47 protein-coding genes are annotated in these 57,671 nt (G+C 68.9%); 18 read left to right on the plus strand and 29 right to left on the minus strand.

What is annotated here, in order from left to right:
* The 8 genes from AC1DO7_RS01770 to AC1DO7_RS01805 all read right to left on the minus strand — a co-directional run.
* Positions 1 to 1,568 (minus strand): thiamine pyrophosphate-binding protein (locus AC1DO7_RS01770; protein ID WP_477115723.1); only part of this gene is annotated, 1,568 nt, incomplete at its 3' end.
* Positions 1,569 to 1,806: 238 nt separating this feature from the next.
* Positions 1,807 to 3,534, minus strand: a complete 1,728-nt coding sequence (locus AC1DO7_RS01775) for an L-aspartate oxidase (RefSeq protein WP_441613671.1) — start codon at positions 3,532 to 3,534, stop codon at positions 1,807 to 1,809.
* Entirely contained in the window at positions 3,531 to 4,145 is a 615-nt protein-coding gene (locus tag AC1DO7_RS01780) for a fumarate hydratase C-terminal domain-containing protein (RefSeq protein WP_441613670.1), read from the minus strand. Before AC1DO7_RS01780 ends, AC1DO7_RS01775 begins: the two co-directional genes overlap by 4 nt.
* 2 nt (positions 4,146 to 4,147) lie before the next feature.
* Complete coding sequence (locus tag AC1DO7_RS01785; protein ID WP_477115724.1) at positions 4,148 to 5,023, minus strand: fumarate hydratase; 876 nt, start codon at positions 5,021 to 5,023, stop codon at positions 4,148 to 4,150.
* 106 nt (positions 5,024 to 5,129) lie between these two features.
* Positions 5,130 to 6,125, minus strand: a complete 996-nt coding sequence (locus tag AC1DO7_RS01790; protein ID WP_441613668.1) for a Bug family tripartite tricarboxylate transporter substrate binding protein — start codon at positions 6,123 to 6,125, stop codon at positions 5,130 to 5,132.
* 65 nt (positions 6,126 to 6,190) lie between these two features.
* A complete protein-coding gene (gene sdhC / locus AC1DO7_RS01795; RefSeq protein WP_441613667.1) occupies positions 6,191 to 6,544 on the minus strand; it encodes a succinate dehydrogenase, cytochrome b556 subunit in 354 nt (117 codons plus the stop codon).
* Positions 6,541 to 6,894, minus strand: coding sequence for a succinate dehydrogenase (locus AC1DO7_RS01800; RefSeq protein WP_441613666.1), 354 nt, complete (start codon positions 6,892 to 6,894; stop codon positions 6,541 to 6,543). Before AC1DO7_RS01800 ends, sdhC begins: the two co-directional genes overlap by 4 nt.
* Positions 6,891 to 7,604: a succinate dehydrogenase/fumarate reductase iron-sulfur subunit gene (locus tag AC1DO7_RS01805; protein WP_477115725.1), complete on the minus strand. Its 714-nt coding sequence runs from the start codon at positions 7,602 to 7,604 to the stop codon at positions 6,891 to 6,893. Before AC1DO7_RS01805 ends, AC1DO7_RS01800 begins: the two co-directional genes overlap by 4 nt.
* Positions 7,605 to 7,811: 207 nt before the next feature.
* On the opposite strand from AC1DO7_RS01805, the gene AC1DO7_RS01810 reads away from it, so the two are divergent.
* Positions 7,812 to 8,744 carry a LysR family transcriptional regulator gene (locus AC1DO7_RS01810; RefSeq protein ID WP_441613664.1) on the plus strand — a complete coding sequence of 311 codons (933 nt, stop codon included), beginning with the start codon at positions 7,812 to 7,814 and terminating at the stop codon, positions 8,742 to 8,744.
* 25 nt (positions 8,745 to 8,769) lie between these two features.
* On the opposite strand, the gene AC1DO7_RS01815 is transcribed toward AC1DO7_RS01810, so the two are convergent.
* From AC1DO7_RS01815 to AC1DO7_RS01835, 5 genes are read right to left on the minus strand one after another with little or no spacing between them, the layout of a single operon-like run.
* Positions 8,770 to 9,753, minus strand: a complete 984-nt coding sequence (locus tag AC1DO7_RS01815; protein ID WP_441613663.1) for a Bug family tripartite tricarboxylate transporter substrate binding protein — start codon at positions 9,751 to 9,753, stop codon at positions 8,770 to 8,772.
* A 56-nt stretch (positions 9,754 to 9,809) separates the two neighbouring features.
* Positions 9,810 to 10,814, minus strand: coding sequence for an Ldh family oxidoreductase (locus AC1DO7_RS01820; RefSeq protein WP_441613662.1), 1,005 nt, complete (start codon positions 10,812 to 10,814; stop codon positions 9,810 to 9,812).
* The gene (locus tag AC1DO7_RS01825) at positions 10,811 to 11,746 is read right to left on the minus strand and encodes a hydroxyacid dehydrogenase (RefSeq protein WP_441613661.1); all 936 of its coding nucleotides are present in this window, start codon (positions 11,744 to 11,746) and stop codon (positions 10,811 to 10,813) included. The genes AC1DO7_RS01820 and AC1DO7_RS01825 overlap by 4 nt, the downstream gene beginning before the upstream one ends.
* On the minus strand, positions 11,746 to 12,921 hold the full coding sequence (locus tag AC1DO7_RS01830; protein WP_441613660.1) for a UxaA family hydrolase: 1,176 nt from the start codon (positions 12,919 to 12,921) through the stop codon (positions 11,746 to 11,748). Before AC1DO7_RS01830 ends, AC1DO7_RS01825 begins: the two co-directional genes overlap by 1 nt.
* 54 nt (positions 12,922 to 12,975) lie before the next feature.
* Positions 12,976 to 13,257, minus strand: coding sequence for a UxaA family hydrolase (locus AC1DO7_RS01835; protein ID WP_441613659.1), 282 nt, complete (start codon positions 13,255 to 13,257; stop codon positions 12,976 to 12,978).
* Between the two features lie 160 nt (positions 13,258 to 13,417).
* Here AC1DO7_RS01835 and AC1DO7_RS01840 point away from each other — a divergent pair, with 160 nt between their 5' ends.
* From AC1DO7_RS01840 to AC1DO7_RS01855, 4 genes are all read left to right on the plus strand, one after another.
* Positions 13,418 to 14,170, plus strand: coding sequence for a GntR family transcriptional regulator (locus AC1DO7_RS01840; RefSeq protein ID WP_441613658.1), 753 nt, complete (start codon positions 13,418 to 13,420; stop codon positions 14,168 to 14,170).
* A 297-nt stretch (positions 14,171 to 14,467) separates the two neighbouring features.
* Positions 14,468 to 20,398 (plus strand): excinuclease ABC subunit UvrA, encoded by a 5,931-nt coding sequence (gene uvrA / locus AC1DO7_RS01845; protein WP_477115726.1) that lies wholly within the window; start codon positions 14,468 to 14,470, stop codon positions 20,396 to 20,398.
* 122 nt (positions 20,399 to 20,520) lie between these two features.
* Entirely contained in the window at positions 20,521 to 20,829 is a 309-nt protein-coding gene (locus tag AC1DO7_RS01850; protein WP_441613656.1) for a hypothetical protein, read from the plus strand.
* A gap of 193 nt (positions 20,830 to 21,022) precedes the next feature.
* The gene (locus AC1DO7_RS01855) at positions 21,023 to 22,216 is read left to right on the plus strand and encodes a pyridoxal phosphate-dependent aminotransferase (protein ID WP_441613655.1); all 1,194 of its coding nucleotides are present in this window, start codon (positions 21,023 to 21,025) and stop codon (positions 22,214 to 22,216) included.
* Here AC1DO7_RS01855 and AC1DO7_RS01860 read toward each other — a convergent pair.
* Genes AC1DO7_RS01860 through AC1DO7_RS01880 form a run of 5 tightly spaced genes read right to left on the minus strand, consistent with a single transcriptional unit; the run spans position 22,193 to position 27,714 of the window.
* The gene (locus AC1DO7_RS01860) at positions 22,193 to 23,776 is read right to left on the minus strand and encodes an efflux transporter outer membrane subunit (RefSeq protein WP_441613654.1); all 1,584 of its coding nucleotides are present in this window, start codon (positions 23,774 to 23,776) and stop codon (positions 22,193 to 22,195) included. The two genes, AC1DO7_RS01855 and AC1DO7_RS01860, sit on opposite strands and share 24 nt — an antisense overlap.
* Before the next feature lie 11 nt (positions 23,777 to 23,787).
* Positions 23,788 to 24,975 (minus strand): ABC transporter permease, encoded by a 1,188-nt coding sequence (locus AC1DO7_RS01865; RefSeq protein WP_441643138.1) that lies wholly within the window; start codon positions 24,973 to 24,975, stop codon positions 23,788 to 23,790.
* Complete coding sequence (locus AC1DO7_RS01870; protein ID WP_441613652.1) at positions 24,972 to 26,003, minus strand: ABC transporter ATP-binding protein; 1,032 nt, start codon at positions 26,001 to 26,003, stop codon at positions 24,972 to 24,974. The genes AC1DO7_RS01865 and AC1DO7_RS01870 overlap by 4 nt, the downstream gene beginning before the upstream one ends.
* Positions 26,000 to 26,974, minus strand: coding sequence for an HlyD family secretion protein (locus AC1DO7_RS01875; RefSeq protein WP_441613651.1), 975 nt, complete (start codon positions 26,972 to 26,974; stop codon positions 26,000 to 26,002). The genes AC1DO7_RS01870 and AC1DO7_RS01875 overlap by 4 nt, the downstream gene beginning before the upstream one ends.
* A gap of 32 nt (positions 26,975 to 27,006) precedes the next feature.
* Positions 27,007 to 27,714, minus strand: a complete 708-nt coding sequence (locus tag AC1DO7_RS01880; RefSeq protein WP_441613650.1) for a TetR/AcrR family transcriptional regulator — start codon at positions 27,712 to 27,714, stop codon at positions 27,007 to 27,009.
* A gap of 335 nt (positions 27,715 to 28,049) precedes the next feature.
* Here AC1DO7_RS01880 and AC1DO7_RS01885 point away from each other — a divergent pair, with 335 nt between their 5' ends.
* On the plus strand, positions 28,050 to 29,378 hold the full coding sequence (locus AC1DO7_RS01885; protein WP_441613821.1) for a carbohydrate porin: 1,329 nt from the start codon (positions 28,050 to 28,052) through the stop codon (positions 29,376 to 29,378).
* A gap of 31 nt (positions 29,379 to 29,409) precedes the next feature.
* Here the strand turns inward: AC1DO7_RS01885 and queF are convergent, their stop codons facing one another.
* Positions 29,410 to 30,243, minus strand: coding sequence for an NADPH-dependent 7-cyano-7-deazaguanine reductase QueF (gene queF, locus AC1DO7_RS01890; RefSeq protein ID WP_441613649.1), 834 nt, complete (start codon positions 30,241 to 30,243; stop codon positions 29,410 to 29,412).
* Positions 30,244 to 30,327: 84 nt separating this feature from the next.
* Complete coding sequence (gene ilvA / locus AC1DO7_RS01895) at positions 30,328 to 31,854, minus strand: threonine ammonia-lyase, biosynthetic (RefSeq protein WP_441613648.1); 1,527 nt, start codon at positions 31,852 to 31,854, stop codon at positions 30,328 to 30,330.
* Between the two features lie 260 nt (positions 31,855 to 32,114).
* On the opposite strand from ilvA, the gene otsB reads away from it, so the two are divergent.
* The 3 genes from otsB to otsA all read left to right on the plus strand — a co-directional run bounded on the left by otsB (position 32,115) and on the right by otsA (position 36,164).
* Positions 32,115 to 32,888: a trehalose-phosphatase gene (otsB, locus tag AC1DO7_RS01900; RefSeq protein WP_441613647.1), complete on the plus strand. Its 774-nt coding sequence runs from the start codon at positions 32,115 to 32,117 to the stop codon at positions 32,886 to 32,888.
* 85 nt (positions 32,889 to 32,973) lie between these two features.
* Positions 32,974 to 34,737, plus strand: a complete 1,764-nt coding sequence (locus AC1DO7_RS01905; protein WP_477115742.1) for a glycoside hydrolase family 15 protein — start codon at positions 32,974 to 32,976, stop codon at positions 34,735 to 34,737.
* A 35-nt stretch (positions 34,738 to 34,772) separates the two neighbouring features.
* Positions 34,773 to 36,164 carry an alpha,alpha-trehalose-phosphate synthase (UDP-forming) gene (gene otsA, locus AC1DO7_RS01910; protein ID WP_441613645.1) on the plus strand — a complete coding sequence of 464 codons (1,392 nt, stop codon included), beginning with the start codon at positions 34,773 to 34,775 and terminating at the stop codon, positions 36,162 to 36,164.
* Between the two features lie 27 nt (positions 36,165 to 36,191).
* On the opposite strand, the gene AC1DO7_RS01915 is transcribed toward otsA, so the two are convergent.
* The 8 genes from AC1DO7_RS01915 to AC1DO7_RS01950 form a co-directional block, all read right to left on the minus strand.
* On the minus strand, positions 36,192 to 36,800 hold the full coding sequence (locus tag AC1DO7_RS01915; RefSeq protein WP_441613820.1) for a nucleotidyltransferase family protein: 609 nt from the start codon (positions 36,798 to 36,800) through the stop codon (positions 36,192 to 36,194).
* A 38-nt stretch (positions 36,801 to 36,838) separates the two neighbouring features.
* A complete protein-coding gene (locus AC1DO7_RS01920) occupies positions 36,839 to 37,867 on the minus strand; it encodes an XdhC family protein (RefSeq protein ID WP_441613644.1) in 1,029 nt (342 codons plus the stop codon).
* The gene (locus AC1DO7_RS01925) at positions 37,840 to 38,421 is read right to left on the minus strand and encodes an SRPBCC family protein (protein ID WP_441613643.1); all 582 of its coding nucleotides are present in this window, start codon (positions 38,419 to 38,421) and stop codon (positions 37,840 to 37,842) included. The genes AC1DO7_RS01920 and AC1DO7_RS01925 overlap by 28 nt, the downstream gene beginning before the upstream one ends.
* On the minus strand, positions 38,412 to 39,719 hold the full coding sequence (locus AC1DO7_RS01930) for a vWA domain-containing protein (protein WP_477115727.1): 1,308 nt from the start codon (positions 39,717 to 39,719) through the stop codon (positions 38,412 to 38,414). Before AC1DO7_RS01930 ends, AC1DO7_RS01925 begins: the two co-directional genes overlap by 10 nt.
* A gap of 3 nt (positions 39,720 to 39,722) precedes the next feature.
* Positions 39,723 to 40,616: an AAA family ATPase gene (locus AC1DO7_RS01935; protein WP_441613641.1), complete on the minus strand. Its 894-nt coding sequence runs from the start codon at positions 40,614 to 40,616 to the stop codon at positions 39,723 to 39,725.
* 262 nt (positions 40,617 to 40,878) lie between these two features.
* The gene (locus tag AC1DO7_RS01940; RefSeq protein WP_477115728.1) at positions 40,879 to 41,679 is read right to left on the minus strand and encodes an FAD binding domain-containing protein; all 801 of its coding nucleotides are present in this window, start codon (positions 41,677 to 41,679) and stop codon (positions 40,879 to 40,881) included.
* A 14-nt stretch (positions 41,680 to 41,693) separates the two neighbouring features.
* Positions 41,694 to 44,072 (minus strand): xanthine dehydrogenase family protein molybdopterin-binding subunit, encoded by a 2,379-nt coding sequence (locus AC1DO7_RS01945; RefSeq protein WP_477115729.1) that lies wholly within the window; start codon positions 44,070 to 44,072, stop codon positions 41,694 to 41,696.
* A 10-nt stretch (positions 44,073 to 44,082) separates the two neighbouring features.
* Positions 44,083 to 44,571: a (2Fe-2S)-binding protein gene (locus tag AC1DO7_RS01950; protein WP_441613638.1), complete on the minus strand. Its 489-nt coding sequence runs from the start codon at positions 44,569 to 44,571 to the stop codon at positions 44,083 to 44,085.
* Between the two features lie 324 nt (positions 44,572 to 44,895).
* On the opposite strand from AC1DO7_RS01950, the gene AC1DO7_RS01955 reads away from it, so the two are divergent.
* The 9 genes from AC1DO7_RS01955 to ubiB all read left to right on the plus strand — a co-directional run bounded on the left by AC1DO7_RS01955 (position 44,896) and on the right by ubiB (position 56,913).
* Positions 44,896 to 45,474, plus strand: a complete 579-nt coding sequence (locus AC1DO7_RS01955; RefSeq protein WP_441613637.1) for a YqaA family protein — start codon at positions 44,896 to 44,898, stop codon at positions 45,472 to 45,474.
* Between the two features lie 156 nt (positions 45,475 to 45,630).
* A complete protein-coding gene (locus AC1DO7_RS01960) occupies positions 45,631 to 49,605 on the plus strand; it encodes a DUF3683 domain-containing protein (RefSeq protein ID WP_477115730.1) in 3,975 nt (1,324 codons plus the stop codon).
* Complete coding sequence (locus AC1DO7_RS01965; protein WP_441613635.1) at positions 49,602 to 50,036, plus strand: HIT family protein; 435 nt, start codon at positions 49,602 to 49,604, stop codon at positions 50,034 to 50,036. Before AC1DO7_RS01960 ends, AC1DO7_RS01965 begins: the two co-directional genes overlap by 4 nt.
* Before the next feature lie 137 nt (positions 50,037 to 50,173).
* Complete coding sequence (locus AC1DO7_RS01970) at positions 50,174 to 52,048, plus strand: ABC transporter ATP-binding protein/permease (protein WP_441613634.1); 1,875 nt, start codon at positions 50,174 to 50,176, stop codon at positions 52,046 to 52,048.
* A 51-nt stretch (positions 52,049 to 52,099) separates the two neighbouring features.
* Positions 52,100 to 52,513: a gamma-butyrobetaine hydroxylase family protein gene (locus AC1DO7_RS01975; RefSeq protein WP_441613633.1), complete on the plus strand. Its 414-nt coding sequence runs from the start codon at positions 52,100 to 52,102 to the stop codon at positions 52,511 to 52,513.
* A 43-nt stretch (positions 52,514 to 52,556) separates the two neighbouring features.
* Entirely contained in the window at positions 52,557 to 53,288 is a 732-nt protein-coding gene (gene ubiE / locus AC1DO7_RS01980) for a bifunctional demethylmenaquinone methyltransferase/2-methoxy-6-polyprenyl-1,4-benzoquinol methylase UbiE (RefSeq protein WP_477115731.1), read from the plus strand.
* A 51-nt stretch (positions 53,289 to 53,339) separates the two neighbouring features.
* Positions 53,340 to 54,326, plus strand: coding sequence for a Tim44 domain-containing protein (locus tag AC1DO7_RS01985; protein ID WP_441613631.1), 987 nt, complete (start codon positions 53,340 to 53,342; stop codon positions 54,324 to 54,326).
* 235 nt (positions 54,327 to 54,561) lie between these two features.
* A complete protein-coding gene (locus AC1DO7_RS01990; RefSeq protein WP_441613630.1) occupies positions 54,562 to 55,248 on the plus strand; it encodes a ubiquinone biosynthesis accessory factor UbiJ in 687 nt (228 codons plus the stop codon).
* A gap of 87 nt (positions 55,249 to 55,335) precedes the next feature.
* Positions 55,336 to 56,913, plus strand: coding sequence for a ubiquinone biosynthesis regulatory protein kinase UbiB (gene ubiB, locus AC1DO7_RS01995; protein WP_441613629.1), 1,578 nt, complete (start codon positions 55,336 to 55,338; stop codon positions 56,911 to 56,913).
* 131 nt (positions 56,914 to 57,044) lie between these two features.
* Here ubiB and AC1DO7_RS02000 read toward each other — a convergent pair whose 3' ends face one another.
* Positions 57,045 to 57,659: a hypothetical protein gene (locus AC1DO7_RS02000; RefSeq protein WP_441613628.1), complete on the minus strand. Its 615-nt coding sequence runs from the start codon at positions 57,657 to 57,659 to the stop codon at positions 57,045 to 57,047.
* Positions 57,660 to 57,671: the final 12 nt, after the last annotated feature.

Consider the following 57,671-nt stretch of genomic DNA (forward strand, 5'->3'; position numbering starts at 1 on the left):
GGACGGCCCGATGCGATGGCGCGCCGCACGGCAGGCAAGAGCTGGTCCGGCGCCTGCACAAGCTCGCCGTGCCCGCCGAAGGCCGCGCACACCTGGTCGTAGCGGGTGGGCAGCAGTTCGCAGCCGACCAGCCGCTCCTTGCCATAGCTGTTGAGCTGGATCTGGTACTCGGCATTCCAGCGCGCGTCGTTGCCGACCACGGCGACGAACGGCAAGCCGTAGCGCACCGCGGTATCGAACTCCGCGACATGGAAGCCGGTGGTGCCGTCGCCCATCATGGCGATCACTGGCGCATCCGGCTGCGCCAGCCGTGCCGCCAGCGCCATCGGCAGGCCCGCGCCGATGGCGCCCGCGGGCCCGTTGATGACGCGGTGCGGCGCATGCAGGCACGCCTGCGCCCACTGCCCGAACTCGCCGCCGTCGGACACCAGCACCGCATCCGGGTGGCTATCCAGGATGGCTTGCAGCGGGCGGCATACCTGGACCGGGTGCAGCGCCCCGGCGGCCGTGGCGGTGTTCCATGCATCGGGCCGGTAGCGGATGGCGGCCGCCACTTCGTCCAGCCACGCGCGGTGCCGCTGCGGCCCGCTTGCTCCGGCCACGAGCTGCGCGATGGCGCTGCCGACGTCCGCGCGCCGTGCGAAGCGCAGGCGGTCGCCGGCGGCGCGGCGGCTGCGCGCGAGCTCGCTCTCGTCAGCATCGATCTGCAGGAAGCTGCAGTCGGCCGCAAAGGCGGGCGCGCCGCCGAACCTGAGCGTGAAGTCGAGGCGCTTGCCCAGCAACAGCACGCAGTCGGCCTGCGCCAGCATCTGCRCGAATGCACCGAGGCTGGGATCGTTGTTGCCGCGCGGGCTCTCCATGCCGACCACGGGAATGCCCGTGCGCGCCTCCAGCTCGGCGGTGCGCACGCGTGCGCGCGCGGTCAGCCAGGCCGGGCCGGCAAGGATCAGCGGGCGCCGCGCGCCCGCCAGCGCCGACAGCACGGCGGATGCGTCCTGCGCAGCGAGCGCGGGCGCGTGCGCCGGGACGGCGATGGAGGCGGGCACGCCGGCCTCCCGCACGGCGTCCTCCAGCGCATCGGTGGGCAGGCTCAGGTGCACCGGGCCGGGCCGGCCGGAGGCCGCGATCTGCATGGCCAGCGCCATGTCGGCGGCGATGCTGTCCGCGCCGGCGCAGGTCCAGGCTGCCTTGGCTACCGGCGCCGCCATCTCGGCCTGGCGCATTTCCTGGAAGGCGCCGAAGCCGTGCTGCCGGTTCGGCGCATGGCCCGACAGCAACACCAGCGGCGACTCCGACATCTGCGCGGTGTAGAGCGCGGAGACCGCATTGGCGTGGCCGGGCCCGCCGGTGACCATGGCCACGCCGAACTCGCCGGTCAGGCGCGCCCAGGCATCGGCCATGTGCACGGTGGCGGCCTCGTGGCGCGTGTGCAGCAGCCCGACGCCGGCGTCGAGGCAGGCGTCGAAGACCGGCATGATGTGATTGCCCGACAAGGTGAATATGCGCTTGACGCCGGCCTGTGCCAGCGTGCCGGCGAGCGCGTCTGCGCCGCGGTGAGACTTCGCCATTTGCTTTCCTGCTTGAGCTGGATATCGAGGGATTTGCCGGGTTGCTCGTACATGATGACCAGGGCTTCGACGTTGAGCGCCGCCGGGGGGTGCCCGGCCTCGCTTGCCATCGGCACCTCGGGCAGGGCCGGCAGGCGCTGCGGCGAAGTGGTCACCACAGCCCGCAGTTTGCCACCCTTGAGGTTGCCGACCAGCGCCGTCATCTCTTCTTCAGCTCTCCTCCACCTCCGGACTTTCCTCAGGCCGCCTCCTCCTCCAGAATCGTCTGCCCCGGAGCGACGCGGGTGAACTGCACGGGTGAGCGGGTCAGTTGCAGCGTGCCGCCGCGCTGGCGCACCACGGTGAAGCTGGAGCCTGGCAGGTCGCCGGTGGCCGGGAAGTCTTCGCGGAAATGCGCCCCGCGCGAGTCTTCGCGTGAGAGCGCGGCTTCCACGATGGCCTGGCTAACGCCGATCAGGCTCCTGAGGTTCATCCAGTCATGCCAGGTGACGTTGAACCCGCGCTGGCCGTCGGCCACGCCGGTGGCCAGCAGCGTGCGCTCCAGCTCCGCGAGGCGATGACGGGCCCGCAGCAGGCCATCGCGCGTGCGCATGATGCCTACTTCGTCCCACATGCAGTCGAAGAGCGCCTCGCGGACCGGTTCGAGACTGCCCGGCCGCTGGCCGAAGGGCGCCTCCATGGCCGCGACAGCGGCCGCGATGGCGGCTTCATCGGGCGCGCGCAGCGCCCCGTTGCGGCGGGTCCAGGCTGCCATGCTGTCGCCGGCGATGCCGCCGAACACGGTCGAGTTGGCGACCCCGTTGCCGCCGAGCCGGTTCGCGCCATGCACGCCGCCGGTATCCTCGCCGGCGGCGAACAGGCCGTGCAGTTCGGTGCTGCAGTCGGGACGGAACTGCAGGCCGCCCATCATGTAGTGGGCGGTCGGCACCACCTCGACGAGGTCGCCCGCGAGATCGAAGCCGCAGTCGCCGCAACGCTCCACCATGCCCTTGAACTGCTTGCGCACCTTGTCCGGGCCGAGATGCCCCATCTGGATATAGACGCCGCCGTTGGGCGAAGTCCGGCCGGCACGCATCTCGGCGTAGATCCCGCGCGAGACGATGTCGCGCGTGGCACGCTCGCCGCGCGCATCGTAGTTGTGCATGAAGCGTTCCTTGCTCCCGTTCAGCAGGTAGCCGCCGGCGCCGCGCAAGCCCTCTTCGAGCACCGTGCCGGTCATGCGCGTGTCCGTGCCGGCCAGCAGCCCGGTGGGGTGGAACTGCACCATCTCCATGTCGCGCAGGGGCAGCCCGGCGCGCAGCGCCATCGCCAGGCCGTCGCAGCTCTTGTCGCCCGATGGCGTGTGGAATTTGTACATGGTCGGGCCGCCGCCGGTGGCCAGCAGCACCGCCTTGGCCTGCACGAAGACGAACTCGCCGCTGCGCATGTCGATCATCAGCACGCCGGCCAATGCCTGGCCATCGGGGGTCTTGATCAGCTCGACCGCGCGGTGCTCCTCCAGCCGGCCGATGCCGCGGCTCCAGACCTGCTCGGCCAGCCGGTTGATGATCTCGATGCCGGTCAGGTCGCCCTTGTGCACGGTGCGGTCGAAGGTCTGCCCGGCGAAGGCCTTCTGGTGGACCGTGCCGTCGGGGTTGCGGTCGAAGAAGCAGCCCAGTTCGTTCTCGAGTTCGTGGATGCGCTCCACCGCCTTGGTGACCAGCGTCCAGGCCAGCTCCTGGTCGGACAGCCATTTACTGCCTTCCACGGTGTCCATGAAGTGGCGCTCGACCGAATCGCCCTGCGCCAGCGCCACGTTGTAGCCGCCCTGGACCATGCGGGTGCAGCCGCACTTGCCGAGCAGCCCCTTCACCGCCACGGTGATCGAGAGTTCCGGCGCGTTCTGGTGCGCGTGCAGGGCGGCGAACAGGCCCGCCCCGCCGGAACCGAGGATCAGCACATCGGTCTGCAGTCGTGTGATTTTCATGGCTTTGCCACTCCAAGGCTGGCCAGCACGGCGGCGCGCTGGTCGGCGGTGTTCTGCCTGACGGCGGTATAGAGGCTCTGGCCGTGGCTGTCCATGGCCACCAGCAGGGGCCCGAAATCACGGATCCTGAACTTCCACAGCGATTCCGGGTTGAGGTCGTCGAGATCGACGTCCTCGATCTGCTCGACCCATGTGGTCTCGAGCGCGGCGGTGCCGCCGATGATGGCCAGGTACGCACCGCCCAGTTCGCCGAACGCCGCGAGCGAATCCTCGCGCATGCCGCCCTTGCCCACGATCATGCGCACCCCGCACCGGCGCATCAGCGGCTGGGTGAAGCGCTCCATGCGGTCCGAGGTGGTGGTGCCGATGCACACCGGCTGGTAGCCGGCGGGGTGCTCGGCGCTGGCGGGCACCTTGCGGACATTGGGCGCGGTGTGGATCACGGCGTGGCCGGCGAGGTCGAAGCGCGTGGTGCGCTGCCGGTCGAACATGTGGATCTGGGTGGCGTCGCGGATGCCGAACAGGGTCTGCTGCAAGGTCACGGTGTCGTTGACGCGCAGCCGGCGGACCTGTTCCTCGGTCACGGGCATGGAGAGTTCGTAGTGCGCCATGGTCAGAATCCGTAGCTGACGCCGTCAGCGCTGAAGGTGGCACTCGCGCGGCGCGCGGAGTGGCACTGCATGTTGACGGCGATGGGGTTCATGGTGATGTGCGTGGAGGCCAGCTCGATATGCACCGCATAGGCGGTCGCATCGCCGCCCAGGCCCTGCGGGCCCACGCCGAGCCGGTTGACTGCCAGCGACAGCTCGGCTTCCAGCGCCGCGCCCGCGGGGTCGGCGCAGCGCGTGCCGAGCGCGCGCGTGGCGGCGCGCTTGGCGAGCGCCACGCACAGGTCCGAAGTGCCGCCCAGGCCGACGCCGACGATCGTCGGCGGGCAGGTCTTGCCGCCTGCGGCGATCACGCTGTCGATCACGAAGGTCTTGATCGCATCGATGCCCTCGGCGGGAATCGCCATCTTGAGGAAGGAGTTGTTCTCCGAGCCGCTGCCCTTGGGCACCATCTCCAACGTCAGCCGGCCGGGCGTGTCGTCGAAGTCGATATGGATCACCGGCACCTCGATGCCGCAGGAGGTATGGTTGTTCTGGCGCGTCAGCGGGTGCACCACCGACGAGCGCAGCGGATGTTCGCGCGTGGCGCGCTCGCAGCCGCGGCGGRTGGCCTGCTTGAATGCATGCCCGTCGACCGCGACGCCGGTGCCGATCACCATGTTGTAGATCGGCACGCCGGTGTCCTGGCACAGCAGGTTGTCGGTCTGCTCCGCAATGGCGATGTTCTTGCTCATGGTGGCCAGGACGCTGCGCGCCGTGGCCGAGGTTTCCTGCGCCTGCAGGCGCCCGATGCCCGCCTTGACGTCGGGCGGCAGGATCTTCAGCGCGCGGATATACAGTTCCCTGGCCGTGTCCTCCAGGGCGGAAAGATTGATTTGCATGCTGGTCCCCGATGCTTGGCTGCGATGGTTGCCGGCGCTCGCCGGCGCGCCGGTCCTGCGTTTTGTCTCGCGCCCGGCTGGCGCTAGGTTGGCGCTCAGTTGGCGCTCAGTTGGCAGTGAGGTTGCGGTTCCTGACGACCTTCTCCCACCGCAGCGATTCCGCGGCGATGGCCGTGCCCAGTTGCTGCGGCGTGTTGCCGACCGGCTTCATGCCCTGCGCAAGCAGGCGCGCCTGGGTGTCGGGATCGGCCAGCACCTTGACGGTGTCTTGCTGGACCTTGCTGAGGATGTCGGGCGGGGTGCCGGCCGGCATGACGAAGCCGAACCAGCCCGTGACGTTTTCCAGGCCCGTGAGGCCGGCTTCGGTCGCGGTAGGCACGTCGGGCAGCATCGGCGAGCGTTCGGTGCCGGTGACCGCGAGCGCGCGCAGCTTGCCGCCCTTCACGAACTGCGACGCGGCCGCGATATTGCCCACCATCAGCTGGAGCTGCCCGGCCATCAGGTCGTTGTAGGCCAGCGATTCGCCCTTGTAGGGAACGTGCGTGATATTGACGCCGGCGGCATCGGCGAACGCCTCGCCCGCCATGTGGACCTGGCTGCCGGTGCCGGCGGAGCCGAAGTTGAGCTTGCCCGGCTGCGACTTCGCCAGCGCGACCAGCTCCTTCAGGTTCCTGGCGGGCAGGCCCGGGTTCACGACCACCAGCATGGGCCCGCTCGCCACGCTGGTGATGAAGGCGAAGTCCCTCGCGCTATAGGGCAGTCGCTGGTAGATGTACTGGTTGACGGTGAACATGCTGCCGGAGGCCAGCATCATCGTGTAGCCGTCGGCCGGGGCTTTTGCCGTCACCTGCGCGCCGACCGCGCCGCCCGCGCCCAGCCGGTTTTCGATCACCACGCTCTGCTTCCACATTTCGCCCAGCTTCTGGCCGACCACGCGTCCGAGCACGTCGGTGCTGCCGCCCGCCGCGAAGGGAACGATCATCGTGACCGGCTTGCTGGGCCACGTATCGGCGCGGGCGCTCCCGACGCAGAGCGCCGTGGCGGCGCACAGGCTAAGCGAAGCCCAGATCCTGCGGCTTGTGGATGATGCGGACAACGTCATTGCGGTCTCCTTTTGTGCAGGTGGAAATGGCGCCGCTTCATGCGGCGGCGCTCATCGTGGTCGGCCTACGAAAACAGCGAAAGCATGAACGCCAGGCCAGTGCACAGCCCGGCGCCGAGACTGAGCGCGATCCAGTCCTTGCGCAGGCCGGTCCATGGCCGGAACTCGATCAGCAACAGGCGGATGCCGCCCATCAGGTGGAGCGACAGCAGGATCACCAGGCCCCACTCGCCGGCCTTGAACAAGGGGTTGTCGGCGAGCCTGAGGAAGCCGTCGAGGGCCGCCTCGCCATGGATGGCTTGCCCGAGCGCCCAGAAGTGCAGCGGCAGGAAAAGCGCGAGCCCGAGGCCCGACAGCCGGTGGATCAGGAAGGCCCAGTAGGCGGCGTGGTTGCGCGCGCGCATGTCGTTCTTCTTCATGGCATCACCACCGCGTAGACCGCGCGCAGGCCGGCGCAGGCCAGCAACGCGCCGAACAGCCACGCGGCGGCGACCACGCTGCGCGAGCGCCAGGCCAGCCATTCCTCGGCGATGCGCATCAGGCCGACCGGCACGTGCACGGTACAGGCCAGCACGAAACAGGCGTAGAAGGCGCCGAACAGCCAGTTGCCGCGCGTGCGCGCCAGCACCTCGGCGCCGGACAAGCCGCCACGCACGGCGACCATGATCACGGCGATATGCCCCACCACGCACAGTGCCAGCACCATGGCGCTGAGGCGCTGCCAGTACCAGAGCCTGGCCTGGGTGGCGACCGACAGGGTCTCGTTCATAGCTCCCCCTTCATGGCGGCCTTGGCGACCTTGTGCTTGAGGCCGGCGATGGCGGCGGTCGGCGCAAGCTGCTTGGGGCATCGCTCGGTGCACGAGCCTTGCGTGTGGCAGCTGTGGCAACCGGCGTCGCCGGCAACCGCGCGCAGGCGCTCGGCGCCCCGCACGTCGCGCACGTCGTTGACCAGCGTCCATGCGCGGTTCAGCGCGGCCGGCCCGAGATAGTCGGGGCGCCAGCCGACCACATCGCAGGAGGCGTAGCRGACCCCGCAGCCGATGCACTCGATGCCGGCATCGGCGGCCTTGCGCTCGGGCGAGGCCGGCGCGACGCTTGCGAACGGGTCGTGCCGCGTCGCCGCACCCTTGAACTGTCCCTTCGCGGCAGCCCACTTGTCGAAGAACGTGCTCATGTCCGTCGCCAGGTCCTTGATCACCGGCAGGTTCGACAGCGGGGCGATCTCCAGCGCATTGCCTTTCGCGACTTTCGCGACGTGCGTGCGGCAGGTCCAGCAAGCCTTGCCGTTGACGGTCATGGCGCAGGAGCCGCACATGCCGACGCGGCATGCGAAGCGGTAGCCCAGGTCCGGTTCGAGATGACGCTGGATGTAGGTCACCACATCGAGGATGGTCTGGCTGGCGTTGCGCGGCACCGTGTAGACGACGAACTCGCCGTCCTCATTGCCGCGCCATACACGAACGTTGAGTGTTGTCATGGGGATCGTCTCGGGGGTGGTGTTCAGTGCGCCGCGGCCTTGGGCGCCGGGGACCGGTCTGCTCGCTCTTCTTTTCGTATTGTTTCGGATTGCGTTGCGAACAAAAAGCTAGTAATTCTCTTGTCCAGATAAAGAAAACCTTTGCGTTCGCGCGTGCCGCTTCTTGCGCAGGCGCATCCCGCTTGCCGCTTGCCTGGAGCCGCGCCGATGCCTTCCATCCGTACCATCAAGACCTTCCTGGCAGTGGCCCGGTACGGCACGCTGGCAGCCGCGGGCAAGCAGGTCGGACTCACGCCCGCGGCYGTCGGGCTGCAGATCCGCGCGCTCGAGGAGGACCTGAACTGCCAGTTGTTTGACCGCAGCGCGCGCGCCGCGATTCTCAATCCCGCCGGGCGCAGCATGGTCCCGGAGCTCGAGGCGCTGGTGCAGCGGTACGAGGCGCTTGCGGCCGGGCGGGAAGACGGCCTGTCGGGGACGGTGCTGGTGGGCGCGCTGGTGTCGGTGCTGATGGGCGCGTTCGCCGACGCACTGTGGACCATCAAGCAGGAACACCCGCGGCTCGACGTGCGCCTGTTCGCCGGCCTCTCGGCCGCTTTTGCCCTCAAGGTCGAGCAGGGCGAACTGGACGCCGCGGTGGTTACGCGCTCGCCGCGCGCCCTGGCCGCGAACCTGGTATGGACCGAGCTGTACACGGAGCCGATGGTGCTGATCGTGCCGCGCCACCCGCATTTCTTCCTGCCCGGGGAGGGCATGGAGATCCTACGCGAAGCGCCCTTCATCCGCTTCGAGCCGGGCACGTGGACAGGCAACCTGGTGCAGGAGGTACTGGACCGGTGTGGCGTCACGGTGAATGAGAGCATGCAGTTGAACTCGAACGAAGCGATCATCGAACTGGTTCGCCAGGGCTTTGGCGTATCGATCGTGCCGCGCCTTGCCAATGTCACGTGGGAGGGCGACAGCCTGCTGCGCCTGGTGCCGCTCGAGGGTATCGACGTGTGGCGCCACGTAGGGTTGCTGGAGCGCACGACACATGCGCGCACGGCATTCACCGACGTCATCAAGGGATACTTCCGGCACAGTGGGGCCATTCGCGGCGGCAAGCCGGCACAGACCGTGCACGCGCGGCGCACAGCCTCGTGATACCCGCCGCGAGGACGCGCCGGGGTCAGTCGGCGTGGATGTCCTGTTCCTTGATCAGCCTGGCCCAGCGCGCGACTTCACTGTTGAAGTAGGTCGCGAAGGCCGCGCTCGCCAGCGGCGCCGGCGTGAAGCCGCTGGCGATGATGCGATCGCGCACGCCCTTGTCCTCCAGCATCTTCGTCACCGAGTTGCCGACCTTGTCGATCACTGCCTGCGGCGTGCCCGCCGGCATCATCAGGCCGGTCCAGTTCTCGACGATGAGATCCGGGAAGCCGGCCTCGGCCACGGTCGGCACGTCCGGCATCAAGGGATGGCGCTCGCGCGTCGTCACGGCCAGGGCGCGCAGCTTGCCGCCCTTCACGTTCTGCAGCGATTCCGGGAAATTGGAGAACACCACGTCGATCTGCCCGCCGATCAGGTCGGTGAGGGAGGGGGTGCCGCCCTTGTAGGGCACATGGACGATGCTGGTCTTGCTGAGCCGCTCGAACAGCGCCAGCGCCAGGTGCGGAGGCGTCCCATTGCCGCTCGAGCCGGCGCTCAGGCGGCCCTTGCGCGCCGCTTCGGCGAGGTCCTTGAGGGACTTGACCGGCGAGCTGGCCGGCACCACCACCATCATCGGCGACGAGGCGATGCGCGCGACCGGCACCAGGTCCTTCTGCATATTGAAGGGCAGGCGCGGGAACAGCGACACATTGGACGAATGCGCCAGCGTCACCGCCAGCCAGGTATAGCCGTCCGCGCCGGCGCGGGCGACTTCCGCCGCGCCGATATTCGCGTTGCCGCCAGGCTTGTTCTCCACCACCACCGGCTGCTTCCATTCCTCGGCCAGGTACTGGCCGACCTGCCGCGCCGAGATGTCGGTCAGGCCGCCTGCTGCAAACGGCACGACATAGCGGACCGGCTTGGCCGGGAAGGGTGCGGGCGCGTTGCTCGCGCCGGCCGGTACCGCCAGCAGCGCAAGCAGTACCAGCGACGAGCCGGCAATGCGTCGGACGAAGGTGCAATTCATGTTGTCTCCTGGGGTGGGACCGGCGCCTTCTGGCGGGCGCCGTGCATGTTGTGCGGTCAGGCTTGCGAGAGGGTTTGCAGCTCCTTGTCGAGGGCTTCCGGAATGTCGATGCCGTGCTCGCGCGCGCGCGCCTGCGCGTCGGTGCGCCGCGCGCCGGGCACGCGCGTGCCGCGGTCCGACAGCATAGCCGCGATCAGGGTTTCGAGCCGGGCGTGGTAAGTGGCGTCGCCGGCGAAGCCGGCCGGGTTGAAGGCCAGGAACAACTGGCCGATACGCGGCTGGTTGCCCGCGTCCTCGAAGAACGAGTCGGCTTCCGCGCCAAAGCGGGCGCCGGCCAGCGACACGATCAGCAGTTCCACCATCAGGGCCAGCATGGCGCCCTTGACGCCGCCCGCCGGCAGCATCGAGCCGCGCAAGGCGGCCTGGGCGTCGGTGGTGGGCCTGCCTTCGGCATCGAGCGCCCAGCCCAGGGGAATGGGCTTGCCCTGCTTGGCCGCGACCATGATCTTGCCGCGCGCCACCTCGGACAGCGACAGGTCGATGACCAGCGGCTCGGCATCCTTGCGCGGGAACACCGCGGCGATCGGATTGGTGCCGAACAGGGGTTTGCTGCCGCCCCAGGCGGGCATGGCCGCGGGCGAATTGCCCATGGCGATGCCGATCATGCCGGCCTGCGCCACGGGATCGAGATGCAGCGCCGCCGCGCCGAAGTGATGGCTGTTGGTCACCACGCCGGCGCCGATGCCGCATTCGCGCGCGCTCGCCACGGCGGCCGACACGGCCAGCGCGCAGGCGGGAAAGGCAAAGCCCGCCTGCGCATCGACCAGCGTGGAGCCCGGCGTCTGCCGCGCGATGACGGGCTGCGCGTCGCCGTTGACGCGCCGGTGGCGCAGGTGCGCCACGTACATGGGCACGCGCGACACGCCGTGCGAGGGCAGGCCGGCGAGGTCAGCCTGCACCAGCGCGCGCGCGGTCGGTTCGGCCTGCGCCGCGCCGGCGCCGGCATGGCGCAGGGCCTGCGTGGCGCGGCGTACCAGTTCTTCTGCACGATACATCGTCATACGGTGACTCCCAGTGCGTTCCTGACCGCGTCCGCGATCATCATCGATACGCGCACGTTGGCCTCGTGGCTGACGCCGGCGATATGCGGCGTCAGCACCAGGTTCGGCGCGTCGGCCAGCACGCTGGCGGCGCCCAGCGGTTCCGTCTCGAAGACGTCGAGCGCCGCGCCCGCCAGCCAGCCCTCGTGCAGCGCCGCCGCCAGCGCGGCCTCGTCGACCACCCCGCCGCGCGCGGTGTTGATGAGGACCGCGCCGCGTTTCATGGCGCGCAGGCGCTTCGCGTCGATCAGGTGGCGCGTGGCCGGCACCAGCGGCACGTGCAGGCTCACCGCGTCGGCGGTGGCCAGCAATGCCTCCAGTGCCAGCGGGGTCGCGCCGGTCTCGCGCCACGCCGGATGGTCGCCGGGCAACATCGGGTCGTGCGCCACCACCCGCATGCCCAGCGCCGTGGCGAGCCGCGCCGTCAGCCGGCCGATATCGCCGAAGCCGACCAGCCCGAGCGTCCTGCCGAGGGCTTCATGGCCTTCGGACAGGCGCGCGCGCGGCCACTTGCCTGCCACCATGCCGGCGTGGCTCAGGTAGGCCCCGCGCATCAGCAGCAGCGCGGTCGTGACCACGTACTCGGCCACCGAGCGCGCGTTGGCGCCGGTGGCGGGGATCACGCGGATGCCGCGCGCCTCGCAGGACCTGACGTCGATATTGTCGAGCCCCACCCCGAGCCGGCCGACCACGCGCAACGCCGGGGCGGCGTCGAGCAGCTCGGTGTCGACCCGGGTGCGGTTGCGCACGATCAGCGCATCGGCCTGTCCCAGCGCGCCGAGCAGGGCATCGCGCTGGTCGACCCAGTCCGGCTGGTAGCGCAGCCGGACGCAACGGTCCAGCACCGCCACCGCATCGGCGTCCATGAACTCGCTGATGCAGACCTGTTTCATCAGGCGGACTCGTGGATGCGCGTGAGCACGAACTCGCGGTGGCCCAGCGCCTCGGCGGCGGTCCAGCGCCCGTTGATGGTGGCCATCATGCATTCGAGCAGCTTGTCGCCGGTCTCGTCCAGCGTCTGCTCGCGCTGCAGCAGGCCGGAGCAGTCCACGTCCATGTGCTCGCTCATCAGGCGCACGGTGCGCGGATTGGCGCACAGCTTGATGACCGGCACGATCGGGTTGCCGATGACATTGCCCTGGCCGGTCGGGAAGAAGTGCACGACATAGCCCGCGGCGGCGCACAGCGTGACCATTTCGGCGGCGGCGGAGGAGGAGTCCATGAACCAGAGCCCGGGGCCGGTCGGTTCCTCGGCCTTGTCCAGCACGCCGTCGACGGTGCACTTCTTGCCGATCTTCTGGATGTTGCCCAGCGCCTTTTCCTCGATGGTGGTCAGGCCGCCAGCGATATTGCCCTTGGTCGGCTGCGACTCGGACAGGTCGGTGGTCTTCCAGCGGTCGATCATGCCCTGGTAGCGGTTGAACATCATCATGAACTCTTCGCGGACCTTGGCATTGGCGCAGCGCGCGGCCACGATGTGCTCGCCGCCGGTGAGTTCGGAGGTCTCGCCGAACACCAGCGTGGTGCCGAGCGGGTGCAGCTTGTCGAAGGCGTTGCCGACGGTCGGGTTGGCGCCGCAGCCGGAGGTGGTATCGGACTCGCCGCACTTGGTCGACACCCACAGGTCGCTGATCGGGCATTCCACGCGTTCCAGCGCGGTGGCGTACTGCACGAACTCCTTGGCGGCCCGCGAGGCGCGCATGATGGTGTCGTGGTCGCCGTGGCCTTCGATGCCGAAGCCCACCACCGGCTTGCCGGTCCTGGCGATACCGTCCACCACCTTCTTGGTCCATCCGTCTTCGATACCGATCACCACGACGGCGGCCACGTTGGGATTGCTGCCCGCGCCGATCAGGGTGCGGAAGTGCAGGTCGAGGTCGGGCCCGAACTGCAGGCGGCCGTACGGGTGCGGGATCGCCATGGTGCCCTTGATGGCGACGGCGACGGCTTCGGCCGCGGCGTTGGAGAGGTCGTCCAGCGGCAGGATGATGACGTGGTTGCGCACGCCGACGCGGCCGTTGTCGCGGCGATAGCCCCGGAAGGTGGTCTGGTTGTCGATGACGGACATTGGATGTTCTCTCGGTATGTTGTACGGGGGACGAGCGGGGAAGGCGGGCGCGGCTTACCAGCGCTTGGTCTTGATGTTGTGGACATGGGCATGGTCGCCGGCCTTGATGGCGGCGACCACCTTGCCGATGTCGATGCCGTACTTGTAGACCGTCTCGCCCACGCCCATGTCGCGCAGCGCCACCTTGTGCCCGATCGGGATGGCCTGCTTGGCCACCACCGAGATGATCTTGTCCTCGTCCATGATCCAGGCGTTCAGCTCGGTCCCGGCCTGGATCCCCTCGACCACCGCGACGGCGACGGTGTCTTTTGCATCGTGCAGCACAACGTGAATCATTGCTCCTCCTGTGGGTTTTGTTACGGCGCAGCATGTTTTGGGCGGCGACCGATGAAGCAAAGAATAGGAGGGGAATTCCTTCATGTCAACTATGTCATATGTATGAGTTGTATGAGTGAATCTCTGGTACATTCGATGTATCCAGAAATATCACCAAGCCATGAGCAACCTGCGAGATATCCCTCCCCCCGGCGGCGTGCTGTACAAGGACGTGAAACGGCAAGCGCTGCAGGCGCTGGCGGACGGYGAATGGAAGCCCGGCGAAGCGATACCGTCGGAGAAGAAACTGGTCGAACGCTTCGGCGTGTCCATCGGCACGCTGCGCAAGGCCATCGACGAACTGGTGGCGGAGAACCTGCTGATCCGGCATCAGGGCCGCGGCACCTTCGTCGCCACGCACCGGCGCGACGATCATTTCTTCCGCTTCTTCAAGGTGATCCACGAGGACGGCCATCGCGGCTACCCGACGGTGGAGCTGGAGTCGTTCCGCAAGGCCAGGGCCGACAAGAGCGTATGCGCGTTGCTCGGGCTCGAGGCCGGCGAGCGCGCGTTGCACTTCACCAACGTGCTGTCGCTGGACGAACGTCCCGTGATGATCGACGACATCGTGCTGCCGGAGCGCTTGTTTCCCGGCCTGGGCGAGGCGATGCTGCGCGGCCGGCCCAATACGCTGTACAACTTCTACCAGGAAGCCTTCGGGGTCAACGTGATCCAGACCGAAGAGCGCCTGCGCTCGGTGCTGGCGACCGAGCGGGAGCAGGCCCTGCTGGGGGTGGAGCCGGGCGCGCCGCTGATGCGGATCCACCGCGTGGCGTTTTCCTTCCACCGGCAAGCGGTGGAATGGCGGGTCTCGACGCTGAACACCGCCGAGCATGAGTTCGTCGTCTCGCAGATGCCCAGGGAAGAAAGCTGAGTTCCGCCTGGATTCCGGCTGTGTTGCGGCTTTTGCGGCTTCCGCGGGCTGCGGGCGGCGCCGCCACGCTTCCTTTTCGCGTATTCGTCCCCATTTCCTCCTGACAGCGTACTGTCAGGAGATGTCAGCGCCACACGCTGGGGCGCGGCACGCTGCCGCCCTTCGGGATAGGATAGCGGCCTGACCGTATCCATACCGCGTGCAGCGTGGCGCCGGCGCCACTCGCCTGCGCGGCCGGCTTTCCGTCTCAAGCCCCCGCAAGCCGCCCGCAAACCGCAAGTCATAAGGACGCAATCCATGTCATCCGGTGTCATCCGCATCCGCGGAGCCCGTCAGCACAATCTCAAGAATCTCGACCTCGACCTGCACACCGGTGAAATGACCGTGGTGACGGGACCGTCCGGGTCGGGCAAGTCGAGCCTGGTGTTCGACACGCTCTATGCCGAAGGGCAGCGCCGCTACGTCGAGACCTTCAGCGCCTACGCGCGCCAGTTCCTCGACCGCATGGACCGGCCGCAGGTGGACCGCGTGGACGGCGTGCCGCCGGCCATCGCCATCGACCAGACCAACCCGGTGCGCAGCTCGCGCTCCACGGTCGGCACCATGACCGAGCTGAACGATCACTTGAAGCTGCTCTACGCGCGCGCGGCCGAGCTGTTCGACCGCAAGACCGCGCAGCCGGTGCGCCACGACTCGCCCGAGACCATCTACGCCGAGCTGCAGGCGCGCGCCGCGCAGGACGACCCGCGCCTGGTGGTGACCTTCCCGGTGGAGCTGCCGGAGACCACCACCGAGGCCGAGATCGAGCAGTGGCTGTCGGTGAGCGGCTACACGCGCGTGCAGGCGCAGCGCGTGGTCGAGTCGCCCACCGGCCCGCGCAAGGTGCTCGATGTGGTGGCCGACCGCTTCCGCCTGGGCAACACGGAAAAGGTGCGCGCGCTCGAGGCCATCGAGGCCTCGCTCAAGCGTGGCGCTGGCCGCGTCAACGTCTATGTGCTGAACGCCGGCGGCGACGACACCGCCGCCGCCGAGCCGCAGGTGTGGCGCTTCTCCACCGGCCTGCACAGCCCGGAAAGCGATATCCGCTACGCCGACCCGCAACCGGCGCTGTTCTCGTTCAACTCCGCCTACGGCGCCTGCGAGACCTGCCGCGGCTTCGGCCGCGTGATCGGCGTCGACCTCGGCCTGGTGATCCCGGACGAGCGCAAGAGCCTGCGCGACGGCGCCATCAAGCCGATGCAGACGCCGGCCTGGAAGGAATGCCAGGACGACCTGATGCGCTACGCGGCCAAGGCCGGCATCCCGCGCGACGTAGCGTGGTCCAGCCTCACCGCGGCCGAGCGCGCCTGGGTCATCGACGGTTCGCCCGACTGGAACGGCAAGTGGAACACGCACTGGTACGGCGTCAAGCGCTTCTTCGACTACCTCGAGTCGAAGGCCTACAAGATGCATATCCGCGTGCTGCTGTCGAAGTACCGCAGCTACACCCCGTGCGAGACCTGCGGCGGCGCGCGCCTGAAGACCGAGGCGCTGTTGTGGCGCCTGGGCAGCAAGGCCGGCGCCGATGCGGTGTGCGCCCCCGCGCGGCGCTTCCTGCCGCGTGGCGTGGACTGGGAGCGCGGCCAGCTCGAGGCGCTGCCGGGCCTGACCGTGCACGACCTGATGCTGATGCCGATCGAGCGCATCCGCAAATTCTTCGATGAGCTCACGCTGCCGAGCCTGATGCTCGACGACGCGCTCAAGCTGCTGCTGGCCGAAGTGCGCACGCGCCTGAAATACCTGTGCGACGTGGGCCTGGGCTACCTTACGCTGGACCGCCAGAGCCGCACGCTGTCCGGCGGCGAGGTGCAGCGCATCAACCTGACCACGGCGCTGGGCACTTCGCTGRTGAAGACGCTGTTCGTGCTCGACGAGCCCAGCATCGGCCTGCACCCGCGCGACCTCAACCGCATCGTCGAGGCCATGCAGCGCCTGCGCGACGCCGGCAACACGCTGGTGGTGGTGGAGCACGACCCTTCCGTGATGCTGGCCGCCGACCGCCTGATCGACATGGGCCCCGGCCCCGGCGAGCGCGGCGGCAATATCATCTATGACGGCACGCCGGGCGATATCCGCGCCTCCGGCACGCTCACCGGCGAGTATCTCGCGGGGCGCCGCCAGGTGACCGATCTTTCCGCCTGGGCGCCGCGCCCGGTGGACAGCACCACGCCGCGCATCGTGCTGGAAGGCGCCACCGAGCACAACCTGCGCGACGTCACCGTGGAGATCCCGCTGCAGCGCCTGGTGTGCGTGACCGGCGTGTCCGGCTCGGGCAAGTCCACGCTGCTGCAGGACGTGCTGCATCCCGCCATGGCGCGCCATTTCGGCAAGTCCACCGACGCGCCGGGCGCGTTCCGCCACCTGGCGGGCGCCGAGCAGGTCAGCGACGTGGTCTTCGTCGACCAGTCGCCGATCGGCAAGACCGCGCGCTCCAACCCGGCCAGCTACGTCGGCGCCTTCGACGAGATCCGCAAGCTGTTCGCCAAGGCGCCGATGGCGCTGCAGCGCAGCTATACCGCCGGCATGTTCAGCTTCAACTCGGGCGACGGGCGCTGCCCCACCTGCGGCGGCTCCGGCTTCGAGCACGTGGAGATGCAGTTCCTCTCCGACGTCTACCTGCGCTGTCCCGACTGCGATGGGCGCCGCTACCGCGCCGAGATCCTCGAAGTGAAGATCGAGCGCGCATTGCCGGGCGAGCCCGCGCGCCTGCTGAGCGTGGCCGACGTGCTGGAGCTGACCGTGAGCGAGGCGGTGGCGCTGTTCGCCGGCGACGCGGCGGTGCTGCGCGTGCTGCAGCCCATCGTCGATGTGGGCCTGGAGTACGTGAAGCTGGGCCAGCCCGTGCCCACGCTGTCCGGCGGCGAGGCGCAGCGCCTCAAGCTGGCCGGCTACCTGGCCGAGACCGCGCAGAGCGCCATGTCGTCGCGCAACAAGCCGCTGGCGCACGAAGGCCGGCTGTTCATGTTCGACGAGCCCACCACCGGCCTGCATTTCGACGACATCGCCAAGCTGATGCGCGCGTTCGGCAAGCTGCTCGACGGCGGCCACTCGCTGATCGTGATCGAGCACAACCTCGACGTGGTGCGCGCGGCCGACTGGATCATCGACCTCGGCCCCGAGGGCGGCGACGCCGGCGGCGAGGTGCTGTGCGTGGGCACGCCGCAGGACGTGCGCAAGTGCGCCAGCTCCCATACCGGCCAGGCGCTGCTGCACTACGATCGCGCCATCGGCCACGCCTTCGCCCTGGAAGACGAAGGCGTGCCGCTGCAGGCCGCGCTGCGCGCCGCGCGCGAGCGCCGCGCCGTGGAGGGCGAGGACGTGGTGCGCATCGTCAATGCGCACGAACACAACCTCAAGGCGCTCAACGTCGATATCCCGCACGGCAAGTTCAACGTGGTCACGGGCGTGTCCGGCTCGGGCAAGTCCACGCTGGCCTTCGACATCCTGTTCCATGAAGGGCAGCGCCGCTATCTCGAATCGCTCAACGCCTACGCGCGCTCCATCGTGCAGCCGGCCGGGCGCCCCGAGGTGGATGCGGTGTACGGCATTCCACCCACGGTGGCGATCGAGCAGCGCCTGTCGCGCGGCGGGCGCAAGAGCACGGTGGCGACCACCTCCGAGGTCTGGCACTTCCTGCGCCTGATGTACGTGAAGCTGGGCATCCAGCATTGCATCCACGACGGCACGCCGGTCACTTCGCAAAGCCCCGAGTCCATCGCCGCGCAATTGCTGCGCGACTACAAGGGCCAGCACGTGGGGCTGCTGGCGCCGCTGGTGGTCAACCGCAAGGGCGTCTACACCGACCTCGCCAAGTGGGCCAAGGCGCGCGGCAACACGCACCTGCGCGTGGACGGCGAATTCCTGCCGGTCGATCCGTGGCCGCGCCTGGACCGTTTCCGCGAGCACACCATCGAGCTGCCGGTCGGCGACATCAAAGTGTCGGCGGAGAATGAAGCCGCGCTGCGCGCGCTGCTCGGCCAGGCGCTCGAAGCGGGCAAGGGCGTGATGCACCTGCTGGCTCCGCTCGACGGGCTGGAACATGCCATGGGCAACGGCGGCACGCGCGGCATCGGCGCCACCACGGTGTTCTCCACCAAGCGCGCCTGCCCGGTGTGCAGCACCAGCTATCCGGAACTGGACCCGCGCCTGTTCTCCTACAACAGCAAGCACGGCTGGTGCACCAGTTGCGTGGGCACCGGCCTCACGCTCACGCGGGAGCAGCGCGCGGCCTTCGACGACACCGTCATGGCCGACGACAACCGCGGCCGCGAGCAGACCTTGCCCTCCGAGCAGCAGGAGCCCGACGACGTGGCCGACCTGCCGTGCCCGGACTGCGGCGGCACGCGCCTGAACCCGGTGGCGCGCGCGGTCACCTTCGACGCGCACGCCATCACTGACGTGGCGCAGTGGACGGTGTCGGACACCCACCGCTGGGTGCAGACGCTGCGCCTGGCCGGGCGCGACGCCGAGATCGCGCGCGACGTGGTGAGCGAGATCCGCAGCCGCCTGCAGTTCCTCGAAGAAGTGGGCCTGGGCTACCTCAGCCTGGACCGCGCCGCGCCCAGCCTGTCCGGCGGCGAGGCGCAGCGCATCCGCCTGGCCGCGCAGCTCGGCAGCAACCTGCAGGGTGTGTGCTACGTGCTCGACGAGCCAACCATCGGCCTGCATCCGCGCGACAACCAGATCCTGCTCGACGCGCTGCGCAAGCTCGGCGAGAAGGGCAATACGCTGGTGGTGGTGGAGCACGACGAAGACACCATCCGCCGCGCCGACCACATCATCGACATCGGCCCCGGCGCCGGCAAGCGCGGCGGCACGCTGGTGGCGCAGGGCGGGGTGGCGGCGTTGTCGGCCAGCGCCGATTCGCTCACCGGCCAGTTCCTGGCCCGGCCGATCCAGCACCCGCTGCAGCCGCGCCGCGCAGTGCGGCCCGAAGGCAAGGGCCGCGAAGCGGTGCCGGCGCAATGGCTGACCGTGCACGGCGCCTCGCTGCACAACCTGCGCGACGTCACCGTCGGCATCCCGCTCGCGCGGCTGGTGGCCATCACCGGCGTGTCCGGCTCGGGCAAGTCCACGCTGGCGCGCGATGTGCTGATGACCAACCTGCTCGACGCGGTGGGCCGCTCGGTGATGTCCTCGCCGGCCACGCGCCGCGCGCGCAAGGCCGCCGGCGCCGATGCGGCCAACGCAGCCAGGACCAGGGCGGCCGCGGCCGCCACGCCACGCCGCAAGCTCGATGTCACGCACGACTGGCAGGGCTGCGAGGGCATCACCGGCTTCGAGAGCATCGACCGCGTGCTGGAAGTGGACCAGACCCCGATCGGCAAGACGCCGCGCTCGTGCCCGGCCACCTATATCGGCGTGTGGGACACCATCCGCAAGCTGTTCGCGCAGACGCTGGAAGCCAAGGCGCGTGGCTACTCCGCCTCGCGCTTCTCGTTCAACACCGGCGACGGGCRCTGCCCGGCGTGCGAAGGGCAGGGCGTGCGCACCATCGGCATGAGCTTCCTGCCCGACGTGAAGGTCCCGTGCGACGTGTGCCACGGCCAGCGCTTCAACCCGGAGACGCTGGCGGTCACCTGGCGCGGCAAGAACATCGGCGACGTGCTGACCATGGAGATCGACGAGGCGGTGGAGTTCTTCTCCGCCATGTCCAATATCGCGCACCCGCTGCAGTTGATGAAGGACGTGGGGCTGGGCTATCTCACGCTGGGCCAGCCGTCGCCAACGCTGTCCGGCGGCGAGGCGCAGCGCATCAAGCTGGTGACCGAGCTGTCCAAGGTGCGTGACGACATCACCCGCCGCGGGCAGCAGGCGCCGCACACGCTGTACGTGCTGGACGAGCCCACCGTGGGCCTGCACATGGCCGACGTGGCCAAGCTGATCCGCGTGCTGCACCKGCTGGCCGATGGCGGCCACAGCGTGGTGGTGATCGAGCATGATCTCGATGTGATTGCCGAGGCGGACTGGATTATCGATCTTGGGCCCGAGGGTGGCGTTGCCGGCGGCGCCATCGTTGCCGCGACCGATCCTGAAGGGCTGGTGAAGGTCAAGGCCAGCCATACCGGCGCGGCGCTGGCGCCGGTGCTGGCGCGCGGCAAGGCGGGGAGCGCGGTATCGGCCAGGGTCGCATCGGGTGATGCGGATGGCCATGAAGGCGCCCCCGGACGGCGCGTGGCGGCGTCGTAATAGGGCAGTCCGCGCGGGCCGCCGGGGGCGATCTACCCGGCGGCCCCGCTAGCTGAGACAATGGGGGCTTGAGCAACTGGCGGCAAGCGCCGGGCAACCCCTTGCCGCGCCGCCGAGTGACAGTGATCCAGAAACCCCTTATCCCCTTCTTTCTCCTGGCGCTGTGCGCCGGCGTGGCCACCCAGGCGGCGCTGGCGGGCACGTCCGAGCAGCCTGCCAGCGAGGCCCGCGCGGCGGGCAAGCCTGCGCCCCGCGCGGGCAGCAGCACGCCCACTTCGCAGGCCGTCCAGCAGGCGGCGCAGCCGTCTTCCCAGGGCAATCACGACCAGTATTCGCTGCGCCCCGAACGCGAGGCCCAGCCGCGCAGCAGCTTCGGCCTGCGCATGAAGCCGGGCTGGGCGTCGCAGGGCGAGGACGCAGGCGGGCGATAGCCGCGCGGGCAGGCTGGCGCCGGCGCCTTGCCCCAAGAGGTGGCTTGCGGGTGGCTAACGAGTGGCTCGCGGGTGGTTAGCAAGCGGAGTGCGGCAGGCGGCAGGCACCGATACCGGCGCCCGTCGCTTTGCGCTACGCTGTCGGGTCTGCAGCATTCGGGCCGATTCCACCCTCACACCACAAGGAGTGCCGATGTCCACCAGCCAGCCCGGCTTTGCGTCCGCCCCGGCCGCAGCCCGCGCCGCCGTCCATCACCTGCGCGCCTCGCGCATCCGCGAGGTGGCCAATGCCGGCATCGGCCTGGCCGATGTGCTGCCATTCTGGTTCGGCGAGTCGGACCAGGTCACGCCGGACTTTATCCGCGACGCGGCCAGCCGCGCGCTGGCCGGCGGTGCCACCTTCTACACGCACAATCTCGGCATCGCGCCGCTGCGCAGCGCGCTGGCGGACTACGTGAGCGCGCTGCACGGCGCCACCGCCATGGACAACGTGGTGGTCACCAGCGCCGGCGTCAACGCGCTGATGCTGGCCGCGCAGCTGGTGGCCGGCCCCGGCGACCGCGCCGTCGCGGTCACGCCGCTGTGGCCCAACCTGGTGGAGATCCCGAAGATCCTCGGCGCCGAGGTGGAAACGGTCTCGCTCGACTACGGCGCGCACGGGTGGACGCTCGACCTCGACAAGCTGCTGGCCGCGCTCACGCCGGACACGCGCCTGCTGATGATCAATTCGCCCAACAACCCCACCGGCTGGGTGATGTCGCGCGCCGACCAGCAGGCGGTGCTTGCGCATTGCCGCCGCCACGGTATCTGGATCATCGCCGACGAAGTCTACGAGCGGCTCTACTACGGCGCCGGCGAGGATGCCGTGGCGCCGTCCTTCCTCGATATCGCCAGCCGCGACGAGCGCGTGATCTGCGTGAATTCGTTCTCCAAAGCGTGGCTGATGACGGGCTGGCGGCTGGGCTGGATGGTGCTGCCCGCGGCGCTGACCGACGACCTCGGCAAGCTGGTGGAGTACAACACCTCGTGTGCGCCGTCCTTCGTGCAGGAGGCGGGCATCGTCGCCGTGCGCGAAGGCGAGGCCTTCACGCGCGGGCTGGTGGGCAGGTTGCGCGCGGCGCGCGACCATCTGGTGGGCGCGCTGGCGGAGGTGCCGGGCGTGGATGTCCATGCGCCGCAAGGGGCGATGTATGTGTTCTTCCGGCTGGAGGGTGCCGGCGACAGCCTCGCGCTGTGCAAGCAACTGGTGCGCGAGGCCCACCTGGGTCTCGCGCCGGGCAGCGCGTTCGGCGACGAAGGCGAGGGCTTCGTGCGCTGGTGCTATGCCTGCGACACGGCCAGGCTGGACGAGGGCGTCAGGCGGCTACGGACGTTCCTGGGACGCTGACGCCAGGTCCCTGCCGGCGGCGGGCGGTCTGCGCGCCTGCCCGTGTTCGTGCCCCGGTTCCTGCCCGGGTTCCTGCCACCAGCCGCCGCCCAGCGCCTGCAGCAGTGCCGCCGAGTCCGAGAACCGGTTCGCCCTGGCCTGCGCCAGCGACAGCCGCGCCTGGCGATCCTGCCGCTCGGCATCCAGCACCGCCAGCTGGCTGACGCCGCCGAGCCGGTACTGCTCCCTCACGATGTTCAGCGTGTCGCCGGTCTGGCGGGCGCTGAGCGCGCGCGCCTGCAGTATGTCGGCATCGGCCTCGAGCGCGCGCAGGGTGTCGGCCACTTCGCGCAGGCCGGCCAGTACGGCCTGCCGGTAAGCCGCCAGCGACTGTTCGTAGGCCGCTTCGGCCGAGCGCTTGCGCGCCACCAGCTCGCCGCCGCGGAAGACCGGCTGCACGATCCCGGCGGCGAGCGACCATACATTGAGGCTGCTGAACAGGTCGCGCGCGGACATGGCTTGCGTGCCGGCGCTGCCGGTCAGCGTGAGCTGCGGATAGAGCTGTGCGGTGGCCACGCCGATATTGGCCGATGCCTGGTGCAGCAGCGCTTCGGCGGCGCGGATATCGGGGCGGCGCTGCGCCATCGCCGACGGCAGGCTGACCGGCAGCGTGTCGGGCAGGGTCAGGTCTTCGAGGCGGAATTCCGGCAGCGTGGCGGCCGATGGCGCCTCGCCCACGTAGACCGCAAGCTGGTGGCGCGTGGCGGCAAGCTGCTGCGCCAGTCCCGGCAGCAGCGCCTGGTTCTGCGCCAGCTCGTTGCGCTGGCGCTGTACGTCGACCGCGGCCACGCCGCCGGCCTGGAAGCGTTTTTCCGTGATGCCGAGCTGCTGCTGCTGGGCCTGCACGATGGCTTCGGTGTCGCCAATCTGCGCGCGCAGGCTGGCCTCGCGGATCGCCGCGGTGGCCACGTTGCCGGCCAGCGCCAGGCGCGCTGCCTCCAGCTCGAAGCGCTGGTAGTCCACCGCCGCGCGCAAGCCTTCGAGCTCGCGCCGCGCGCCGCCGAACAGGTCGAGCGTGTAGGACACTTCGACGCTGGCGCCGTACAGCGTGAACGGGCCCGGGCTGGGGATCGCGGTGATGCCGGCCGAGGCGAGGTTGACCTGCTCGCGCGTGGTGTCGAGCTTGGCGTCGACGCGCGGCAGCAGCAGCGAGCCGGTGCTGGCGGCCAGGTCCTGGCGCGCCTGCTCCAGCCGCGCCTGTGCCTGCGCCAGCGTGGGGCTGGCCGCGAGCGCGGCGCGGATGGTGAGGTCCAGCGCCGGGCTGCGGAACAGGGTCCACCATTGCGCGGGCACGTCGGCGCCGACCTGCAGGGCCTGGGCCTGGCCACCCGGCGTGTCGGCCGCGCTGGTGCGCCGCGGCTGCGTGCCGGCGGTGTAGGTGTCGCCGCCGGGAGCGGCCGGCAGCTTGAAATCGGGGCCCACCGCGCAGGAGCAGAGCGCGGCCGCGGCCAGGATGGCGAGCGGCAGGCGCGGCAGGGCGGACGTGGGCCTGGTGAAACCGCGAGGCGGCAGGGCTTGCATGGCCGGCTCCCTTAATCGAGTGTGCGGCGGTAGAACCGCAGCGCGATGGTCATGACCACGGCGGTGAACAAGAGCAGCGGCCAGACGTTGGGCCATAGCTCGATCCAGCCGTTTCCCTTGAGCAGGACGCCGCGTATCATGCGGTTGAAGTAGGTCATTGGCAGGATGCTGCCGACCCCCTGCGCCCAGGCCGGCATGCCCTGGAACGGGAACATGAAGCCCGACAGCAGGATGCTCGGGAGGAAATAGAAGAACGTGAGCTGCACGGCCTGCAGCTGGTTCTGCGCCAGCGACGACAGCGTGATGCCCACCGTCAGGTTGGCGGCGATGAACAGCAGCGACGCCAGGTAGACGGCGACCACCGATCCCACGAACGGCACATGGAAGATCCAGCGCGCCGCGAGCAGGATGATGGTGGCCTGGATCAGGCCGATGAAGACGTAGGGCACGATCTTGCCGGTGATCACCTCGAGCGGCATGACCGGCGTGGCGAGCAGGTTCTCCATGGTGCCGCGCTCGCGCTCGCGGGTCATCGCCAGGCCCGTCATCATCACCATCGTCATGGTCAGGATCACGCCCATCAGGCCGGGGATGATGTTGTACTGCGTAAGGCCCTCCGGATTGTAGAGGCGCTGCACCTGCACCTCGAAAGGTGCCTTGCCGCCGGCCAGGGGCGCGAGCGCGCCCTGCAGGTCCTTGTCGGCCACCGAGTACGCCAGCTGCGGCAGCGCGGAGATGGCCTGGCCGGTGGCGGAGGGGTCGGTGGCGTCGGCCTCGACCAGCAGCGCCGGGCGCTCGCCGCGCAGCAGCCGCGCGGTGAAGTCGGGCGGGATCGTGAGCACGAACTGCACGTCGCCGCGGCGCAGGGCCTCGTGCCCGGCCGCCTCGTCGGGCAGCGTGCGGGTCACGCGGAAATACGTGGACGCCTGCATGCCGGCCACGAAGGAGCGCGTGAACTCGCTGTGGTCCGCCGCGATCACCGCCGTGGTGAGCTGGCGCGGATCGGTGTTGATGGCGAAGCCGAACAGCATCAGCTGGATGATGGGCAGGCCCACGATCATGCCGAAGGTGACGCGGTCGCGGCGCAGCTGCAGGAATTCCTTGATGACGATGCTCCACCAGCGTTGCGGCGAGAAGCCGAAGCGCCCGCCGCCGGCATCGCGCGCCGGGCCGTCCGGCTTGGTTCGGTCGGCGCTCATTGCCTCTTCTCCTTGCCGCCTTCCGGCTTGCCGGCGCGCATATTGTCCTCGGCGCCGCTCATCATGTGGATGAAGACGTCCTCGAGGCTGGTGTCGATCCGCTCGATCCGGTGCTGCGTGCCGGCCACGCGGCGCAGCGTGGCTTCGAGCGTGGGCGCGTCGTGGCCGGTGACGTGCAGCGCGTTGCCGAACACCACGGTCTGTTCCACGCCGGGCGCATCGCGCAGCTGTTCGGACAGCGCGGCGAGCTGGTCGCCCTGCACGCTCCAGGTGACCAGCTTCTGCCCGGCCACCACTTCCGCGGCGGTGCCTTGCGCCAGCAGCTTGCCGTAGGCGATATACGCGAGCTTGTGGCAGCGCTCGGCCTCGTCCATATAGTGTGTGCTGACCAGCACCGAGATGCCGCGCGCCGCCAGCAGGTGCAGCTGCTCCCAGAAATCGCGGCGCGCCGCGGGGTCGACGCCGGCGGTGGGTTCGTCGAGCAGCAGCAGCTGCGGCTCGTGCAGCAGGCAGGCGGCGAGGGCCAGGCGTTGCTTCCAGCCGCCCGAGAGCGAGCCGGCAAGCTGCTGCGCGCGGCTGGCCAGGCCGAGATCCTCGAGCGCGCGGTCCACGGTCTCGCGCCGCTTCGGCATGCCATACACGCGCGCCACGAAATCCAGGTTCTCGCGGATGGAGAGGTCGTCCCAGTACGAGAACTTCTGCGTCATATAGCCCACGCGCCGCTTGATCTGCGCGCTCTCGCGCAGGATGTCGTAGCCCAGGCAGGTACCGTTGCCGCCGTCGGGCGTCAGCAGCCCGCACATCATGCGGATCGAAGTGGTCTTGCCGCTGCCGTTGGGGCCGAGGAAGCCGAAGATCTCGCCGCGCGCCACCTGCATGCTGAGCTTGTCGACGACCACCTTGTCGCCGTAGCGCTTGCTGAGGTCGCGCACGTCGATGACCAGTGCGCCGTTGTTGCCGTGGCTGCCGTTGTTGCCGCCGGGTCCGTCCGGTGCCCGCGGCGTGGCCTGACCGGGTGCCGCGTTCATGGCCGTGCCACCTCGACCGGCTGGCCCGGATGCAGCTTGGGCGCATCGGCTGCCGCCGGGCGCGCTTCCACCAGGAACACCAGCTTGCCGCGCGTCTCGTTGCTGTAGATCACCGGCGGCGTGTACTCGGCCTGGCTGGAGATGTAGCTGACGGTGGCATCGACGGGCGCGGCGCAGCCGTCGCAGCGCACGCGGATCGCCTCGCCGTTCCTGAGGGCGCCCACCACGGTTTCCGGCACGTAGAAGCGCACCTTGACGTTGCCCGGCGGCAGCAGCCTGACCACCGGGCTGCCGGCCGGCACCCAGTCGCCCGGGCGGAACGGCGTGTCGTACACCAGGCCAGCCTGGGTCGCGCCCACGGTCTTGCGCGAGAGCTTCCATTCTGCCTGCGCCAGCGTGGCGCGCGCGGCGGCCACCTGGGCCTCCTGCGCGGCAAGCTGGGCGCTGCGTCCGGGCAGGCGCGCCACTTCCACGTCGCGCTGCAGTTCGCGCACGCGGGCGGCATCGGAGGCGGCCGTGGCGCGGCTTTCATCGAGTTGCGACTGGGCGATGCCGCCGATGGCGAACTGCGCCTGGTCGCGCTTGTACTGCGCCGCGCTGCGCACCGCGCTGGCCTGGGCCTGCGCGAGCTGGGCACGGGTGGCGTCCACTTCGGGCGGGCGCTTGCCGGTCTGCAGGTCGGCAAGCTGCGATTCGGCCGTGCGCAATTGCGCTGCCGCCTGCTGGCGTGCCGCGGTTTCGTCGTCGGCTTCGAGCGCGAACAGTGGCGCGCCGCCGGCGACCTGCTGGCCGCGCTGCACGGAGAGCTTGTCCAGCCGCCCGGCGAAGGGCGAGGCGACGCTGACGAATTCGCCTTCCACATAACCTTGCCACGAAGGTGGTGCGTTGTTGCCGCAGGCGCCGAGCAGCGCGGCGGCGAGGGCGGGCAGGAGCGTGGCGGTGGTGCGAAGGGTGGGGCTGTAGCGATGCATGTTCGGCTCCCGGGCGCAGGGCTGTTTCCGTTTCAGGCTGAGGGCGGGGTGGATGGGCCGGCGACGCCGGGAGGCGGCGGCGCCGGGGCGAGGCCGTGCGCCAGCAGCGCGCTGACGTGGCGCACCAGCGCTTCGGCGTCGACCGTTTCSGCGCCGGGCAGGCGCTGCCAGATATGCGTGGTGGCCAGCGGCAACAGCGTCAGGCCGATCAGGGACACCATCAGCAGCGGCGGCTCCAGGCCGGCGTTGAGCGCGCCGGCCGCGCGCGCCGCGGCCAGGCGGCCGGTGACGAGGCCGGCGCGCTGCAGCGCGATCTTCTGGAGCACGCGCTGGTGCAACTGGCCCTCCACGCTGACGATCTCGCGGATCCACAGCCCGGGGAACCACGGCGTGGCCGCGGCGATGCGGATCAGCCGCGCGGCGATGCCGACCAGCATGGCCGTGGGCTCGGCCGGGTCCGCCAGGGCGGGCGCGAACACCTGTTCCACCAGCGGCTGCAGGCGCTCGTCCACCACCGCGTCGAGCAGCTGGTCGCGGTCGCGGAAGTAGTAGTGCACCAGCGCGGGCGTGACGCCGGCATGGCTGGCGATGGTCTTGATCGGCGTGGCGGCCACGCCGTGCTGCGCGAACAGGGTGGTGGCGGCGTCGAGCAACTGCGCGCGCTGGCCGGCCGCGGCGGCTTTGTCGGCGGCGACGGGGCGGCCCGGGCGACGGGGCGGGGATGGGCGATCGGTGGGCATTGGTGGTACGTCTCAGGCAACTGACCTAATATTAATTGGTGAGTTAATTAATTCAAGCGCGGTTACAAAGACGGCCTTTGGCGACATGGCTCGGTCAGCACCGTTTCATGTTGCGTTGCAGCAATACAAGGTAGACATGTCATAAACCCTTGGCTATGCTTCGTCCGCCGATCCACTCGGTCGCATATTCGCGCCGCAGGCTCCCGTTTCTCCCGTTTCTCCCCGGATTTTCCATGTTGCTTCGTCGTTTCCTTGCCGCCCCGGCGCGGCTTCGCCTGTCCGCTTCCGCCTGCCGCCTGTCGGCGGCCGCCCTGTCGCTCGCGGCCTGCGCGGGCATGGCGCCGGCGCAGGCGCAGGAAGCGGTGCAAGGCGCGAGCGCGGACGGCAGCGCGGTGGTGGCGCCGGCCGATCTCGTCAATTCCGTCGATTCGCCGTTCTCCTTCCACGGCCAGACCACCTATATCTGGCAGCGCAAGCCGTCGTTCGGCGCGGCCTATTCGGGCGAGAACAGCCTGGGCACCGCGCGTGCCAAGAGCTATTCGTTCAGCACCACGCTCGACCTCGGGCTGCGCCTGTGGCGCGGCGCCGAATTCCATTTCAACCCGGAAGTGACGCAGGGCGTGCCGTTCTCCGGGCTGCACGGCATGGGCGGCCTTACCAACGGCGAGCTGGCCAAGGCGTCGAGCACCACCCCGGTGTTCTACCGCGCGCGCGCCTTCGTCCGGCAGACCTGGGGCCTGGGCGGCGGCAGCGAGGAGGTGGAGGCGGATTTCAACCAGTTCGCCGGCAACGTCGACAAGCGCCGCGTGGTGCTGACCGCGGGCAACTTCGGCGTGCTCGATGTGTTCGACCTGAATGAATTCGGTTCGGACCCGCGTAGCCAGTTCATGAACTGGTCGTTCCTGACGCACGGCGCCTTCGACTATCCGGCCGATGCGCGCGGCTATGACTGGGGCGTGGCGCTGGAGTATATCGGCGACAGCTGGTCGGCGCGGATCGGCCGCTTCCTGCAGCCGCTGGAATCCAACGGGCTGGAACTGGACACGCGCATGTTCCAGCACTATGGCGACATCCTCGAGCTGGAGAAGCGCTACAGCATCGCGGGCCAGCCCGGTACGGCGCGCCTGCTGTTCTTCCGCAACAAGGCGCGCATGGGCGCGTTCAGCGATGCCGTGCAGTTCGGCGCCGCCACCGGCACCACGCCGGACCTGGCCAATGTGCGCGAGGAACACGCCAAGATCGGCGTGGGCCTGACCTTGCTGCAACGGGTCAACGATTCGCTGGGGGTGTTCGCACGGGCCAGCATGTCCGACGACAAGACCGAGACCTACGCCTTTACCGAGATCGGCCGGCAGGTGTCGGCGGGCGGCGTGCTCAATGGCAATGCCTGGGGCCGGCCGCGCGACGCGGTGGGCCTGGCGCTGGCGGTGAACATGCTGGGTTCGCGCCACCAGGCCTACCTGGCGGCGGGCGGGATGGGCGCGTTCCTCGGTGACGGCGCGCTGCGCTACGGCCCGGAGCAGGTGCTGGAGCTGTACTACAGCTTCCAGCCGGTGAAGTACCTGAGCATCAGCCCGGACTTCCAGTACGTCCGCAATCCCGGCTACAACCGCGACCGCGGTCCGGCCACGTTCTACGGCGTGCGGCTGCACGCGGAGTTCTGAGCGCCGGGTCCGGCGCCATCGCCCCTATTTCCTATTGCCGCGCGTTCCTGCGGTTGTCCGGCCAGGGCGTGTTGAAGTTGGTGCGAAACGGGTTGATGTCGAGCCCGCCGCGGCGCGTATAGCGCGCGTAGACCGCCAGCTTCACCGGCTTGCACTGGCGCATCACGTCGGTGAAGATCCGCTCCACGCATTGCTCGTGGAATTCGTTGTGGTTGCGGAACGAGATCAGGTACTTGAGCAGGCCTTCCTGGTTGATCGGCGCGCCCACGTAGCGGATCTGCACGCTGCCCCAGTCGGGCTGGCCCGTGACCAGGCAGTTGGACTTGAGCAGGTGCGACACCAGCGTCTCTTCCACCGGCGATTCGTCCTGGCTGGCGCGCAGCAGGTGCGGCGCGGGCTCATAGATATCGGTCTCGATGTCGAGGCGGTCCAGCGGCACGCCGTCCAGCTCGCCCATCTTCTGGCCGCCTAGTTCGGCCTCGGTCACCAGCCGTACCTGCACGGTGCCGCCGGTGGCTTCCGAGAGGTCATGGTGCAGCAGTTGCTGCAACGCCTCGGGCGAGGCGATCTTGCTCTGGTTGAACGAGTTCAGGTAGAGCTTGAACGACTTGGACTCGACGATATTCGGCGTGTCGGCGGGAATGATGAAGCTGGCCAGCGCGACTTGCGGCTTGCCCTTCAGGTTCAGCCACGACAGTTCGTAGGCGTTCCAGATGTCCACGCCGAAGAACGGCAGGGCGCGGCCTTCGGCCAGGCCGATCTCGGTGCGCTTGGGCTGGCGCGGGATCGGGAACAGCAGGGTGGGATCGTATTCGGTCTTGTAGGCCGAGGGCTTGCCCAGCGGCGAATGTTCGGGAAGGCTCATGGGGGCTCCGGTTTGGTTTTCTCCCCGCGCCCACTTCGGTGGGCGCGGGGCCGGGGGAGAAAGCCAGCTGGCGGGGTCGGCGATTCAGGACAGGAACAGCTTGTAGACAGGGTTCTCGGTCTCTTCCCAGTGTACATAGCCGAGCGTGGCGAGGAAGGCGCGGAACGCGCGCTTCTCGTTCTTGGGCACCTGGATGCCGACCAGGATATTGGAGGTGTCGCCGCCCTGGTTGCGGTAGTGGAACAGGCTGATGTTCCAGTTCGGGCTCATGCTGGAGAGAAAGCGCATCAGCGCGCCCGGGCGCTCGGGGAACTCGAAGCGGTACAGCAGTTCGTCATGCGCCAGCGGCGAATGGCCGCCCACCATGTAGCGGATATGCTGCTTGGCCAGCTCGTTGTTGGACAGGTCCAGCGTATCGAAGCCGTGGCGGCGGAAGCCCGCGGCGATCTTGTCGTTCTCCGCGCGGCTGGCGATCTGCACGCCGACGAAGATATGCGCCATGCTGTTGTCGGCGATGCGGTAGTTGAACTCGGTCACGTTGCGCGTGCCGACCTGTTCGCAGAAGCGCCTGAAGCTGCCGCGCTCCTCGGGGATGCTGACCGCGAACACGGCTTCGCGCGCCTCGCCCACCTCGGCGCGTTCGGCCACGAAGCGCAGGCGGTCGAAGTTCATGTTGGCGCCGCAGGCGATGGCCACCAGGTGCTTGCCCTTGAGCTTCTCGCGCTCGGCGTAGAGCTTGAGGCCGGCCACGGCCATGGCGCCGGCCGGCTCGAGGATGCTGCGGGTGTCCTGGAACACATCCTTGAGGCCGGCGCAGATCGCGTCGGTGTCCACCAGCACGATCTCGTCGACCAGCTCGCGCGTGATGCGGAAGGTTTCCTTGCCGACCAGCTTGACCGCGGTGCCGTCCGAGAACAGGCCCACTTCCTTGAGTTCCACGCGCTTGCCCGCGTCGACCGAGCGTTTCATCGCGTCGGAATCCATGGTCTGCACGCCGATCACCTTGATCTCGGGGCGCACGGCCTTGATGTAGGACGCGATGCCGGAGATCAGCCCGCCGCCGCCGATCGCCACGAACACGGCATGCAGGGGCCCCGGATGCTGGCGCAGGATCTCCATGGCGACGGTGCCCTGGCCGGCGATCACGTCCGGGTCGTCGAACGGGTGGATGAAGGTCAGCTTGTGCTTCTTTTCCAGTTCCGCGGCATGGTTGTAGGCGTCGCTGTAGGAGTCGCCGTGCAGCACGATCTCGACCCACTCGCCGCCGTGCTCGCGCACCGCATCGATCTTTACCTGCGGGGTGGTGACCGGCATGGCGATCACCGCCTTGCACTTCAGGCGCGCCGCCGACAGCGCCACGCCCTGCGCATGGTTGCCGGCCGAGGCGGCGATCACGCCGCGCCTGAGTTCCTCCGGCGACAGCGATGCCATCTTGTTGTAGGCGCCCCGCAGCTTGAACGAGAACACCGGCTGGGTGTCCTCGCGCTTGAACCACACCGAGTTGCCGGTGCGCGCGGACAACTGCTGGGCAAAGGTGAGATCGGTTTCCTGCGCCACGTCATACACTTTGGTGGTCAGGATTTTTCTCAGGTAGTCGGGTTTGCGGGTCATCGTGGACAGCCAGGGCGGGGTAGGCGAAACCGTCAATGATAAAGGATGGCGCGCCACCCCGATGCTTGTGCCGGCACCCGGAGCGCCGGCCGGACCGGCAAGCCCCTCGCCGCCAAGGGCAGGCGAGCGCACGTGCGCGCGGGCGCGGCAGCCGCCCAGTGCCGGCGCAGGCACCGCCGTGACGCGGCGCGCGCGCCGGCGCACCATGTAGGACGCCGTCCGGTGGACGCTGTCAAAACACTCTGCTACGGTGTARTGCAATGCCTCCCTTACCTCTTATCGAAGCAAACACGGCGCTGTTCCTGGATTTCGACGGTACGCTGGCTGACCTTGCGCCACGCCCTGATCTCGTACAGGTCGAACCGGAACTGGTGGGGACGTTGCGCGCCCTGCATCGTCACCTGGACGGCGCCCTCGCGCTGGTGTCCGGCCGGCCGATCGCCGAGCTGGACGACTTCCTCAAGCCTTTGCGGCTGCCGGCTGCCGGCGTGCACGGCGCGGAGTTGCGTGACGCGGGCGGCCACCGCCTGCGCGAGCCCGATCCCGGCGTGCCCTTGCTGCTGCCGCCGCTGCAGGCGCTGGTCAGCGCCCACCCCGGGTTGCAGCTGGAACGCAAATCCGTCGCGGTCGCGGTGCACTATCGCGCCGTTCCCGAACTCGAGGGCCTGGTACGCAACTTTGCCGCGACGCTGGCGGCCGGCGTGCCCGGCGTCGAACTCCTGCACGGCAAGATGGTGGTCGAGTTCAAGCCGGCCGGCGTGGACAAGGGCGGCGCCATCGACACCTTCATGCGCGGCCCGCCGTTCGCGCGGCGCACGCCGCTGTTCGCCGGCGACGACATCACCGACGAAGCCGGCTTCGCCGTGGTGCGCCGCCTGGGCGGCGTGGGCGTGCTGGTCGGCCAGCGCCCCAGCGCGGCCACGGTCAGCGTGACCGGGCCGGCGGCGCTGCGCTGCTGGCTGCATCGTTCGGCCAAGGCGCTGGAAGTCATGGCTGCCGCCGGGGCCGCTTCCACATCCGCAACGACGTCTTGAGGGGGAATTCGCTGTGAGCCAACCATCCACCGAGGACAACCGTCCGCGCGCCGCCGCGCGCCAACACGCCGATCCGTCGCTCTCGATGGGCATGATCGGCAACTGCGCGATCTCCGCGCTGGTCGACGGGCGCGGCCGCTTTGTCTGGTGCTGCCTGCCGCGCTTCGACGGCGACCCGGTCTTCAATGCGCTGCTCGATCCCAGCGAAAACGCCGGCCACTTCGCCATCGAGATCGAGGACTTCCAGGAAGCGCAGCAATGGTACGAGCCGAACACCGCGGTGCTGCGCACGCGGCTGACGGACCGCCACAACAACTGCATGGAGATCACCGATTTCGCGCCGCGCTTCTTCCGCCTCGGCCGCTACTTCCGGCCCACCACGCTGATCCGCCGCATCCGCCCCATCCGTGGCGCGCCGCGGGTGCGCGTCACGGTGGCGCCGCGTTTCGACTGGGGCCGCGTGGTGCCGGAGATCACGCGGGGCAGCAGCCACGTACGCTATATCGGCGACGGCATGACCCTGCGCATGACGACCAACGCGCCGCTGACCTATGTGCTGTCGCAGACGCCATTCCTGCTCACGCGCGACCATGACTTCATCCTCGGCCCCGACGAAACGCTGCAGGGCGGGGTGGAGGAGATCGCGCGCGACTTCGAGCAGGAAACCACCGCCTACTGGCGCATGTGGAGCCGGCGCCTGGCGGTGCCGCGCGAATGGCAGGACGCGGTGATCCGCGCCGCCATCACGCTCAAGCTGTCGCTGTTCGAGGAAACTGGCGCCATCGTCGCGGCCATGACCACCAGCATTCCGGAGGCGCCCGGCAGCGGCCGCACCTGGGACTACCGCTTCTGCTGGCTGCGCGACGCCTTTTTCGTGATCCGCGCACTCAACAGCCTGTCCGAGGTGGGCACCATGGAGGACTACCTGCGCTGGCTGTCCAATGTGGTGATGCAGTCCAAGGACGGTCATATCCAGCCGCTGTACGGCATCGGGCTGGAGCTGGAACTGCCTGAGAGCGTGCTCGATCACTTGCCGGGCTACCGCAGCATGGGCCCGGTGCGCGTGGGCAACCAGGCGCAGGAGCACTTCCAGCACGATGTCTACGGCAACGTGGTGCTGGGCGCGGCGCAGGCCTTCCACGACCATCGCCTGCTGCACCGGGGCGGGGCCGCCGAATACCGCGTGCTGGAAACCGTGGGCGAGCAGGCGGTGCGCGTGTTCGGCACGCCCGACGCCGGCATGTGGGAGCTGCGCACCCGCGCGCGCGTGCACACCTCGTCGGCGCTGATGAGCTGGGCCGCCTGCGACCGCCTGGCCAAGGTCGGCGACGCGCTGCAGCTGCCGGACCGCGCCGCGTACTGGCGCCAGCACGCCGACGTCATGAAAGAGCGCATCGTGCGCGAATCCTGGAGCGAGGAGCGCAAGGCCTTCGCCGAGAGCTTCGGCGGACGCGAGCTGGACGCCAGCGTGCTGCTGATGGCCGAGGTGGGATTCATCGCGCCGCAGGACGAGCGCTTCATGTCCACGCTCGAGGCGATGGAAGCCTCGCTGTGCGACGGGCCCTACATGCGCCGCTACGAGGCGCCGGACGATTTCGGCAGGCCCGAGACCGCCTTCAACATCTGCACTTTCTGGCGCATCGACGCGCTGGCCCGCGTGGGGCGCCGCGAAGAGGCGCGCGAGATCTTCGAAGCCATGCTGGCGGCGCGCAATCCGCTCGGCCTGCTGTCCGAGGATACCCACCCGGTGACCGGCGAGATGTGGGGCAACTTCCCGCAGACCTATTCGATGGTGGGCTTGATCAACGGCGCCACGCGCCTGTCGGCGCCGTGGGACGCGGTGATCTGACCGGCTGAGCCGGGCGTGGAACGACAAAGGACGATATGGGCAGACTAGTTGCGGTATCCAATCGCGTGGCCGATCCCCGCAACATTGCCGCGGGCGGACTGGCGGTGGCGCTGGGCGAGGCGCTCAAGGCCACCGGCGGGGTCTGGTTCGGCTGGAGCGGCAAGACCGTGGAGGCGGCGCAGGGCGGCACGCCGGGCGAGGGCGAACTGCATATCCAGCAGGCGGGCAATGTCACGCTGGCCACGGTGGACCTGTGCCGCGAGGACCACGACTCGTATTACCAGGGGTATAGCAACGGCGTGCTGTGGCCGGTGTTCCACTATCGCATCGACCTGGCGGACTTCGATTCCGCGCATCTGAACGTGTACCGGCGCGTCAACCAGCTGTTCGCGCGCAAGCTCGCGCCGCTGCTGCGCCCCGACGACGTGATCTGGATCCACGACTACCACCTGATCCCGCTGGCGTCCGAGCTGCGCGCCATGGGCTGCGGCCAGCGCATCGGCTTTTTCCTGCATATCCCGTTGCCGCCGCCGCTGATCCTGGCCGCGATCCCGCAGCACGAATGGCTGATGCGCGCGCTGTTCGCCTATGACCTGATCGGCTTCCAGAGCCAGCTGGACCTGGAGCATTTCTCGCGCTACGTGCAGCGCGAGGCGCAGGCCGAGCCGATGGGCGACAACCGCTTCCGCGCCTTCCACCGCACGGTGCGCGCGCAGGCCTTCCCGATCGGCATCGACGTGGACGAGTTCGCTGCGCTGGGCCGCGGCGAGGAATCGCGCGAGACCTACGAGATGATGCGGGGCCAGTACGCCACGCGCCGGCTCTTGCTCGGCATCGACCGCCTGGATTATTCCAAGGGCCTGCCCCAGCGCCTCAAGGCGGTGCGCGCGCTGATGGCGCAGTATCCCGAGAACCGCCGCAGCGCCACGCTGATCCAGATTGCCGCGCCGTCGCGCGAGACGGTGGACGCCTACGCGGACCTGCGGCGCGAGATGGAGGGGCTGTCGGGCGCCATCAACGGCGAGTATGGCGAGCTGGACTGGATGCCGGTGCGCTACATCCACCGCACCACGGCGCGGCGCCGCCTGCCGGGCCTGTGCCGCGCCTGCCGCGTGGCCCTGGTCACGCCCTTGCGCGACGGCATGAACCTGGTGGCCAAGGAGTTCGTCGCCGCGCAGGACCCGGACGATCCCGGCGTGCTGGTGCTGTCGCGCTTTGCCGGTGCCGCCGAGCAGTTGCGCGAGGCCCTGCTGGTCAATCCCTACGATATCAACGCCACCGCCCAGGCGATCCAGCAGGCGCTGCACATGCCGCTGGCCGAGCGCCAGTCGCGCCACCAGAAACTGCTGGAACGCATCCGCGCGCAGGACGTGCACTGGTGGCGGCGGGAGTACCTGCGGGCGCTGAGCGAGGCGGACGCCAACTAAGGCGCGCCGCCCGCCGGAAGGCTGTGGTCAGCCTTCCAGGTCCCCGGCGACATCCACGTCCCTGAAGGCGCCGTCATCCTCGGTCAGGATCCGTATCACCGCCTGCGTCTTGAGCAAGGCGCGCGCGCCTTCGTCGCCGTCCAGCCTGAGCAGCGTGTCGCGCCAGGCGGCCCCAAATCCCACCGGGTGCCCGCGCCGGCCATCGCGCCAGGGCGCGGCGATGGCGTCGGGCGTGGTGATGGTGAGCGCCACCGCGCGCACCAGTCCGGCTGGCAGCCACGGCATGTCGGCGAGCGCCACCACCCAGCCGCGCGCTTGCGCCGTGGCGGCGACCGCCGCGGCCAGCGCCGCGCCCATGCCCGCCTCGGCGGCCGGCGCTTCGAGCACGCGGCAGCCGGCCTGCCTCAATTCGGCCGCCAGCTCGGCGTGGCCCGGGCGGATCACCGCCAGGGCACCGGGCAGGGTGTTGGCCAGGGAGCGCGCGCTGCGCCCGGCCACGGTCTGGCCGTCCGGCAGCCTGGCGAGCAGCTTGTTCTGCCTGCCGCTGGCGTCGAAGCGGCGGCCGAAGCCCGCTGCCAGCAAGATCCCGGTGGGCGGCTCGGCGGCGTTGAACACCACCTTGGTGGCGTCGCTGATGGGGCCGGCCAGCGGGTCGGCGCCGTCGGAGCGACTGGTCACTGGTCGGTGCCGCAGGAACTGCCGGCGTCCGCCGCCAGTTCGCGGGCGGCCTTGGCGCCTTCGACCTGCAGGATGTCGGGCAGCGACACGTGGTTCTTGGCGGCCACCACTTCGGCCAGGATCGAGATGGCGATCTCCGGCGGCGTGCGGCTGCCGATATAGATGCCGACCGGGCCGTGCAGCCGCGCCAGCTGCACTTCGTTGAGATCGAATTCCTTGAGCCGCTCGCGGCGCGCCTGGTTGTTGCGGCGCGAACCCAGCGCGCCCACGTAGAAGGCGCGCGTGCGCAGCGCCTCCATCAGGGCCAGGTCGTCGAGCTTGGGATCGTGGGTGACGGCGATCACGGCGCTGCGCTCGTCGAGCTTCATGTCCATCACCGTGTCGTCCGGCATGGTGCGCACCATGGTGACGCCGGGGATGTCCCAGGTCTCGGTGTATTCCTCGCGCGGATCGCACACGGTGACCTGGAAGCCCAGGCCCACCGCGATCTGCGACAGGTATTTCGAGAGTTGTCCGGCGCCGATCACGAGCATGCGGTAGCGCGGCCCGTGGATGGTGAGCAGGGTGCTGCCGTCGAACGACAGCCCGTCGGCGGCCTCGGCGTGGCCGAGCGTGGCGCGGCCGGTGGCCATGTCCAGCGTGCGCGCCACCAGCCTGCCGTTTTCCACGGCGGCGAGCAGGTCTTCCAGGCCGCTGACCGCGCTCAGCGGCTCGCTCACCAGTTCGATGGTGCCGCCGCAGGGCAGGCCGAAGCGGTGCGCTTCCTCGGCGCTGATACCGTACTTGACGGCCTCCGGGCGTGAGCCGGCGATGCCTTCGCGGCGCACCCGGTCGATGATGTCGTCCTCGATGCAGCCGCCCGATACCGAGCCGACCACCAGGCCGTCATCGCGCACCGCCAGCATGGCGCCCTCCGGGCGGGGCGAGGAGCCCCAGGTCCTGACCACCGTCACCAATAGCGCGCGGTGGCCTTCGGCCAGCCAGCGCACGCTGCACTTCAGGACTTCGAGATCCACGCTGTCCATGATCGTTTCCGCTTTGTCTCACCGTTCTGTTCATCGGGTGCGCTGCCCTCGGCGGGCGCCACCTCGTCCCTGGCGACATCGTCTCCGGTACCGGCATCCGCTTGCGTGGCGCCTCCCAGCGCCGCGGTAAGGCGGTCGAAGAAGGCGTCGGCCATCTTGCGCGCCGCCGCATCCACCAGCCGCGAGCCGATCTGCGCGATCTTGCCGCCGACCTGGGCGCTGACCGTGTAGGTCAGCAGCGTGTGGTCGCCCTCGGGCGCCAGCGTCACGCGCGCGCTGCCCTTGCCGAAGCCGGCCGCGCCGCCCTGGCCGTCGAACTGGATGGTGTAGCTGTCGGGTGCCTGGATGTCCTGCAGGGCCATGCGCCCCTTGAAGCGCGCCTTGACCGGGCCTACCGCGGCGGTCAGCGCCAGCAGGTAGGCGTTGTCGTTGTCGCCGTCAGCCTCGATGCTCTCACATCCTGGGATGCACTGCTTGAGCAGGGCAGTATCGTTGAGGGCTTCCCAGGCGGCTTGCTGGGCCACCGGCAGTTGCCGTGTCTGTGTCATTTCCATGGTGGGGCGGTCTCCTTGTTGTGCCTGCCGGGCGTTGTCCGCATGGCGGGCATGGCGTCGCGCGCGGCGGGCGGCGCGAAGGCGGGCAGTTCATGACGGGGCTCGGCCAGCAATGATTCGAGCGCGAACAGGCTGTCCAGGTTGTGTGCCGAGCGCAGCGCATCCACGTGCGGCAGGATGGCCTGCACGCCACGCGCCTGGGGGGTGAAGCCCGGGTAGCGCAGCAGCGGATTGAGCCAGAGGATGCGATGGGCGAAGCGGCGCAGGCGCGCCATTTCCGTGCCGAGCAGGTCGATATCCTCATGGTCGAGGCCATCGGTGACCAGCAGCACGGTGGCGCGGCCGGACAGCGTGCGGCGCGCCCATTGCCGGTTGAAGGTGGCCAGCGCCGCGCCGATGCGGGTGCCGCCGGCCCAGTCGCGCACCTGGCCGGTGATCGCCTCGACCGCCTCGTCGKGGTCGCGTTCGCGCAGCGAGCGGGTGATATTGGTCAGGCGGGTGCCGAACAGGAAGACCGAGAGGCGCTCGCGCGACTGCGTCAGCGCGTGGCAGAAGTAGAGTACCGCGCGCGAGTACTGGCTCATCGAGCCGGAGATGTCGAGCAGCAGCACCAGGGGCGGYCGGCGTTCGGCATGGCGGCGGAATTTCCAGCGCAGCCAYTCGCCWTGCTGGCGCACSGCCAGCCGCGCGCTGGCGCGCAGGTCGGCGCGCGGGCCGCTGGCGGCGGGGCGCAGCCGGCGCGTGCGCTCGGTGGCCAGCCGCGTGTGGCGGGAGCGGATCATATGCTGCAGTGCGCGCCATTCCTCGGCGCCAAGCGTCTCGAAGTCGCGCCTGGCAAGCCGTTCCTGCGCCGAGAAGGTGAGCGGCGCAGTGAAGCGTTCCTCGTTCTCCTTGCCGCGCTGGCTGGCCTGGGGCGGGCGCTGCGCGGCAAGGGCGTCGGCCAGGCGGTTGCTGCGCTGCGGCGGCGGGGCCCCGGCGTCCACGCGCGGCAGCAGCAGGGCGCGCAGCTTGCCCTCCCAGTCGGGGTCGCGCCAGAACAGGTCGAAGGCGGCATCGAACAGGGGCCGCTGGTCGGGGCCGTTGACCATCAGCGCCGCCATCGCCGCGCGCACTTCGCCGCGCTGGCCGATGTCGACGTACTGCAGCGCCAGCAGCGTATCCACCGCGTGCGCGGGGGATAGCGCGAAGCCGGCGTCGCGCAGCAGCCGCACGAAGTGCGTGACGTTGCGCGCCAGCATGGGCAGGGTGCCGCCGACGGGCGTGCCGGCGGGCCTGGCGTCCGGATGCAGCCTCGGCATGCCTCAGGCTCCCGGCGGGCTGGCCAGCAGTTCGGCCACGGTGGGGCCGTCCACGCGGGCCAGGTCGTCCTGGTACTTCAGCAGCACGCCCAGGGTGTCGCGCACCGATTGCGGGTCGAGCTCGGTCACGCCGAGCGCGGCCAGCGCGCGGCACCAGTCGATCGCCTCGGCGATGCCGGGCGCCTTGAACAGATCGATGCCGCGCAATCCGTGGACGAAGTCGATGGCCTCGTGCTGCAGCGCGGCCGCGGCCTCTGGCGCGCGCGCGGCCACGATCTGCAGTTCGCGCTCGCGCTGCGGATAGCCCATCCACTGGTACAGGCAGCGGCGCTTGAGTGCGTCGTGCACCTCGCGGGTGCGGTTGGACGTGACCACGATCAGCGGGGCTTGCTCGGCCTGCACCACGCCGATCTCGGGAATCGAGACCTGGTATTCGGACAGCACTTCCAGCAGGAAGGCCTCGAACGGCTCGTCGGCACGGTCGATCTCGTCGATCAGCAGCACGCGCGGCATGTCCGGCGCCGCCGGGTCGGGCAGCAGCGATTCCAGCAGGGGACGCTTGAGCAGGAAATCGTCATGGTAGAGCGATTGCGCCTCGGGCCGCTCGCCGCGCGCCTCCGCCAGGCGCAGCGCCATGATCTGGCGCGGATAGTCCCATTCGTACAGCGCGCTGGACGCATCCAGGCCTTCGTAGCATTGCAGGCGCAGCAGCCGCGTGCCGAGCGCGCCCGCGATGGCGCGCGCCAGCGCCGTCTTGCCTACGCCGGGCTCGCCTTCCAGGAAGAGCGGGCGTTGCATGCGAAGCGCCAGGTAGAGCACGGTGGCGGTCTCGCGGTCGGCGAAATATTGCTGCGCCTCCAGCAGGGCGGCGGTGTGGTCGATGGACGTGGGGAGCATGGTGGGATGTGATGCCGGGTGCTGGAAAGGGCGGTGATTCGATGTGATAGGCGGTTGGCGCTGTGAGTGCCTGCCCTCTCCCCCGGCGCTGCTGCCGTGGACGGGAGAGAGGAGAAAGCCGGCGGGCCGCCCGCTTCTCTGTACGGTCCTCCCGCGCTTCCTGCCCGCGGTCGGTCCGTTCCCCTCTCCTGCTTGCCCACTTGCGGGAGCGGGGCCGGGGGAGAGGGCGGGCGCCCGATACGGCGAAGGCGCCCGCCTTGCCTCAGCCCTGGCTGGCCTGTTCCACCGCCCTGGCAGCCAGCACCGGGATCAGATGCGCCCGGTACTCCGCCGACGCGTGCAGGTCGGTGCTCAGCCGGCTCGCATCCACTGTCGCCGCGCGCGCCGCGGCCGGCGTGAAGCTGGCGGACAACGCCTGCTCCAGCGGCRCGCAGCGGAACACGCTGTCGGCCGCGCCGGTGACCGCCACGCGTACCGTCTTGCCGAAGCGCGCCACCATCACGCCCACCAGCGCGAAACGCGAGGCCGGGTTGCGGAACTTCACATAGGCAGCCTGCTCGGGCAGCGGGAACCGTACCGCGGTGATCAGTTCGTCGGGTTCGAGCGCCGTTTCGTAGAGCCCCTTGAAGAAGTTGTCGGCGGTGATATTGCGGCGGTCGGTCACCACCGTGGCGTTCAGGGCAAGCACCGCGGCCGGATAGCAGGCGGCGGGATCGTCGTTGGCCAGCGAGCCGCCCAGCGTGCCCATGGCGCGCACCTGGCGATCGCCGATGCCGCCCGCCAGCGCGGCCAGCGCGGGAATCGCCCTGGCCACCTCGGCACTGGCCGCCACATCGGCATGGCGCGCGGCCCCGCCGATCACCAGTTCGCCGTTGTCCATGCGGATATCGGCCATGCCGGCGATGCGCGACACGTCCACCAGCGCCGAAGGCGCCGCCAGCCGCAGCTTCATCGCGGCCAGCAGGCTCTGGCCGCCGCCGAGGAACTTGGCGTCGGCATCGGCCTTGAGCCGGGCCACCGCGGACTTGGCATCGGCGGCGCGTTCGAAATTGAATGCGTACATGGTCTGCCTCCGATTCAGTTGGCGGTTTGCGCTTGGCGGATCGCCTGCCACACGCGATGCGGCGTGGCGGGCATCTGGATGTCGCGCACGCCCAGCGGCGCGAGCGCATCCACCAGCGCATTGATGAAGGCCGGCGGCGAGCCGATGGCGCCGGCCTCCCCGCAGCCCTTCACACCCAGCGGGTTGTGCGTGCAGGGCGTGCCCTTGGCGGTCTCCACGGTGAAGTCCGGCAGGTCGTCGGCGCGCGGCATGGCGTAGTCCATGTAGGAGCCGGTCAGCAGCTGGCCGCTGTCGTCGTAGATGCATTGCTCCAGCATCGCCTGGCCGAGCCCCTGGYCAATGCCGCCGTGCACCTGCCCTTCCACGATCATCGGGTTGATGATGTTGCCGAAATCGTCCACCGCGGTGAACTTGACCACATGGCTCTCGCCGGTGTCCGGGTCCACTTCCACCTCGCAGATATAGGCGCCGGACGGGTAGGTGAAGTTGGTCGGGTCGTAGAAGGCGTTCTCGTTGAGGCCGGGTTCGAGCTTGTCGAGCGGATAGTTGTGCGGCACGTAGGCCGTCAGCGCGATCTCGCCGAAGGTCTTGCTGCGGTCGGTGCCGGCCACGCTGAATACGCCGTCCTTGAACTCGATGTCGGCATCGGAGGCTTCCAGCAGGTGGGCCGCGATCTTCTTGGCCTTGGCCTCGATCTTGTCGAGCGCCTTCATGATGGCCGAGCCGCCCACCGCCAGCGAGCGCGAGCCATAGGTGCCCATGCCGAAGGGCACGCGGCCCGTATCGCCGTGCACGATCTCCACCGCGTCGAGCGCGATGCCCAGGCGGTCCGCCACCACCTGCGCGAAGGTGGTTTCATGCCCTTGGCCATGGCTGTGCGAGCCGGTGAACACCGTCACGGTGCCGGTCGGGTGGACACGGATCTCGCCCACTTCGAACAGCCCCGCGCGCGCGCCCAGCGCGCCGGCGATATTCGAAGGCGCCAGCCCGCAGGCCTCGATGTAGCAGGAATAGCCCAGGCCGCGCAGCTTGCCGCGCTGCTTTGCTTCGTCCCTGCGCGCGGGGAAACCCTTCACGTCGGCGAGTTCCTGCGCGCGCGCCAGGCACGGCTCGTAGTCGCCGGTGTCGTACGTCAGGCCGACCGGGGTGGCATAGGGGAACTCGCGGATGAAGTTCTTGCGGCGCAGTTCGGCCGGGTCCATCTTCAGCTCGCGCGCGGCGGCTTCCACCAGCCGCTCGACCACATAGGTGGCTTCCGGGCGTCCGGCGCCGCGGTAGGCGTCCACCGGCGCGGTGTTGGTGAATACGGCACGCACCTCGGCGTAGATGGCAGGCGTGGTGTACTGCCCGGCCAGCAGCGTGGCGTAGAGGATGGTGGGCACGCTCGAAGCGAAGGTCGAGAGGTATGCGCCCATGTTGGCGGTGGTGTGCACCCGCATCGCCAGGAACTTGCCGTCGGCATCCAGCGCCAGTTCGGCCTTGGTGACGTGGTCGCGCCCGTGCGCGTCGGTGAGGAAGGATTCCGAGCGCTCGGCGGTCCATTTGATCGGGCGCTTTACCTTCTTCGAGGCCCAGGTCAGCGCCACGTCTTCCGCGTACAGGAAGATCTTGGAGCCGAAGCCGCCGCCGACGTCCGGTGCGATGATGCGCAGCCGCGATTCGGGCAGGCCCAGCACGAAGGCGCCCATCAGCAGGCGTTCCACGTGCGGGTTCTGGTTGGCGACGTAGACGGTGTAGCTGTCATCTTGCCGGGTGTAGCTGGCGTTGACGGCGCGCGGCTCGATGGCGTTCGGGATCAGGCGGTTGTTGACGATATCCAGCGTCGTCACGTGCGCGGCCCTGGCGAAGGCGGCGTCGGTGGCGGCGCGGTCGCCGTGGCCCCACACATAGCTGGTGTTCTGCGGCACGTCGTCGTGCACCAGCGCACCGGCGGACGCGGCCTGCGCGGTGTGGACCACGGCTTCCAGCTCTTCGTAGTCCACCTCGATCTTTTCGGCGGCGTCCTTGGCCTGCTGCAGGGTCTCGGCCACCACCAGCGCGACCTGGTCGCCCACGTGGCGGGCCTTGCCTTGCGCCAGCACCGGGTGCGGCGGCTCCTTCATCGGGCTGCCGTCGATGCTGTGGATCAGCCAGCCGCAGGGCAGGCCGCCGACCTTGTCGGCGGCGATGTCGTCGCCGGTGAAGATGGCGATCACGCCGGGCGAGGCCAGGGCCTCGGTCTTGTCGATGGAGGCGATGCGCGCGTGCGCGTGCGGCGAGCGCAGGAAGTAGCCGTAGCTCTGCTGCGGCAGGACGACGTCGTCGGTGTACTGGCCGTTGCCGGTCAGGAAGCGGTAGTCTTCCTTGCGCCTGACCGAGGCGCCGATGAGGTGCTGGTTGTCGGGTGCGTTCATGGCTGTCCCCTTATTCGGCGCTGGCGGTGGCGCCACGCATCGCAGCCTGGCCTTCCTGCACGGCGCGCACGATATTGTGGTAGCCGGTGCAGCGGCACAGGTTGCCGTCGAGCTGCGCGCGGATGGCGGTGGCGTCGGCATTCGGCTGCGCCTTGACGAGCGCGGTGGCACTCATCACCATGCCGGGCGTGCAGAAGCCGCACTGCAGGCCGTGGCAGTTGCGGAAGGCTTCCTGCATCGGGTGGAGCTGGCCTTCGGGGGCCAGGCCCTCGATGGTGGTGATGGTGGTGCCGTCCGCCTGGGCTGCCAGCAGGTTGCACGACTTGACCGCGCGGCCGTCCAGGTGCACGGTGCAGGCGCCGCACTGGGCGGTGTCGCAGCCCACATGGGTGCCGGTGAGCCGGAGGTGCTCGCGCAGGAACTGGACGAGAAGGGTGGTGGGGTCTACCTGGGCGTCGATGATGCGGCCGTTGACGGTCAGGCGGATAGGAATCGCCATGCTTGTCTCCATGTGGGTGGACACGTGCATGACCAATCCGCGAATCCCGAAATGCTGCGCGGGACTGGCCACGACGCGTTACTGCCGTTTGCTGGTGACGGCTATTTCGTGATGTTGGTACTGCGGGTGCTGCGGCTGCTAGGGTGCGGCGGGCGCCGACAATGGAATCCATGCGGCAAAAAACGGCCAGACCGCGACTGGACCGCGAACGTTTATCCGCGTCAGGCTCTAACAGTTAATCACAAATCAACCGTGTATGCCATGCGGGTTGCCCCCTTGCGGCGGGCCCCGGGGCAGCGCGGCACTACAGGACGGCTTTTGCCCATGGAAGGCTTCATCGACTGGTTGTTCGGCACCGTGGCCCTGCCCAAGGTGGGGCTGCCGGCCATCTTCGTGGTCAGCCTGATATCGGCCACGCTGCTGCCGCTGGGCTCCGAGCCGGCCGTATTCGGCTACATCAAGCTCAACCCCCACATGTTCTGGCCGGCTATCGTGGTGGCCACGCTGGGCAACACCATCGGCGGCGCCATCGACTGGTGGCTGGGCTACGCGGCCAAGCTGGCGCTGGTGCGCTACCGCAAGCATCGCCAGCAGCGCGAGCACGAAACGGAGCACGCGGAGCACCGGCGCCATCCGCGCCAGCCGCGCAGGCCGGCGCTCGACAAGCGCTACTTCCGCTGGATGCGCCGCCTGGGCCCGCCCACCCTGCTGGCCTCCTGGCTGCCGGGTATTGGTGATCCTCTGTGCACATTGGCGGGGTGGTTGCGGCTGCCATTCTGGCCTAGCCTTGTATACATGGCGATCGGCAAGTTCCTGCGCTACCTCGCCATGACCGGCGCCCTGCTGACGGTGCCGGACAGCTTCTGGCGTGGTATCGGCGCCGGCCTCAGAAGCCTGTTCTAGAGCGGATTCGCGGGTGCGGGCGGGTTGGCGGGAGCGGCGGGGGGTATTCCATTCCCGCATGCTGCGGTGCGGCGAAAGCAGGCCTTGAAGTACAATTGCCCTTTAAAGACGATCCGGCGCACCGTCCCCGTGCGCTACAGGTAGCGGTCCCTCCCCATGAACGCCCCACTCGTGCTCGATGCCAAACTCGCCGCGCAGGATGCCCCGCCGCGCCTGCGTGAGATCCCCTATAACTACACGTCTTTCTCGGATCGCGAGATCGTCATCCGGCTGCTGGGCGAAGAGGCCTGGCGCATCCTGGACGAACTGCGGAGCGAACGCCGCACCGGCCGCTCGGCCCGCATGCTGTACGAAGTCCTGGGCGATATCTGGGTGGTGCGCCGCAACCCGTACCTGCAGGACGACCTGCTCGAGAATCCCAAGCGCCGCCAGATGCTGGTGACGGCGCTGCATCACCGCCTGTCCGAAGTGGAGAAGCGCCGTGCCGCCGACCGTGCCGAGCACGCCGAGCCGGCCGCCGAAGGCCGTTCCCACCGCGTCGAGCAGCTGGTGAGCTTTGCCAAGCAGGCCATCGAGGACTTCAAGCAGGAATTCGCCGACGCCTACGASCTGCGCAAGCGCACMCAGCGCGTGCTGGGACGCRTCACGCAGAAGGACAACATCAAGTTCGACGGCCTGTCGCGCGTCTCGCATGTGACCGACGCGACCGACTGGCGCGTGGAATATCCCTTTGTCGTCCTCACCCCGGACACCGAGGAAGAGATCGCCGGCATGGTCAAGGGCTGCTTCGAGCTGGGCCTGACCATCATCCCGCGCGGAGGCGGCACCGGTTATACCGGCGGCGCCGTGCCGCTGACGCCGATGAGCGCGGTGATCAACACCGAGAAGCTGGAACAGCTCGGGCCGGTCGAGCAGACCGACCTGCCGGGCGTGTCGCACAAGGTCGGCACCATTTTCTCCGGCGCCGGCGTGGTGACGCGCCGCGTGGCGGATGCCGCCGACAAGGCAGGGCTGGTGTTCGCGGTCGACCCGACCTCGATCGATGCGTCGTGCATCGGCGGCAACGTGGCCATGAACGCCGGTGGCAAGAAGGCCGTGCTGTGGGGCACCGCGCTCGACAACCTGGCCTGGTGGCGCATGGTGGACCCGGAAGGCAACTGGCTGGAAGTCACCCGGCTGGACCACAACCTGGGCAAGATCCATGACGTGCCGGTCGCCACCTTCGAGCTGAAGTGGTCGGACGGCAACCGCGCGCCCGGCGAAAAGCCGCTGCGCACGGAAACCCTTGCCATCGAAGGGCGCAAGTTCCGCAAGGAAGGCCTGGGCAAGGACGTCACCGACAAGTTCCTGGCCGGCCTGCCCGGCATCCAGAAGGAAGGCTGCGACGGCATCATCACCAGCGCCCGCTGGATCCTGCATCGCATGCCGGCGCACGTGCGCACGGTCTGCCTGGAATTCTTCGGCCAGGCCCGCGACGCCATCCCCAGCATCGTCGAGATCAAGGACTACCTGGACGCCGAGTCGCGCACGCCGGGCGGTGCCATCCTGGCCGGCCTGGAACACCTGGACGAACGCTACCTGCGCGCGGTCGGCTACGCCACCAAGAGCAAGCGCAACGCCTTCCCGAAGATGGTGCTGATCGGCGACATCGTCGGCGACGACCAGGACGCGGTGGCCCGCGCCACCTCGGAAGTCATCCGCATGGCCAACGGCAAGAGCGGCGAAGGCTTTGTCGCGGTCAGCCCCGAGGCGCGCAAGAAATTCTGGCTGGACCGTTCCCGCACCGCCGCCATCGCCAAGCACACCAACGCCTTCAAGATCAACGAAGACGTGGTGATCCCGCTGCCGCGCATGGGCGAGTACACCGACGGCATCGAGCGCATCAATATCGAGCTGTCGATCAAGAACAAGCTCAAGCTGACCGACGCGCTGGAAGCCTTCTTCGCGCGCGGCAACCTGCCGCTGGGCCGCAGCGACGACGCCAACGAGATCCCCAGCGCCGAGCTGCTCGAAGACCGCGTGCAGCACGCGCTGCAGTTGCTGCGCGAGATCCGCTCGCGCTGGATCTACCTGCAGGACCACCTCGACACGCCGCTGGCCACCGCGCGCGCCGCGCTGATCGGCCACGGCCTGGGCCTGCTCGGACCGGCCTTCGAGGCGCGCCTCGCGCAGCAGCCGGACGCCAACGTGTTCCACCTGCTGCAGGACCGCACCATCCGCGTGTCGTGGAAGAGCGAAGTGCGCGCCGAACTGCGCAATATCTTCAACGGCGGCGAGTTCAAGCCCATCCTGGACGAGGCGCAGAAGATCCACAAGCAGGTGCTGCGCGGGCGCGTCTTCGTGGCCCTGCACATGCACGCCGGCGACGGCAACGTGCACACCAACATCCCGGTCAACTCCGACGACTACGACATGCTGCAGGACGCCCACCGCGCGGTGGCCCGCATCATGGCGCTGGCGCGCTCGCTCGACGGCGTGATTTCCGGCGAGCACGGCATCGGCATCACCAAGCTGGAGTTCCTGACCGAGGACGAGATCGGCGAGTTCCGCCAGTACAAGCAGCGCGTGGATCCGCAGGGCCGCTTCAACAAGGGCAAGCTGCTGCCGGGCGCGGACCTGCGCAATGCGTACACGCCGTCGTTCGGCCTGATGGGGCATGAGTCCATCATCATGCAGCAGAGCGATATCGGCGCCATTGCCGACAGCGTCAAGGACTGCCTGCGCTGCGGCAAGTGCAAGCCGGTGTGCGCCACCCACGTGCCGCGTGCCAACCTGCTGTACAGCCCGCGCAACAAGATCCTGGCGACCTCGCTGCTGGTGGAGGCCTTCCTGTACGAGGAGCAGACCCGGCGCGGCATCTCGATCAAGCACTGGGACGAGTTCTCCGACGTGGCCGACCACTGCACGGTCTGCCACAAGTGCGTGACGCCGTGCCCGGTCAAGATCGATTTCGGCGACGTGTCGATGAACATGCGCAACCTGCTGCGCAAGATGGGGCAGAAGAAATTCAACCCCGGCACGGCGGCGTCGATGTTCTTCCTCAACGCCACCAGCCCGCAGACCATCAACATGACCCGCAAGGTCATGATCGACTGGGGCTACAAGGCGCAGCGCCTGGGCAACGACCTGCTCAAGAAGCTGGCGAAGAAGCAGACCGCGCAGCCGCCCGCCACGGTGGGCCGCGCGCCGGTGCAGGAGCAGGTGATCCACTTCATCAACAAGAAGATGCCGGGCAACCTGCCCAAGAAGACCGCGCGCGCGCTGCTCGATATCGAGGACAACGAGATCGTGCCGATCATCCGCGACCCGAAGCGGACCTCGCCCGAGACCGAGGCGGTGTTCTACTTCCCGGGCTGCGGCTCGGAGCGGCTGTTCTCGCAGGTCGGCCTGGCCACGCAGGCCATGCTGTGGCATGTGGGCGTGCAGACCGTGCTGCCGCCGGGCTACCTGTGCTGCGGCTACCCGCAGCGCGGCAACGGCCAGTACGACAAGGCCGAGAAGATGGTCACCGACAACCGGGTGCTGTTCCACCGGGTCGCCAATACGCTCAACTACCTCGACATCAAGACCGTGGTGGTGAGCTGCGGCACCTGCTACGACCAGCTCGCCGGCTATGAATTCGACAAGATCTTCCCCGGCTGCCGCATCATCGACATCCACGAGTACCTGCTCGAGAAGGGCGTCAAGCTGGAAGGCGTGACCGGTACGCGCTACATGTACCACGATCCCTGCCACACCCCGATCAAGACCATGGACCCCACCAAGCTCGTCAACGAGCTGATGGGCGGCAACGAAGGCGGCGGCAAGATCGAGAAGAACGAGCGTTGCTGCGGCGAATCGGGCACGCTGGCGGTCAGCCGCCCGGACATCTCCACGCAGATCCGCTTCCGCAAGGAAGAGGAGATGACCAGGGGCGCGGACAAGCTGCGCACCGACGGCTTCGCCGGTGACGTCAAGATCCTGACCAGCTGCCCGTCCTGCCTGCAAGGCCTGTCGCGCTACAAGGAAGATGCCACCGTCACGGCCGACTACATCGTGGTCGAGATGGCCAAGCACCTGCTGGGCGAGAACTGGATGCCCGACTACGTCGCCAAGGCCAACTCGGGCGGCATCGAGCGGGTGCTGGTGTGACGCGCGCCGCTGCCTGCCCGCTGTGCCAGTCCGACGGCGGCGAACTGGTCTGGCGCGGCGAGCGCGCCCGGGTCATCCTGGTCGAGCACGAGCGCTTCCCGGGCTTCTGCCGCGTGGTCTGGAACGACCATGTGGCCGAGCAGACCGACCTCTCCGACGAGGACCAGGCCTGGCTGATGCGCCTGGTGGCGCGCGTGGAGCGCACGGTGCGCGACGTGATGACGCCAGACAAGGTCAACCTGGCCGCTTTCGGCAACATGGTGCCGCACCTGCACTGGCATATCATTCCGCGCTATCGCTGGGACACGCATTTCCCGGAAGCCGTGTGGGCCGCGCCGCAGCGCGAGGCCGATGCCGCGCGGGTGGCGGAGCTGGCGTCGCGGTTGCCGGTGCTGCGCGATGCGCTGGCGGGCATCGCGGACGCCGGCTAGGGCGCGTCCACGCCGGGCCGGCGCAACGCGTTGAAGGGGTCACGGAACCTGGCACGCGCTGCCGGCTTCTAAGAGGCTAATATCTCCCACTAGCGCAGGCCGCCGGCCGTGCGTGTCCTGCTTGCGCGAAAGGTGCCATGTCCACACCGACCTCCGTTACCGTTCCCGGCCCGGCCGTACCGGCCCGTGCCCTCAAGATCCAGAGCCGCCTGCGCGTGGTCGAGACCTGGGATCTGATCAAGCCCTACTGGGGATCCGAGGACCGCAAGGCCGGGCTCGGGCTGCTGGGCTTCGTGGTGGCGCTCAACCTCGGCATCGTCTATATCAACGTGCTGCTCAACGAGTGGAACCGGGTGTTCTACAACGCGCTGGAGCAGCATGACTACACCTCCTTCAAGGAGTTGCTGATCCGCTTTTCGTGGATTGCGGGCTTCTTCATCGTGGCGGCCATCTCGCGGCAGTACTACACCATGATGCTGCAGATGCGCTGGCGGACCTGGATGACCGGCCAGTTCATGGAACACTGGCTCAGCCACCAGGCCTACTACCGCATCGAGCAGACCCACGCCACCGACAACCCCGACCAGCGGCTGGCCGATGACCTGCGCTCCTTTACCGACGGCGCGCTGACGCTCTCGCTGGGCTTGCTCAATTCGGTGGTGACGCTGGTGTCCTTCGTCGGCATCCTGTGGGCGGTGTCGGGGCCGATCAGCTTCGCGCTGGGCGGCAGCACCGTCACCATCCCCGGCTATATGGTGTGGTTCGCGGTGGGCTACGCGGTGATCGGCTCGCTGATCGCTCACCTGGTGGGGCGCCCGCTGATCGGCCTGAACTTCCAGCAGGAGCAGTACGAGGCGGACTTCCGTTTCACGCTGGTGCGCCTGCGCGAGAACAGCGAGCCGGTGGCGCTGTACCGCGGCGAGCCGACCGAGCAGGCCGGCCTGCACTCGCGCTTCGACCGCATCCGCGCCAACTGGAACCAGCTGATGCGCTACACGCGGCGGCTGACCTTCGTGAATTCCGGCTACAGCCAGTTCGCCATCATCTTCCCGCTGATCGTCGCGGCGCCGCGCTACTTCGCCGGCAAGATGACGCTGGGCGGGCTGATGCAGATGAGCTCCGCCTTCGGGCAGGTGCAGGGCGCGCTGTCCTGGTTCGTCGACAGCTACGCCACGCTGGTCGGCTGGAAGGCCGCGGCCAACCGGCTGATCGATTTCCGCGATGCCATCCGCGTGGCCGAGCGCCAGGACCAGGAACACACCGGCGTGCGCGATATCGAGGTCGACCAGGCCGACGCCGAGGCCATCCGCATCGATTCGCTGGCGCTGGCGCTGCCGGTGCGCACCACGATCCGCGGCGAGATCCTGCAGCGCCCGCTGGTGGCGCCGTTCTCGCTGCAGATCGCGCCCGGCGAGCGCTGGCTGGTGAGCGGGCCTTCGGGCTGCGGCAAGAGCGTGCTGTTCCGCGCGCTGGCCGGTATCTGGCCTTATGGCAGCGGCACGGTGGCAATGCCGCGCGCGGCGCGCATGCTGTTCCTGCCGCAGCGCAGCTACCTGCCGATCGGCTCGCTGGCCGACGCGCTGGCCTATCCGGACGCCGGCACCGTGCACAGCCGGGAATCGCTGCAGGCAGTGCTGGTCCAGGCCAGGCTGGGCGCGCTGACCGGGCAGCTCGACGTATTCGACAACTGGTCGCTGCGGCTGTCGCCGGGCGAGCAGCAGCGGCTGGCCTTTGCGCGCGCGCTGCTGCAAAGGCCGGATTACCTGTTCCTCGACGAAGCCACCAGCGCGCTCGACGAGGAAACCGAGGAAGCGATGTACCGCCTGATGGTGGAGTCGCTGCCCGGCGCGGCCATCGTCAGCATCGCCCACCGCAGCACGGTGGCGGCATTCCATGGCCGCCGGCTGCGCTATGTGGCCGCGGACGGGGCGCACTGGGAAGCGGACCAGAGCCGGCAAAGTGGGCAAGGCGAGGCGGCTGCGGTAAGCTATCGGGTCGTACACGAAGCGTGAGGGCGGTGCGGCCGCAATCTGCGGCCCGCTTGCAGCCGCGCGCCACACATCATGGCAGGCCTCGAAAAAGATACTCCCCATCCCACCGCCCTTACCGTGCACACCCAGTCGCGCGTGCTGGAGGTGGGCTTCGACAACGGCGCCGCCTTCCGGCTGCCCTTCGAATACCTGCGCGTCAACTCCCCCTCGGCCGAAGTGCAGGGCCACGGTCCCGGGCAGGAAGTCCTGCAGACCGGCAAGCGCGACGTGACCATCGTCGCCGTCGAGCCGGTGGGCAACTATGCCGTCCTGATCCGTTTTTCCGACGGGCACGATACCGGCATCTTTTCCTGGGAACTGCTTTACCGCCTCGGCGCGGAGCACGACGCGACCTGGCAGGCCTACCTGAAGCGACTGGAAGCAGCCGGGGTCGACCGCGACGCCCCGATGCCCGCCGCCGGCGGCCACGCCTGCGGCAACCATTGAGCTTGAGCGCCGCGCGCGCGATTACTGATTTACGGAGCAAGTCATGAGCGAAACCCACTTCGGGTTCGAAAAGGTCAATGAAGATGAGAAGGCCGGCAAGGTGGCCGGCGTTTTCCATTCGGTGGCCAGCAAGTACGACGTCATGAACGACCTGATGTCGGGCGGCATGCACCGGCTGTGGAAGATGTTCACGATCGCCCAGGCCGGCGTGCGGCCGGGCTTCAAGGTGCTCGACATCGCCGGCGGCACCGGCGACCTGTCCAAGACCTTTGCCCGCCAGGCGGGTCCGACCGGCGAGGTCTGGCTGACCGACATCAACGAATCGATGCTGCGCGTGGGGCGCGACCGCCTGCTGAACAAGGGCATCGTCACCCCGGTCTGCCTGTGTGACGCCGAGCGCATTCCSTTCCCGGACAACYACTTCGACCTCGTCACCGTGGCATTCGGCCTGCGCAACATGACCCACAAGGATGCCGCGCTTGCCGAGATGCGCCGCGTGGTCAAGCCGGGCGGCAAGGTGATGGTGCTGGAGTTTTCCAAGGTCTGGAAGCCGCTGGAAAAGGCCTACGACATCTATTCTTTCAAGGTACTGCCATGGCTTGGCGAGCGCGTGGCCCAGGATTCCCACAGCTATCGTTATCTGGCGGAATCCATCAGAATGCATCCAGACCAGGTTTCACTTGTACGCCTGATGGAACATGCGGGCCTGGAGAATGTCGAATACTTCAATCTGACCGCGGGCGTCGTGGCGCTTCACGTCGGACGAAAGTACTAGACAATAAAGGCTCAGCAAAAATTGAGCGAACTTAACAGGGGAAGCACTGATATGTCGCTATTTCGTGGAAAATTCATGGCATGTGTGCTGATCGGCACACTGGCCCTCGGCCTGGCACTCGATGCCAACGCCAAACGCCTGGGCGGGTCGCGCAGCATTGGCAAGCAATCGTCCGGCGTGACGCAGCGCCAGCAGACCCCGCCGCAACAGCAGCCGTCGCAGCCGCCTGCGCAGCAACCGGCCCAGCAGGCCGCACCGGCTGGCGCCGCCGCGGGCGCAGCCGCAGCGGCCGCGCCCAAGCGCAACTGGGGTGGCATGCTGGGCGGCATCGCCGCCGGCCTGGGTATCGGCTGGCTGCTGTCGCACTTCGGCCTGGGCGGGGCGGCGATGAGCTTCCTGTCCAACCTGATCCTGATCGCCCTGGTGGTCTTCGTGGCGATGTGGCTGATCCGCAAGTTCCGTGGCGGCGCAAGCCGTCCGCAGCAGCCGGCCTACGCCGGCGCCGGTGGCGGCAATGGCCTCGGCAGCGAACCGACGCTGCGCCAGCAGGCGCCGGCGGCTGCGTCGAATCCCGTGATGGCGTCGCCTGCTGCGTCGCAATCGCCGGTCGCGCCGGTCATGGCAGGCGCGGCGGGCGCCGTGGCGGCAGCCCAGCCCTGGGGCGTGCCGGCCGATTTCGATACCGAGGCCTTCCTGCGCAATGCCAAGGTCTACTACGTGCGTCTGCAGACCGCGTGGGATGCCGGCAACCTCGAGGACATCCGCGAGTTCACCACGCCCGAGATGTTCGCCGAGATCAAGATGGACCTGTCCGAGCGCGGCGCCGAGGTCAACAAGACCGACGTCGTCACGCTGGAAGCCGAGCTGCTGGGCATCGAAGACAGCCCGGCGCAGCATCTGGCGAGCGTGCGCTTCTCCGGCATGATCCGTGAAAAGGCGGGCGATCCGGCGCAGCCGTTTGCCGAAGTCTGGAACCTGGCCAAGCCCGTCAGCGGTAGCGGCGGCTGGGTGCTGGCGGGGATCCAGCAGGTTTCCTGACCGCGTCAGTCCTTCTTGTCCGGCCGGCTGCTGCGCGGCCGGCAGGTGGCTTAGAATGGAGGCCCACGTGAAAACGTGGGCTTTTTTTGTTCGGCGATGCGGTGCGGGTGCAAGGAGGCGCGTCTTCTCCAGTGGCGGCCGCGCGGCCGCGCAGGCACCGGCCCGCCGGCCAAGCCGATTCCAACCCGTCAGCACTGAAAACTGAAAGGCCCCGCCCCCAGCCCACCCCGTTCCTATGCCCACCCTTCCCACCCCCCTGACCGCGCCCCCCATCACTGCCCTGAATCATCTGCTGGAGCAGGAGCCCTGGGCGGTTTCGCTGCTCCAGCCTTTCGCCGGCCGCGTGATCCGCTTCGATGCGGCCGCGTTTACGCTGGCTCTGCGCATTACCGGGCAGGGACTGACGGAGCTGGCGCCGGCGGTGGAAGAGCCGGCGGTGACGCTGACCGTGCCGCTGCAGCAATGGCCGCTGGTGGCGTCCGACGTGGCCAGCGGCGGGCAGGCGGCGGCGATGAAGCATGTGCGCATCGAAGGCGACGCCGAACTGGCCAATACGGTGTCGATGCTGGCGCGCAACCTGCGCTGGGACGCCGCCGAGGACTTGTCGCGCGCGCTGCGGGGCATCCTGGGCGGACCGCTCAGCGACAGCGTGGCGCAGCGGGTGGTGCAGGGCGCGCAGGAGGTCCATGCGCAGGCCACGCGGCTAGGCCGCACGCTGGTCGAGAACGTGACCGAATACCTGCTCGACGAGCAGCCCACGCTGGTGCGCCATGCCGCGCTCGACGAGCTCGGCACCGGGGTGCGCGCGCTCGGCGACGATCTCGCGCGGCTGGAGAAGCGGCTGGAGAAGCTCGAGCAGGGCGCCCGCATGCAAGGCGGCGCGGCGGGCGGGGCGGGCAGCCTGCCGTCAGCCCACCGCTGAACCCGCCAGCGCCTTGCCGATGCCACGCACGTCGCCTGTATTGCCTGCCCCGGCCAATCCGTACCGCCCAAATACTGAAGAACCTGCATGACCCGCTTCCTGCGCCTTTGCAAGATTGTTTTCGTCGTCCTCTACTACGGGCTGGACGAACTCGTGCTGTCCGGTTTCAAAAGCCGCCGCATCCGCTTCCTGGTGCGGGTCATCACCATCGGGCGCAAGCTCGACATGCCGCGCGGCGAACGCCTGCGGCTGGCGCTGACGCGCCTCGGGCCGATCTTCGTCAAGTTCGGCCAGGTGCTCTCTACCCGGCGCGACCTGATGCCGGCCGATATCGCCGATGAACTGGCCAAGCTGCAGGACCAGGTGCCGCCGTTCGATCCGGTGGTGGCGGTCAAGATCATCGAGCGTTCGCTCGGCCGGCCGCTGGCCACGCTGTTCGAGAGCTTCGACCACCAGCCGGTGGCCAGCGCGTCGATCGCGCAGGTGCACTTCGCCACGCTCAAGGGCGGCTCCAGCCACGGCCGCGAGGTGGCGGTAAAGGTGCTGCGCCCTGGCATGCTGCCCGTGATCGACAGCGACCTGGCGCTGATGCGCGACCTCGCCACCTGGCTGGAGCGCTTCTGGGCCGACGGCAAGCGCCTCAAGCCGCGCGAGGTGGTGGCCGAGTTCGACAAATACCTGCACGACGAACTCGACCTGATGATCGAGGCCGCCAATTGCAGCCAGCTGCGCCGCAATTTCAGCGATACCCAGCTGCTGCTGGTGCCCGAGGTGTTCTGGGATTTCTGCAGCAGGGAAGTCTTCGTGATGGAGCGCATGCACGGCATCCCGATCTCGCGCAACGAAGCGCTCAAGGCGGCCGGCGTCGACATGCACAAGCTGGCCGAAGAGGGCGTGGAGATCTTCTTCACCCAGGTCTTCCGCGACGGCTTCTTCCATGCGGACATGCACCCGGGCAATATCCTCGTATCGGTGGCACCGGAGACGCTCGGCCGCTATATCGCGCTCGACTTCGGCATCGTCGGCGCGCTCTCGGAGTTCGACAAGAACTACCTGGCGCAGAACTTCATCGCCTTTTTCCGCCGCGACTACCATCGGGTGGCGCTGTTGCACGTCGAATCCGGCTGGGTGCCGCCCGACACGCGGGTGGAGGAACTCGAAAGCGCGGTGCGCGCCTGCTGCGAGCCCTATTTCGACAAGCCGCTCAAGGAGATCTCGCTGGGCATGGTGCTGATGCGCCTGTTCCAGACCTCGCGCCGCTTCAACGTCGAGATCCAGCCCCAGCTGGTGCTGTTGCAGAAGACCCTGCTGAATATCGAAGGGCTGGGCCGCCAGCTCGATCCCGACCTGGACCTGTGGAAGACCGCCAAGCCCTTCCTTGAGAAATGGATGCACGAGCAGGTGGGCTGGAAGGGCGCCTGGGAACGCATCCAGGTGGAAGCGCCGCAATGGGCCAAGATGCTGCCGGACTTCCCGCGCCTGGCGCACCAGTTCCTGGAGCGCCGCGCGCTGGTGGACAACAATAACCAGGAAAAGCTGCTGGGCGCGCTGATCTCCGAGCAGCGTCGCACCAACCGCCTGATCGTCACCGCCTTGCTGCTGGCCGGCGGCTTCCTCGCCGGCATCGTGCTGACCGAGATGCTGTCGCTGGGCGGCTACCTGTAGCGCCGGCAAGGCAACAAGGCGGCAGGGCTTGACCCGGACCGGCAAGGGCGCGGGCGCGCCCGGACCGGCCTGCCTGCCGATCTGGCGCAGGCGCTTGTCAGGCAGGCGCTCGTAAKCGCCCGCTCACCTCGTCAGCCGCGTACGCGGCCATTGTGCTTGTCGCGATAGATCGCCCGGCTGTCATGGTTCTCGGCGCGCTGGATGCCGCGCTGTTCACCTGCCCCGACGTGACCGTTGGCACCGGCGCGCGCCTCGCGGCGGTCCACCCGGGCCTGGCCACGCTCGAGCTTGCCGGCCTCGCGGTTGGTCAGCGAGCCATTGCCCACGCCGTTCTCGATGCGCTGCTCCTGGTTGATATTGCGCTGCACGTCAGCCTGCATGCGTTGCGACGAGGCGCTGGCCGGATTGCCGGTGACGCCGTTGTGGGTGTCGCGGGAGATATCGCGGCTGACGTTGTTTTCGGCGCGCTGGATGGCCGCCTGTTCGCGCGGCGAGACCGAGCCGTTGGCGAGCGCGTGCGATTCCATGCGGTCGACCCGGGCGGTCTGCTTTTGCAGGCTGGCCGCCTCGCGCGTGTTCAGGCTGCCGGACTGCAGGCCGTTCTCGATGCGCTGTTCCTGGTTCACGTTGCGCTGCACGTCCTGCGAGACCGCGGCGGTCTGCGCGCCGGCCAGTCCTGCGCCGAGCAAGCCGGCGGCGAGCAGCAGGGTCTTGAGCATCTGGGTCTGACGGTTGCGGTTGGCCATGGTGTTCTCCTT

The sequence above is a fragment of the Cupriavidus sp. 05N40 genome (assembly GCF_056397305.1).

What these genes read in the sequence shown, in the direction of transcription:
- AC1DO7_RS01775 (WP_441613671.1), bottom strand. Translation starts at nt 3,534, where the DNA reads ATGAAAATCACACGACTGCAGACCGATGTGCTGATCCTCGGTTCCGGC.
- AC1DO7_RS01780 (WP_441613670.1), bottom strand. Translation starts at nt 4,145, where the DNA reads ATGGCGCACTACGAACTCTCCATGCCCGTGACCGAGGAACAGGTCCGC.
- AC1DO7_RS01790 (WP_441613668.1), bottom strand. Translation starts at nt 6,125, where the DNA reads ATGACGTTGTCCGCATCATCCACAAGCCGCAGGATCTGGGCTTCGCTT.
- sdhC (WP_441613667.1), bottom strand. Translation starts at nt 6,544, where the DNA reads ATGAAGAAGAACGACATGCGCGCGCGCAACCACGCCGCCTACTGGGCC.
- AC1DO7_RS01800 (WP_441613666.1), bottom strand. Translation starts at nt 6,894, where the DNA reads ATGAACGAGACCCTGTCGGTCGCCACCCAGGCCAGGCTCTGGTACTGG.
- AC1DO7_RS01815 (WP_441613663.1), bottom strand. Translation starts at nt 9,753, where the DNA reads ATGAATTGCACCTTCGTCCGACGCATTGCCGGCTCGTCGCTGGTACTG.
- AC1DO7_RS01820 (WP_441613662.1), bottom strand. Translation starts at nt 10,814, where the DNA reads ATGACGATGTATCGTGCAGAAGAACTGGTACGCCGCGCCACGCAGGCC.
- AC1DO7_RS01825 (WP_441613661.1), bottom strand. Translation starts at nt 11,746, where the DNA reads ATGAAACAGGTCTGCATCAGCGAGTTCATGGACGCCGATGCGGTGGCG.
- AC1DO7_RS01830 (WP_441613660.1), bottom strand. Translation starts at nt 12,921, where the DNA reads ATGTCCGTCATCGACAACCAGACCACCTTCCGGGGCTATCGCCGCGAC.
- AC1DO7_RS01835 (WP_441613659.1), bottom strand. Translation starts at nt 13,257, where the DNA reads ATGATTCACGTTGTGCTGCACGATGCAAAAGACACCGTCGCCGTCGCG.
- AC1DO7_RS01855 (WP_441613655.1), top strand. Translation starts at nt 21,023, where the DNA reads ATGTCCACCAGCCAGCCCGGCTTTGCGTCCGCCCCGGCCGCAGCCCGC.
- AC1DO7_RS01860 (WP_441613654.1), bottom strand. Translation starts at nt 23,776, where the DNA reads ATGCAAGCCCTGCCGCCTCGCGGTTTCACCAGGCCCACGTCCGCCCTG.
- AC1DO7_RS01865 (WP_441643138.1), bottom strand. Translation starts at nt 24,975, where the DNA reads ATGAGCGCCGACCGAACCAAGCCGGACGGCCCGGCGCGCGATGCCGGC.
- AC1DO7_RS01870 (WP_441613652.1), bottom strand. Translation starts at nt 26,003, where the DNA reads ATGAACGCGGCACCCGGTCAGGCCACGCCGCGGGCACCGGACGGACCC.
- AC1DO7_RS01875 (WP_441613651.1), bottom strand. Translation starts at nt 26,974, where the DNA reads ATGCATCGCTACAGCCCCACCCTTCGCACCACCGCCACGCTCCTGCCC.
- AC1DO7_RS01885 (WP_441613821.1), top strand. Translation starts at nt 28,050, where the DNA reads ATGGCGCCGGCGCAGGCGCAGGAAGCGGTGCAAGGCGCGAGCGCGGAC.
- queF (WP_441613649.1), bottom strand. Translation starts at nt 30,243, where the DNA reads ATGAGCCTTCCCGAACATTCGCCGCTGGGCAAGCCCTCGGCCTACAAG.
- ilvA (WP_441613648.1), bottom strand. Translation starts at nt 31,854, where the DNA reads ATGACCCGCAAACCCGACTACCTGAGAAAAATCCTGACCACCAAAGTG.
- otsB (WP_441613647.1), top strand. Translation starts at nt 32,115, where the DNA reads ATGCCTCCCTTACCTCTTATCGAAGCAAACACGGCGCTGTTCCTGGAT.
- AC1DO7_RS01905 (WP_477115742.1), top strand. Translation starts at nt 32,974, where the DNA reads ATGGGCATGATCGGCAACTGCGCGATCTCCGCGCTGGTCGACGGGCGC.
- otsA (WP_441613645.1), top strand. Translation starts at nt 34,773, where the DNA reads ATGGGCAGACTAGTTGCGGTATCCAATCGCGTGGCCGATCCCCGCAAC.
- AC1DO7_RS01920 (WP_441613644.1), bottom strand. Translation starts at nt 37,867, where the DNA reads ATGGACAGCGTGGATCTCGAAGTCCTGAAGTGCAGCGTGCGCTGGCTG.
- AC1DO7_RS01925 (WP_441613643.1), bottom strand. Translation starts at nt 38,421, where the DNA reads ATGGAAATGACACAGACACGGCAACTGCCGGTGGCCCAGCAAGCCGCC.
- AC1DO7_RS01935 (WP_441613641.1), bottom strand. Translation starts at nt 40,616, where the DNA reads ATGCTCCCCACGTCCATCGACCACACCGCCGCCCTGCTGGAGGCGCAG.
- AC1DO7_RS01950 (WP_441613638.1), bottom strand. Translation starts at nt 44,571, where the DNA reads ATGGCGATTCCTATCCGCCTGACCGTCAACGGCCGCATCATCGACGCC.
- AC1DO7_RS01955 (WP_441613637.1), top strand. Translation starts at nt 44,896, where the DNA reads ATGGAAGGCTTCATCGACTGGTTGTTCGGCACCGTGGCCCTGCCCAAG.
- AC1DO7_RS01970 (WP_441613634.1), top strand. Translation starts at nt 50,174, where the DNA reads ATGTCCACACCGACCTCCGTTACCGTTCCCGGCCCGGCCGTACCGGCC.
- AC1DO7_RS01975 (WP_441613633.1), top strand. Translation starts at nt 52,100, where the DNA reads ATGGCAGGCCTCGAAAAAGATACTCCCCATCCCACCGCCCTTACCGTG.
- AC1DO7_RS01985 (WP_441613631.1), top strand. Translation starts at nt 53,340, where the DNA reads ATGTCGCTATTTCGTGGAAAATTCATGGCATGTGTGCTGATCGGCACA.
- AC1DO7_RS01990 (WP_441613630.1), top strand. Translation starts at nt 54,562, where the DNA reads ATGCCCACCCTTCCCACCCCCCTGACCGCGCCCCCCATCACTGCCCTG.
- ubiB (WP_441613629.1), top strand. Translation starts at nt 55,336, where the DNA reads ATGACCCGCTTCCTGCGCCTTTGCAAGATTGTTTTCGTCGTCCTCTAC.
- AC1DO7_RS02000 (WP_441613628.1), bottom strand. Translation starts at nt 57,659, where the DNA reads ATGGCCAACCGCAACCGTCAGACCCAGATGCTCAAGACCCTGCTGCTC.